The sequence below is a fragment of the Dermacoccus sp. BD5 genome (assembly GCF_044878485.1).
In the GTDB taxonomy this organism is placed as follows: domain Bacteria; phylum Actinomycetota; class Actinomycetes; order Actinomycetales; family Dermatophilaceae; genus Dermacoccus; species Dermacoccus nishinomiyaensis.
Genome location: NZ_JANJER010000001.1, coordinates 288,021 through 344,677, shown reverse-complemented (window position 1 = coordinate 344,677; position 56,657 = coordinate 288,021). Strand labels below are relative to the sequence as shown.

General features: G+C 68.8%; 54 protein-coding genes and 7 tRNA genes (2 of these 61 cut by a window edge). 44 read left to right on the top strand and 17 right to left on the bottom strand.

Annotated features, from left to right (window positions below; translation table 11 throughout):
- The 11 genes from NQ706_RS01475 to NQ706_RS01425 form a co-directional block, all read left to right on the top strand.
- Positions 1–222 carry the 3' end of a hypothetical protein gene (locus tag NQ706_RS01475; RefSeq protein ID WP_038567460.1) on the top strand. It extends 462 nt beyond the left edge of the window, so the window shows 222 of its 684 coding nt (coding positions 463–684); its start codon lies beyond the left edge, outside the window; its stop codon occupies positions 220–222.
- A gap of 83 nt (positions 223–305) precedes the next feature.
- Positions 306–1,082: a class F sortase gene (locus NQ706_RS01470; protein ID WP_081873611.1), complete on the top strand. Its 777-nt coding sequence runs from the start codon at positions 306–308 to the stop codon at positions 1,080–1,082.
- 161 nt (positions 1,083–1,243) lie between these two features.
- Positions 1,244–1,768: a histidine phosphatase family protein gene (locus tag NQ706_RS01465; RefSeq protein WP_038567463.1), complete on the top strand. Its 525-nt coding sequence runs from the start codon at positions 1,244–1,246 to the stop codon at positions 1,766–1,768.
- A gap of 243 nt (positions 1,769–2,011) precedes the next feature.
- Positions 2,012–3,928 carry an acetolactate synthase large subunit gene (locus NQ706_RS01460; RefSeq protein WP_038567465.1) on the top strand — a complete coding sequence of 639 codons (1,917 nt, stop codon included), beginning with the start codon at positions 2,012–2,014 and terminating at the stop codon, positions 3,926–3,928.
- Positions 3,925–4,443 (top strand): acetolactate synthase small subunit, encoded by a 519-nt coding sequence (ilvN, locus tag NQ706_RS01455; RefSeq protein WP_038567469.1) that lies wholly within the window; start codon positions 3,925–3,927, stop codon positions 4,441–4,443. Before NQ706_RS01460 ends, ilvN begins: the two co-directional genes overlap by 4 nt.
- 89 nt (positions 4,444–4,532) lie before the next feature.
- Positions 4,533–5,567, top strand: a complete 1,035-nt coding sequence (ilvC, locus tag NQ706_RS01450; protein ID WP_038567472.1) for a ketol-acid reductoisomerase — start codon at positions 4,533–4,535, stop codon at positions 5,565–5,567.
- Between the two features lie 114 nt (positions 5,568–5,681).
- Positions 5,682–7,523, top strand: a complete 1,842-nt coding sequence (gene ilvD, locus NQ706_RS01445) for a dihydroxy-acid dehydratase (protein WP_038567476.1) — start codon at positions 5,682–5,684, stop codon at positions 7,521–7,523.
- Positions 7,524–7,641: 118 nt separating this feature from the next.
- Positions 7,642–7,842 (top strand): hypothetical protein, encoded by a 201-nt coding sequence (locus NQ706_RS01440; RefSeq protein WP_038567478.1) that lies wholly within the window; start codon positions 7,642–7,644, stop codon positions 7,840–7,842.
- 77 nt (positions 7,843–7,919) lie between these two features.
- Complete coding sequence (locus NQ706_RS01435) at positions 7,920–8,954, top strand: 3-isopropylmalate dehydrogenase (RefSeq protein WP_038567480.1); 1,035 nt, start codon at positions 7,920–7,922, stop codon at positions 8,952–8,954.
- Between the two features lie 169 nt (positions 8,955–9,123).
- Positions 9,124–10,218, top strand: coding sequence for a branched-chain amino acid aminotransferase (locus tag NQ706_RS01430; protein ID WP_006945941.1), 1,095 nt, complete (start codon positions 9,124–9,126; stop codon positions 10,216–10,218).
- Between the two features lie 16 nt (positions 10,219–10,234).
- Positions 10,235–11,143 (top strand): HAD family hydrolase, encoded by a 909-nt coding sequence (locus NQ706_RS01425; protein WP_051805742.1) that lies wholly within the window; start codon positions 10,235–10,237, stop codon positions 11,141–11,143.
- 123 nt (positions 11,144–11,266) lie between these two features.
- Here the strand turns inward: NQ706_RS01425 and NQ706_RS01420 are convergent, their stop codons facing one another.
- Positions 11,267–12,163 (bottom strand): hypothetical protein, encoded by an 897-nt coding sequence (locus NQ706_RS01420; RefSeq protein ID WP_038567483.1) that lies wholly within the window; start codon positions 12,161–12,163, stop codon positions 11,267–11,269.
- Positions 12,164–12,263: 100 nt separating this feature from the next.
- Here NQ706_RS01420 and NQ706_RS01415 point away from each other — a divergent pair, with 100 nt between their 5' ends.
- The 6 genes from NQ706_RS01415 to rdgB all read left to right on the top strand — a co-directional run bounded on the left by NQ706_RS01415 (position 12,264) and on the right by rdgB (position 17,578).
- Positions 12,264–13,046 carry a fumarylacetoacetate hydrolase family protein gene (locus NQ706_RS01415; protein WP_038567485.1) on the top strand — a complete coding sequence of 261 codons (783 nt, stop codon included), beginning with the start codon at positions 12,264–12,266 and terminating at the stop codon, positions 13,044–13,046.
- A gap of 106 nt (positions 13,047–13,152) precedes the next feature.
- Positions 13,153–13,953 (top strand): glutamate racemase, encoded by an 801-nt coding sequence (gene murI, locus NQ706_RS01410; RefSeq protein WP_006945967.1) that lies wholly within the window; start codon positions 13,153–13,155, stop codon positions 13,951–13,953.
- Positions 13,950–14,717, top strand: a complete 768-nt coding sequence (locus NQ706_RS01405) for an MBL fold metallo-hydrolase (protein ID WP_038567488.1) — start codon at positions 13,950–13,952, stop codon at positions 14,715–14,717. Before murI ends, NQ706_RS01405 begins: the two co-directional genes overlap by 4 nt.
- Positions 14,718–14,933: 216 nt before the next feature.
- The gene (locus tag NQ706_RS01400; RefSeq protein WP_038570566.1) at positions 14,934–15,965 is read left to right on the top strand and encodes a S66 peptidase family protein; all 1,032 of its coding nucleotides are present in this window, start codon (positions 14,934–14,936) and stop codon (positions 15,963–15,965) included.
- A gap of 225 nt (positions 15,966–16,190) precedes the next feature.
- Positions 16,191–16,958: a ribonuclease PH gene (rph, locus tag NQ706_RS01395; protein ID WP_038567492.1), complete on the top strand. Its 768-nt coding sequence runs from the start codon at positions 16,191–16,193 to the stop codon at positions 16,956–16,958.
- Positions 16,955–17,578: an RdgB/HAM1 family non-canonical purine NTP pyrophosphatase gene (gene rdgB / locus NQ706_RS01390; RefSeq protein WP_038567495.1), complete on the top strand. Its 624-nt coding sequence runs from the start codon at positions 16,955–16,957 to the stop codon at positions 17,576–17,578. Before rph ends, rdgB begins: the two co-directional genes overlap by 4 nt.
- 12 nt (positions 17,579–17,590) lie before the next feature.
- On the opposite strand, the gene NQ706_RS01385 is transcribed toward rdgB, so the two are convergent.
- Together NQ706_RS01385 and NQ706_RS01380 are read right to left on the bottom strand one after the other, a co-directional pair.
- On the bottom strand, positions 17,591–18,574 hold the full coding sequence (locus NQ706_RS01385; RefSeq protein ID WP_038567498.1) for a hypothetical protein: 984 nt from the start codon (positions 18,572–18,574) through the stop codon (positions 17,591–17,593).
- Positions 18,571–18,852 carry a hypothetical protein gene (locus NQ706_RS01380; RefSeq protein ID WP_006945861.1) on the bottom strand — a complete coding sequence of 94 codons (282 nt, stop codon included), beginning with the start codon at positions 18,850–18,852 and terminating at the stop codon, positions 18,571–18,573. The genes NQ706_RS01385 and NQ706_RS01380 overlap by 4 nt, the downstream gene beginning before the upstream one ends.
- A gap of 4 nt (positions 18,853–18,856) precedes the next feature.
- Here NQ706_RS01380 and NQ706_RS01375 point away from each other — a divergent pair, with 4 nt between their 5' ends.
- Positions 18,857–19,243, top strand: a complete 387-nt coding sequence (locus tag NQ706_RS01375; RefSeq protein WP_144708082.1) for a hypothetical protein — start codon at positions 18,857–18,859, stop codon at positions 19,241–19,243.
- 232 nt (positions 19,244–19,475) lie between these two features.
- Here the strand turns inward: NQ706_RS01375 and NQ706_RS01370 are convergent.
- Together NQ706_RS01370 and bcp are read right to left on the bottom strand one after the other, a co-directional pair.
- Positions 19,476–19,556 (bottom strand) — tRNA-Leu (locus NQ706_RS01370).
- A gap of 174 nt (positions 19,557–19,730) precedes the next feature.
- Positions 19,731–20,201 carry a thioredoxin-dependent thiol peroxidase gene (gene bcp / locus NQ706_RS01365; RefSeq protein WP_038567502.1) on the bottom strand — a complete coding sequence of 157 codons (471 nt, stop codon included), beginning with the start codon at positions 20,199–20,201 and terminating at the stop codon, positions 19,731–19,733.
- Positions 20,202–20,288: 87 nt separating this feature from the next.
- Here bcp and NQ706_RS01360 point away from each other — a divergent pair, with 87 nt between their 5' ends.
- The 3 genes from NQ706_RS01360 to NQ706_RS01350 all read left to right on the top strand — a co-directional run bounded on the left by NQ706_RS01360 (position 20,289) and on the right by NQ706_RS01350 (position 21,102).
- The gene (locus NQ706_RS01360) at positions 20,289–20,549 is read left to right on the top strand and encodes a DUF3618 domain-containing protein (RefSeq protein ID WP_006946019.1); all 261 of its coding nucleotides are present in this window, start codon (positions 20,289–20,291) and stop codon (positions 20,547–20,549) included.
- Positions 20,550–20,702: 153 nt separating this feature from the next.
- Positions 20,703–20,778: transfer RNA gene (locus NQ706_RS01355), tRNA-Lys, on the top strand.
- A gap of 174 nt (positions 20,779–20,952) precedes the next feature.
- Positions 20,953–21,102, top strand: a complete 150-nt coding sequence (locus NQ706_RS01350; RefSeq protein WP_167539832.1) for a hypothetical protein — start codon at positions 20,953–20,955, stop codon at positions 21,100–21,102.
- A gap of 150 nt (positions 21,103–21,252) precedes the next feature.
- Here the strand turns inward: NQ706_RS01350 and NQ706_RS01345 are convergent.
- Positions 21,253–21,328 (bottom strand) — tRNA-Lys (locus tag NQ706_RS01345).
- Positions 21,329–21,502: 174 nt separating this feature from the next.
- On the opposite strand from NQ706_RS01345, the gene NQ706_RS01340 reads away from it, so the two are divergent.
- The 11 genes from NQ706_RS01340 (at position 21,503) to ettA (ending at position 34,004) form a co-directional block, all read left to right on the top strand.
- Entirely contained in the window at positions 21,503–23,095 is a 1,593-nt protein-coding gene (locus NQ706_RS01340; protein ID WP_081873614.1) for a YihY/virulence factor BrkB family protein, read from the top strand.
- 99 nt (positions 23,096–23,194) lie between these two features.
- Positions 23,195–23,824 carry an oligoribonuclease gene (gene orn, locus NQ706_RS01335; RefSeq protein WP_038567505.1) on the top strand — a complete coding sequence of 210 codons (630 nt, stop codon included), beginning with the start codon at positions 23,195–23,197 and terminating at the stop codon, positions 23,822–23,824.
- An 88-nt stretch (positions 23,825–23,912) separates the two neighbouring features.
- Positions 23,913–23,988, top strand: a tRNA-His gene (locus tag NQ706_RS01330).
- 59 nt (positions 23,989–24,047) lie between these two features.
- Positions 24,048–24,121 (top strand) — tRNA-Arg (locus tag NQ706_RS01325).
- 275 nt (positions 24,122–24,396) lie between these two features.
- On the top strand, positions 24,397–25,266 hold the full coding sequence (efeU, locus tag NQ706_RS01320; protein WP_038567507.1) for an iron uptake transporter permease EfeU: 870 nt from the start codon (positions 24,397–24,399) through the stop codon (positions 25,264–25,266).
- On the top strand, positions 25,263–26,441 hold the full coding sequence (gene efeO, locus NQ706_RS01315; protein ID WP_051805746.1) for an iron uptake system protein EfeO: 1,179 nt from the start codon (positions 25,263–25,265) through the stop codon (positions 26,439–26,441). The genes efeU and efeO overlap by 4 nt, the downstream gene beginning before the upstream one ends.
- Positions 26,442–26,550: 109 nt before the next feature.
- Positions 26,551–27,822 (top strand): iron uptake transporter deferrochelatase/peroxidase subunit, encoded by a 1,272-nt coding sequence (gene efeB / locus NQ706_RS01310; RefSeq protein ID WP_051805748.1) that lies wholly within the window; start codon positions 26,551–26,553, stop codon positions 27,820–27,822.
- A gap of 186 nt (positions 27,823–28,008) precedes the next feature.
- A complete protein-coding gene (locus NQ706_RS01305) occupies positions 28,009–29,724 on the top strand; it encodes a dynamin family protein (protein WP_038567510.1) in 1,716 nt (571 codons plus the stop codon).
- A complete protein-coding gene (locus tag NQ706_RS01300) occupies positions 29,721–31,394 on the top strand; it encodes a GTPase family protein (protein WP_051805750.1) in 1,674 nt (557 codons plus the stop codon). Before NQ706_RS01305 ends, NQ706_RS01300 begins: the two co-directional genes overlap by 4 nt.
- 305 nt (positions 31,395–31,699) lie before the next feature.
- Positions 31,700–32,206: a single-stranded DNA-binding protein gene (locus tag NQ706_RS01295; RefSeq protein WP_051805752.1), complete on the top strand. Its 507-nt coding sequence runs from the start codon at positions 31,700–31,702 to the stop codon at positions 32,204–32,206.
- A 115-nt stretch (positions 32,207–32,321) separates the two neighbouring features.
- Positions 32,322–34,004, top strand: a complete 1,683-nt coding sequence (ettA, locus tag NQ706_RS01290; protein ID WP_006945958.1) for an energy-dependent translational throttle protein EttA — start codon at positions 32,322–32,324, stop codon at positions 34,002–34,004.
- Positions 34,005–34,529: 525 nt separating this feature from the next.
- Here ettA and NQ706_RS01285 read toward each other — a convergent pair.
- Complete coding sequence (locus tag NQ706_RS01285; RefSeq protein ID WP_038567512.1) at positions 34,530–35,126, bottom strand: GNAT family N-acetyltransferase; 597 nt, start codon at positions 35,124–35,126, stop codon at positions 34,530–34,532.
- A gap of 122 nt (positions 35,127–35,248) precedes the next feature.
- Positions 35,249–36,220, bottom strand: a complete 972-nt coding sequence (locus NQ706_RS01280; RefSeq protein WP_038567515.1) for an acyl-CoA thioesterase II — start codon at positions 36,218–36,220, stop codon at positions 35,249–35,251.
- Between the two features lie 102 nt (positions 36,221–36,322).
- Between NQ706_RS01280 and NQ706_RS01275 the strand changes: the two genes are divergently transcribed.
- The 3 genes from NQ706_RS01275 (at position 36,323) to NQ706_RS01265 (ending at position 38,817) form a co-directional block, all read left to right on the top strand.
- Entirely contained in the window at positions 36,323–36,802 is a 480-nt protein-coding gene (locus tag NQ706_RS01275) for a thioesterase family protein (protein ID WP_038567517.1), read from the top strand.
- Positions 36,799–37,512 carry a hypothetical protein gene (locus NQ706_RS01270; RefSeq protein WP_038567519.1) on the top strand — a complete coding sequence of 238 codons (714 nt, stop codon included), beginning with the start codon at positions 36,799–36,801 and terminating at the stop codon, positions 37,510–37,512. The genes NQ706_RS01275 and NQ706_RS01270 overlap by 4 nt, the downstream gene beginning before the upstream one ends.
- A 273-nt stretch (positions 37,513–37,785) precedes the next feature.
- On the top strand, positions 37,786–38,817 hold the full coding sequence (locus tag NQ706_RS01265) for a Gfo/Idh/MocA family protein (protein WP_038570591.1): 1,032 nt from the start codon (positions 37,786–37,788) through the stop codon (positions 38,815–38,817).
- 158 nt (positions 38,818–38,975) lie between these two features.
- Here NQ706_RS01265 and NQ706_RS01260 read toward each other — a convergent pair whose 3' ends face one another.
- The 4 genes from NQ706_RS01260 to pepN form a co-directional block, all read right to left on the bottom strand.
- Positions 38,976–40,712, bottom strand: a complete 1,737-nt coding sequence (locus NQ706_RS01260; RefSeq protein WP_006945965.1) for a glycoside hydrolase family 13 protein — start codon at positions 40,710–40,712, stop codon at positions 38,976–38,978.
- 116 nt (positions 40,713–40,828) lie between these two features.
- On the bottom strand, positions 40,829–41,233 hold the full coding sequence (locus NQ706_RS01255; RefSeq protein ID WP_038567524.1) for a globin: 405 nt from the start codon (positions 41,231–41,233) through the stop codon (positions 40,829–40,831).
- Positions 41,234–41,306: 73 nt separating this feature from the next.
- Complete coding sequence (locus NQ706_RS01250; protein WP_038567526.1) at positions 41,307–42,392, bottom strand: mechanosensitive ion channel family protein; 1,086 nt, start codon at positions 42,390–42,392, stop codon at positions 41,307–41,309.
- Between the two features lie 215 nt (positions 42,393–42,607).
- Positions 42,608–45,193 (bottom strand): aminopeptidase N, encoded by a 2,586-nt coding sequence (gene pepN / locus NQ706_RS01245; RefSeq protein WP_038567527.1) that lies wholly within the window; start codon positions 45,191–45,193, stop codon positions 42,608–42,610.
- 119 nt (positions 45,194–45,312) lie between these two features.
- On the opposite strand from pepN, the gene NQ706_RS01240 reads away from it, so the two are divergent.
- The 3 genes from NQ706_RS01240 (at position 45,313) to NQ706_RS01230 (ending at position 47,776) form a co-directional block, all read left to right on the top strand.
- Positions 45,313–45,963 carry a DsbA family protein gene (locus NQ706_RS01240; RefSeq protein ID WP_038567529.1) on the top strand — a complete coding sequence of 217 codons (651 nt, stop codon included), beginning with the start codon at positions 45,313–45,315 and terminating at the stop codon, positions 45,961–45,963.
- A 56-nt stretch (positions 45,964–46,019) separates the two neighbouring features.
- The gene (locus NQ706_RS01235; RefSeq protein WP_038567531.1) at positions 46,020–46,487 is read left to right on the top strand and encodes a ribose-5-phosphate isomerase; all 468 of its coding nucleotides are present in this window, start codon (positions 46,020–46,022) and stop codon (positions 46,485–46,487) included.
- Positions 46,488–46,627: 140 nt separating this feature from the next.
- On the top strand, positions 46,628–47,776 hold the full coding sequence (locus NQ706_RS01230) for a PP2C family protein-serine/threonine phosphatase (protein WP_051805756.1): 1,149 nt from the start codon (positions 46,628–46,630) through the stop codon (positions 47,774–47,776).
- 113 nt (positions 47,777–47,889) lie between these two features.
- Here the strand turns inward: NQ706_RS01230 and NQ706_RS01225 are convergent, their stop codons facing one another.
- Positions 47,890–48,081: an antitoxin gene (locus NQ706_RS01225; protein ID WP_038567535.1), complete on the bottom strand. Its 192-nt coding sequence runs from the start codon at positions 48,079–48,081 to the stop codon at positions 47,890–47,892.
- 231 nt (positions 48,082–48,312) lie between these two features.
- Here NQ706_RS01225 and NQ706_RS01220 point away from each other — a divergent pair.
- The 5 genes from NQ706_RS01220 to NQ706_RS01200 all read left to right on the top strand — a co-directional run bounded on the left by NQ706_RS01220 (position 48,313) and on the right by NQ706_RS01200 (position 51,850).
- Positions 48,313–48,386 (top strand) — tRNA-Gly (locus NQ706_RS01220).
- A 121-nt stretch (positions 48,387–48,507) separates the two neighbouring features.
- Positions 48,508–48,581, top strand: a tRNA-Pro gene (locus NQ706_RS01215).
- A 113-nt stretch (positions 48,582–48,694) separates the two neighbouring features.
- Entirely contained in the window at positions 48,695–50,299 is a 1,605-nt protein-coding gene (gene tig / locus NQ706_RS01210) for a trigger factor (protein WP_200874244.1), read from the top strand.
- Positions 50,300–50,537: 238 nt separating this feature from the next.
- On the top strand, positions 50,538–51,161 hold the full coding sequence (locus NQ706_RS01205; RefSeq protein WP_038567538.1) for an ATP-dependent Clp protease proteolytic subunit: 624 nt from the start codon (positions 50,538–50,540) through the stop codon (positions 51,159–51,161).
- A gap of 23 nt (positions 51,162–51,184) precedes the next feature.
- Complete coding sequence (locus tag NQ706_RS01200) at positions 51,185–51,850, top strand: ATP-dependent Clp protease proteolytic subunit (protein ID WP_006944395.1); 666 nt, start codon at positions 51,185–51,187, stop codon at positions 51,848–51,850.
- Between the two features lie 118 nt (positions 51,851–51,968).
- Here the strand turns inward: NQ706_RS01200 and NQ706_RS01195 are convergent, their stop codons facing one another.
- The 4 genes from NQ706_RS01195 to NQ706_RS01180 are packed head-to-tail and all read right to left on the bottom strand — an operon-like array spanning position 51,969 to position 56,195.
- Complete coding sequence (locus NQ706_RS01195; protein WP_038567545.1) at positions 51,969–53,045, bottom strand: ABC transporter ATP-binding protein; 1,077 nt, start codon at positions 53,043–53,045, stop codon at positions 51,969–51,971.
- A 3-nt stretch (positions 53,046–53,048) separates the two neighbouring features.
- Positions 53,049–54,365, bottom strand: a complete 1,317-nt coding sequence (locus NQ706_RS01190; RefSeq protein ID WP_038567547.1) for an ABC transporter substrate-binding protein — start codon at positions 54,363–54,365, stop codon at positions 53,049–53,051.
- A 40-nt stretch (positions 54,366–54,405) separates the two neighbouring features.
- On the bottom strand, positions 54,406–55,344 hold the full coding sequence (locus tag NQ706_RS01185; protein WP_038567551.1) for a carbohydrate ABC transporter permease: 939 nt from the start codon (positions 55,342–55,344) through the stop codon (positions 54,406–54,408).
- Positions 55,341–56,195: a carbohydrate ABC transporter permease gene (locus tag NQ706_RS01180; RefSeq protein ID WP_050786462.1), complete on the bottom strand. Its 855-nt coding sequence runs from the start codon at positions 56,193–56,195 to the stop codon at positions 55,341–55,343. The genes NQ706_RS01185 and NQ706_RS01180 overlap by 4 nt, the downstream gene beginning before the upstream one ends.
- 340 nt (positions 56,196–56,535) lie before the next feature.
- On the opposite strand from NQ706_RS01180, the gene clpX reads away from it, so the two are divergent.
- Positions 56,536–56,657 carry the beginning of an ATP-dependent Clp protease ATP-binding subunit ClpX gene (gene clpX / locus NQ706_RS01175; protein ID WP_038567554.1) on the top strand. Its footprint extends 1,120 nt past the window's final position, so only the first 122 of its 1,242 coding nucleotides appear in the window; its start codon is at positions 56,536–56,538; its stop codon lies beyond the right edge, outside the window.

Below are 56,657 nucleotides of genomic sequence, written 5' to 3'. Positions count from 1 at the left end.
GCTCCGACCAAGCCCGCGCCGACGAAGCCGGCTCCGACCAAGCCCGCGCCGACGAAGCCGGCTCCCACCACGTCGGCCCCGACCACCACGGGTCAGGGCCCGAAGGTCGAGACGGACCGCGTCGTCACCAACCAGAACGGTACGACCGCTGCGGCTGCTGGCCTGGGCGCTCTCGCCCTCGCGGGTGGCGGGCTCGTCGTGGCGCGTCGCGCACGCCGCTGACGAGCGTCTCGCGATGCACGGTGACGCCGGGGTCCTCCACGGATCCCGGCGTCACCGCGTCCAGGGCGACCTAGACTGACGTCATGAAGATCACCTTGGGGAAGTGTGTCGGCGCGGTCTCGGTCGCGCTCTGTCTGAGTGCGTGTGGTAGCGGTGGGGGAAGCTCAGACAAGTCCGTCTCCGTCTCAGCATCGTCGACATCGCCGTCGCCCGTCTCGGTCACGTCTTCCAGCTCCGCGCCCTCGGGCACGGCAGCGTCGAGCACGTCGGCCGCGTCGTCGTCGGCTGCCCCGGCCCCTCAGACCAGCGGCCCATCGTCAGCCCGGCGCCCCAGCGGCTCGGCCACGCCGCGTGCAAGCGCATCGAGCGGCGTCTCCAAACCCGGCGGAGGAAGCGGTGGGGCGAGCGTCGCGGTTCCGAAGTCCGCCGCGGTCAACATCTCGATCCCGAGCATCGGGCTCGATCACAGCATCGTGCCCGGCGGGCTCAACGGGGGCGTGCTGAACCCGCCGAGCGGCGTCATCCAGCAGTTCACCGGATACGGGCGCGTGACCCCGGGCAAGCCGGGCATCAGTGTGCTCGCGGGCCACGTCACCTACAACGGGCCCGACGTGTTCTACAAGCTGTCGAGCGCCCCGGTCGGTGGCCGGGTCACGATCTCCTACGCCGACGGCACGCACAAGGACTTCGTCATCACCTCGAAGGCCAGCGTCGACAAGAACGCGCTCCAGAACGACTCGCGCGTGTGGGGCGCGAGCGCCGCCCCGGTCCTCGCACTCGTCACCTGCGACTCCTCGAGCGGCTGGGTCAACGCGCAGCACCACACCAACAACTTCGTCGTCTGGGCGAGCCCCGCCTGAGATCGGTCCGGCACGAACCTCCGACCGAAGGCCGAACGGCCGACGCCGATGCGATCGTCGATGGCCACGCCGAGCGACGATGGCGGCCAGAGCGTCGAGGCCTCATGCGGGCCGCGTGGCCGCGTTTGGCGTGAGGCGTACGCGGCGACGAAGATGAGCAGGTGAGTGAAACCACCCGACGTCTCGTTCTCCTTCGTCACGCCACCGCTGAACCGGCCGGCCCTGACGGTGACGAAGCGCGCCACCTCAGTGACGGTGGCGTGAGCGAGGCCCGCGCCGTCGGCCGGTGGCTCAAGAACGAGGGGCTGCTCGGCGATGTCGTCGTGTGCTCGCCGGCGCTGCGCACCCGCGAGACGTGGGCCGCCATCCAGGACGAGACGGGCCATGGCGTCATCATCACGATGGAGCCCGCCGTCTACGAAGCCGACACGCGGGCGCTGCTGGCCGTCGTCCACGAACTCGACGCGACGGCGCCCGAGGCGACGAGCGCGATCGTCGTCGGCCACGCGCCGGGTTTGCCGCAGCTTGCCCATGACCTGTGTGCCGGCGAGGGCGCGGACATCGATGTCGTCACGCGCGGATTCGTGCCGGCCTCGGCTGCCGTACTCGAGACCACCGGAGCGTGGACCTCGTTCCTGCCCGGCGGTGCGAGCCTCACCACCGCTCGCCCTGGGACGGCGGGCTGACGCCGCCACCGAACGCCACCCTCCGCTGACCGCATCGTGAGATGCGCGTCTCACGATGTTGACCCATGAGTAACCCCGCGACAAAACTATGTGACATGGCACAGGTTCTCGTACTCACGCAGCGTGCGTTCTGATCGGTTCGACCGACACGACGCACGCTGATCCCTCATCGCCGCACAGGCTGGGGGATTTTTTGATGCCAGACCCTCGTGCACGACCTCCAGGTGAAAGTGGTGAGTACTGATGAGCGATACGGCGACGACCGATCGCACACCCACCCCGGGTGACGTCGCGGCGAAGCGCGCAGGCGAGCAGGTGAGCGTCACCGGCGCGCAGAGCCTCGTCCTCGCGCTCGAGGCGCAGGGCGTCGAGACCGTCTTCGGCCTGCCCGGCGGTGCGATCCTGCCGGCCTACGACCCGCTGCTCGACTCGGTCTCCGTCCGCCACATCCTCGTCCGCCACGAGCAGGGCGCCGGTCACGCGGCGCAGGGTTATGCCGCCGCCACCGGCAAGGTCGGCGTCTGCATGGCGACCTCCGGCCCCGGCGCGACGAACCTCGTCACGCCCCTGGCCGACGCGTACATGGACTCCGTGCCGATTGTCGCCATCACCGGCCAGGTCAGCTCCAAGACCATCGGTACGGACGCGTTCCAGGAAGCGGACATCCGCGGCATCACGATGCCGATCACGAAGCACAACTACCTCGTGACGGACCCGGCCGACATCCCGCGCGCCATCGCCGAGGCGTTCCACGTGGCGCGCAGCGGCCGCCCGGGCCCGGTCCTCGTCGACATCACGAAGGACGCGCTCGTGTCGAAGACGACATTCTCGTGGCCGCCGCGCTTCGAACTGCCCGGTTACCGCCCCGTCACGACGCCGCACGCAAAGCAGATCAAGGCGGCCGCCGAGATGATCCGCGCAGCGGAGCGCCCGGTGCTCTACATCGGCGGCGGCGTCATCCGCGCCGAGGCGAGCGAGGAGCTGAAGGCGCTCGCCGAGCAGACGCAGATCCCCGTCGTGACGACGCTGATGGCGCGCGGCGCCTTCCCCGACAGCCACGAGCTGCATCTCGGCATGCCGGGCATGCACGGCAGCGTCCCCGCCGTGACGGCGCTGCAGCGCGCCGACCTGCTCATCACGATCGGCGCCCGCTTCGACGACCGCGTCACCGGTGCGCTCGACAGCTTCGCGCCCGAGGCCAAGGTCATCCACGCGGACATCGACCCGGCCGAGATCAGCAAGAACCGCTACGCCGACGTCCCGATCGTGGGCGACGCGCGCGAGGTGCTGCTCGAGCTGGCGCGTGCGCTCGACGACGTCGACACCTCGCGCTACGCGACGTGGCGTGAGACGACGGCGTCGTGGAAGGCGCAGTTCCCGCTCGGCTACGCGACGCCGGAGGACGACAAGCTCGCGCCGCAGTACGTCATCGAACGCATCTCGGCGCTCACCGGGGCCGAGGGCACGTACGTCGCCGGCGTCGGCCAGCACCAGATGTGGGCGGCCCAGTTCGTGACGTACGACCGTCCGAACGCGTGGATCAACTCCGGCGGCCTCGGCACGATGGGCTACTCGGTGCCCGCCGCGATGGGTGCGAAGGCCGCCGAGCCGGAGCGCACCGTCTGGGCGATCGACGGCGACGGCTGCTTCCAGATGACGAACCAGGAACTCGCGACCTGCGTCATCAACGACATCCCGATCAAGGTCGCCGTCATCAACAACTCGAGCCTCGGCATGGTGCGCCAGTGGCAGACATTGTTCTACAACGAGCGCTACTCGAACACCGACCTGCACACCTCGCACGGCGGCAGTCGCATCCCCGACTTCGTCAAGCTCGCCGACGCCTACGGCTGCGTCGGCCTGCGCTGCGAGCGGCCCGAGGACGTCGACGCGACGATCAAGCAGGCGCTCGAGATCAACGACCGTCCCGTCGTCATCGACTTCGTCGTGGAGCGCGACGCGATGGTGTGGCCGATGGTGCCCGCCGGCGTGAGCAACGACCTCATCACGATGGCGCGCGACATCACGCCCGTCTGGGATCGCGACGAGGACGACGCCGACGACGTCAACATCCCGGACGAGGACGAGGCGGTCGAAGCGGCCCGCGAGGATGGCGCTGCCACAGCCGACGCCGCGCAGACGAAGGAGCAGCAGCGATGACGACGAACCGCCACATCCTGTCCGTGCTCGTCGAGAACAAGTCGGGTGTGCTCGCGCGCATCTCCGGGCTGATCTCGCGACGCGGGTTCAACATCCACTCCCTCGCCGTGGGGGAGACGGAGGATCCGCACGTCTCGCGCATGACGGTCACCGTCGACGCCGACGACGTCGCGCTCGAGCAGGTCGTCAAGCAGCTCAACAAGCTCGTCGAGGTGCTCAAGGTCGTCGAACTCGACCACGCGAGCGCCATCGAACGTCAGCTCGTGCTGTTCAAGGTGAAGGCTGACGCCGCGACGCGCTCGCAGATCATCGATCTCGTGACGATGTTCCGCGCCAACATCATCGACGTGACCAACGAGTCGGTCGTCATCGAGGCGACGGGCACGCTCGCGAAGCTCGAGGCGCTGCTCACGACGCTCGAGCCGTTCGGGATCCGCGAGCTCGTGCAGTCCGGCGTCGTCGGTCTGGGTCGCGGCTCCAAGGCCATCTCGGCGCGCGACAAGAAGAAGAACTGAACTTTCCGCCCGAGTGAGTGCTCGGGCAGAATCGAACCGAACAGGCCGCCGCTTCGATGCGGCGGACGTGATGAAGAGGAGTTTCTCCCGTGGCTGACATGTTCTACGACGACGACGCCGACCTGTCGATCATCCAGGGCAAGAAGGTTGCCGTCATCGGCTATGGCTCGCAGGGCCACGCCCACGCGCTCAACCTGCGCGACTCGGGCGTCGACGTGCGCATCGGCCTCGCCGAGGGCAGCAAGTCGAAGCAGAAGGCCGAGAACGAGGGCCTCACGGTTCTCTCGGTCGCCGACGCGGTGAAGGAAGCCGACGTGGTCGTCATCCTCACGCCCGACCAGGTGCAGCGCACGGTCTACGCGAACGACATCAAGCCCAACCTCAAGCCCGGCACGACGCTGCTGTTCGGCCACGGCTTCAACATCCGCTTCGGCTACATCACGCCCGAGGCGGACGCCGACGTCGTCATGGTCGCGCCGAAGGGCCCCGGCCATCTCGTGCGTCGTGAGTACGTCGACGGTCGCGGCGTGCCCGTCATCGTCGCCGTCGAGCAGGACGCCTCGGGTTCGGCCTGGGATCTCGCGAAGGCGTACGCGAAGGCCATCGGGGGCCTGCGTGCCGGTGGCATCAAGACGACGTTCACCGAGGAGACCGAGACGGACCTGTTCGGTGAGCAGGCCGTCCTGTGCGGTGGCGCGAGCCAGCTCGTCATGTACGGCTTCGAGACGCTGACGGAGGCCGGCTACCAGCCGGAGGTCGCGTACTTCGAGTGCCTGCACGAACTGAAGCTCATCGTCGACCTCATGGTCGAAGGTGGCCTCGCGAAGCAGCGTTGGTCGATCTCCGACACGGCCGAGTTCGGCGACTACGTCTCGGGCCCGCGTGTCATCGACGAGCGCGTCAAGGAGAACATGAAGGCCGTTCTCACCGACATCCAGAACGGCAACTTCGCCAAGCGCTTCATCGACGACCAGGACGCTGGCGCGCCGGAGTTCAAGAAGCTGCGCGAGAAGGGCGCCTCGCACCCGATCGAGAAGACGGGCAAGGAACTGCGTGGCCTCATGTCGTGGCTGAAGGACTCGGACACGGATTCGGACTATGTCGAAGGTTCGGCCTCCCGTTGATCCTGAAGCCGTAGCCGCTGCTGAGCCGGGCCCGGACACCCTTCGAGGTGGCCGGGTTCGGTCATTCTCTGAACGCCTCTCGCACCGCTTGCTCGAACTTGGGAGACTGAACGCATGCCTGAACTTCGCTCACGCACGACGACTCACGGACGCAACATGGCGGGTGCGCGTGCCCTGTGGCGCGCGACCGGCATGGGGGAGGGCGACTTCGGTAAACCGATCGTCGCGATCGCGAACAGCTTCACGCAGTTCGTGCCGGGTCACGTCCACCTCAAGGACATGGGTCAGCTCGTCGCTGGCGCCATCGAGGAGGCCGGCGGCGTCGGGCGTGAGTTCAACACGATCGCCGTCGACGACGGCATCGCGATGGGTCACTCGGGCATGCTGTACTCGCTGCCGAGCCGCGAGGTGATCGCCGACTCCGTCGAGTACATGGTCAACGCGCATCAGGCCGACGCGCTCGTCTGCATCAGCAACTGCGACAAGATCACGCCGGGCATGCTGCTCGCCGCGCTGCGTCTCAACATCCCGACGGTGTTCGTCTCCGGCGGGCCGATGGAGGCCGGCAAGGCCGTCATCGGGGAGGACGGCACGGCTGAGACGCGTCTCGACCTCATCGACGCGATGATCAAGTCGGTCGACGACACGGTCTCCGACGAGGAGATCACGAAGATCGAGCAGAGCGCATGCCCGACGTGCGGCTCGTGCTCGGGCATGTTCACGGCGAACTCGATGAACTGCCTGACGGAGGCGCTCGGTCTGTCGCTGCCGGGCAACGGTTCGACGCTGGCGACGGCCGCCGCGCGCAAGGAACTCTTCCTCGACGCGGGCCGACTCGTCGTCGACCTGTGCCGCACCTACTACGACGGCGACGACGACTCGGTGCTGCCGCGCGCGATCGCCGCGAAGCCGGCGTTCGAGAACGCCATGCGTCTCGACATCGCGATGGGTGGCTCGACGAACACGATCCTGCACCTGCTGGCCGCGGCGCAGGAGGCGGGTGTCGACTTCGACCAGGAGGACATCGACGAGCTCTCGCGCGTCACGCCGTGCCTCGTCAAGGTCGCGCCGAACAGCAACCAGTTCTACATGGAGGACGTGCATCGCGGCGGTGGCATCCCCGCCATCCTCGGTGAGCTGGATCGTGGTGGCATGCTCAACCGCGACGTCCGTTCGGTGCACAGCCCATCGCTCGAGCAGTGGCTCGCGGACTGGGACATCCGCTCGGGTTCAGCCACCGAGAAGGCCACCGAACTGTTCCACGCCGCGCCGGGCGGGGTGCGCACGACGGAGGCGTTCAGCTCGACAAACCGCTGGAAGATCCTCGACACCGACCCGGAGAACGGCTGCATCCACTCCGTCGAGCACGCCTACACGAGCGAGGGTGGGCTGGCGGTGCTCAGCGGCAACCTCGCCCCCGACGGGTGCATCGTCAAGACGGCCGGCGTGCCCGAGCACCAGTGGAACTTCTCCGGCCCGGCCAAGGTGGCCGAGAGCCAGGAGCAGGCCGTCGAGATGATTCTCAAGGGCGAGATCGACGCCGGCGACGTCGTCGTCGTGCGCTACGAGGGCCCCAAGGGCGGCCCCGGCATGCAGGAGATGCTGTACCCGACGAGCTACCTCAAGGGCGTCGGGCTGGGCCCGAAGTGTGCCCTCATCACCGACGGTCGTTTCTCCGGGGGCTCCTCGGGTCTATCCGTCGGGCACGTGTCGCCGGAGGCTGCGGCCGGTGGCGCCATCGGTCTCGTGAAGAACGGTGACGTCATCGAGTTCGACATCCCCAACCGTCGCGTCAACCTGCTCGTCGACGACGCCGAACTCGTGCGCCGTCGCGCCGAACAGGACGAGCGCGGCTGGGAGCCCGTCGACCGTCACCGCCCCGTCTCGGCGGCGCTCAAGATCTTCGCGCGCTTCGCGCAGAGCGCCGACAAGGGCGCCGCGCGCAAGGTGGACTGACCACTTCCCTCCCCGGCGACGCCCGCCGCGCCGAACCGATCGGTTCGCCCCGGCGGGCGCCTTCGTCGGCTCCTCGCATGCCCGCTCCGGCGCGGACCTGTGTGATGGCAAGGACTTCATGAGCGCCACGAGCCTCGCTCTCGTGCTGACCGCAGCACTCCTGCACGCCGTGTGGAACATCGCCGCGCCACCACGGGAGAGCAGCATCGTCGTCGGTGCGCTGCTCGGGGCGTGGATGTTCAAGGAGCGCGGGGTGGCGCGCAAGCTCGTCGGCGGGCTTGTCGTGCTCGCAGGGATCGCCTTGGTGGCGAGCGCCTGACGGCTGCGCCCTGCCGCGCGGTTCGTATCGCGAGACCAGCGTTTCGCATGGCAAGACGAGCAGCTAATCTGCGGGGCATGAGCAACATCGATCTCGCAGTCATCGCAGGCGACGGAATCGGCCCCGAGGTCGTCACCGAAGGCCTCAAGGTTCTCGACGCCGTGACCGACGGCGGGGTGAGCACGACGCAGTACGACCTCGGCGCCAAGCGTTGGCAAGCGACGGGGGAGACTCTGCCCGACTCGGTGCTCGAGGAGATCCGCGGCCACGAGGCGATCCTGCTCGGGGCGATCGGTGACCCCAGCGCGCCGAGCGGCCTGCTGGAGCGCGAGCTGCTGCTGCGCATCCGGTTCGAGCTCGACCACTACATCAACCTGCGCCCCAGCAAGCTGATGCCGGGTGTCTCGACGCCGCTTCGTGAGGACATTGCGCGCGGTGGCATCGACTTCGTCGTCGTCCGTGAAGGCACCGAGGGCCCGTACACCGGCAACGGTGGTGCGCTGCGCGTCGGCACGCCGCACGAGATGGCGACCGAGGTGAGCGTCAACAGCCGCTTCGGCATCGAGCGCACCGTCCGCGACGCTTTCGAGCGCGCGAACAGGCGTGAGCGCAGGAAGCTGACGCTGCTGCACAAGCACAACGTGCTCTCGTACGCGGGCCACCTGTGGCGCCGCACCGTCGAGGAGGTCGGTGCCGAATACCCCGACGTCACGCACGACTACGCGCACATCGACGCGGCGATGATCTACCTCGTCACCGATCCCTCGCGCTTCGACGTCATCGTCACCGACAACCTGTTCGGCGACGTCGTCACCGACCTTGCCGCGGCCGTGACCGGCGGCATCGGGCTCGCCGCATCAGGCAACATCAACCCCGAAGGAAATGCGCCCAGCATGTTCGAGCCCGTGCACGGCTCGGCCCCCGACATCGCCGGCCAAGGCAAGGCCGACCCGACCGCGACGATCCTGTCGACCGCGCTGCTGCTCGAACACCTCGGGCGCGGCGACGAGGCACGCCGCGTCGAACAGGCCGTCGCCGAGGATCTCGCGTCACGCGGTGACGCCACCCGCTCGACGTCGCAGATCGGTGACGCGATCGCCGCCCGCCTCTGACATCTTCCCGATGCTGGCCGGGTTTCGCGGCGAAGGTGCCGCGAAACCCGGGCAACATCGTCGACGCTCCGCGCTCGCCCCGGACCCGATGACGCCCGCCGTGCTGCTTCGGCGTTAACCTGGGGCCACACAGTGACGCATCCCACTTTTTGCCAACTTGGAGAAGACCATGGCCCTGACGTTCCCGATGACGCCGAACCCCGCCCCGCGCGCTGACGCGGAGCGCGCCGAGATCCTGAGCAACCCCGGTTTCGGGCAGAAGTTCAGCGACCACATGGTCGTCTCGATCTGGCGCGAGGGCTCCGGGTGGGGTGACGGCGAGGTCAAGGCGTACGGCCCGTTCCAGCTCGACCCGGCGGCGGCCGTCCTGCACTACGCGCAGGAGATCTTCGAGGGCATGAAGGCCTACCGTCACGAGGACGGCTCGGTCTGGACGTTCCGCCCCGAGAAGAACGCGGCGCGCTTCAACCGTTCGGCGAACCGTCTCGCGCTGCCGGAGATCGACGAGAACGACTTCGTCGAGTCGCTGAAGGCGCTCGTCAAGGCTGACGAGTCGTGGGTGCCCGCGTTCGACGCCGGCGAGGCGAGCCTCTACCTGCGCCCGTTCATGTTCGCGTCCGAGGCGTTCCTCGGGGTGCGTCCGAGCCGCGAGGTGACCTACTGCGTCATCGCCTCGCCCGCGGGTGCGTACTTCAAGGGCGGCGTGAAGCCGGTGTCGCTGTGGCTGTCGCGCGACTACTCGCGTGCCGGCGTCGGTGGCACGGGCGCCGCCAAGTGCGGCGGCAACTACGCGAGCTCGCTCGCCGCACAGATCGAGGCGAACGAGCGCGGCTGCGACCAGAGCGTCTTCCTCGACTCGGTCGAGGGCAAGTACGTCGAGGAGCTCGGCGGCATGAACGTCTTCTTCGTGACCAAGGACGGAGAGCTCGTCACGCCGCAGCTCACCGGCACGATCCTCGAGGGCGTCACGCGCGACTCGATCCTCGAACTCGCGAAGGACCTTGGCCTCACGCCCGTCGAACGTCGCGTGACGATCGAGGAGTGGATCGAGGGCTGCAACGACGGCACGATCAGCGAGATCTTCGCGTGTGGCACGGCCGCCGTCGTCACGCCCGTGGGGCGTCTCGTGTGGACCGACGGTGAGGTGACGTCCGGACCCGAGGGCGAGGCCGGCCCGTACGCGACGAAGATCCGCGAGGCACTCCTCGCGATCCAGAAGGGCACCGCGGAGGACACGCGCGGCTGGATGACGCGCCTCGTCTGACGACGGGCCGCGCCCCATGACGACTGCTCGGCGTGACGGCCCGGCATCCCGCGCGACGGGTGCCGGGCCGATCCCGCGTCTCGTCGCGAGTGACCTCGACGGCACCCTGCTCGACACCGACGGGCGCGTCAGCGATCACACGCGCACGGTGTGGTCGGGGCTCGGTGCGCGCGGCATCGAGACGATCGTCGTCACCGCGCGTCCACCGCGCTGGCTCGATCACCTCGCGGAACTCGTGGGTGCTGCCGGATCGCCGGAGTCGACAGCCGACGATGTCGGCGCCCACACCCTGGCGATCTGCGCGAACGGGGCGTTCGTCTACGACCTCGCGACACGGCGCGTCATCGAGGCCGATGGATTCACCGCGGATGAGGCACTCGCCGTCGTCGAGCACCTGCGGCGACGCTTCCCGGATGCGGGAGCGGCCGTCGAGACCGAGCGTGGCATGTTCCGAAGCGCCGCCTACCCGGACGCCCACGCCGGCATGCCGGCGCACGACGCCGCCGTCCGTGACTGTGAGCTGACCGCGCTGCCGCCCGACGTCGTCGTCGGCAAGATTCTGCTACGCGACGAGGCATGGCGCGGCGATGCGTTCGTCGAGGCGTTGACGGAGTGCCTCGGTGGGCGTGGAGTGCTGGCCTACTCAGGAGCGGCAGGGCTTGCGGAGATCAGCGCCCCGGGCGTGACGAAAGCGGCCCGCCTCGAGGCCTGGTGCGCGGAGCGGGGCGTCGACGCGAACGACGTGTGGGCCTTCGGCGACATGCCCAACGACATCCCGATGCTGACATGGGCCGGGCGCGGCGTCGCCGTCGAGAACGCCCACGACGAGGTGCTCGCGATCGCCGACGACACCTGTGGCCCCCACGATGCCGACGGCGTCGCCCGCTACCTCGAACGCCACCTCACCCTCGATTGCCACCCCTGATCCTCAGCGGCTGATCCTGTTCACGTCGGCGAATCTCGTCCCCCTCTGCGACTTTCGTCCATATCCGCGATTCATCGACCAGGTTGAGAACGGTTCCAGAGGTGGACGTCAGTCGCAGATGTCTCAGGGCGCGGGGGCGGCACGGTCCAGCACGTCGAGCAGGCTTCGTCGCAGGTCCTGCGACCGCTCGGCGAACTCTCGCTGACGACGAACGTACTCAGCGCGCCCGCGCGGCGTCTCGACGGGGACGACGCCGTAGCCGAGGCCGCGCACGTCGTAGGGGCTGGCCTCCATGTCGAGGGTGCGGATCTCCTTGGCGAGTTCGAACGCGTCGAGCACGAGGTCACCCGGGACGAGAGGCGCGAGTTTGTGCGCCCACTTGTAGACATCCATCCCTGCGTGCAGGCACGCAGGCTGTTCGAACTCGACCTGACGCTCGCGCGTCGGGCGCTCGCGATTCAGTTCCACGGCGTCGGGCGTGAAGAAGCGGTAGGCGTCGAAATGCGTGCAGCGAATGTCGGCGGCCTCGACGACGTCGTCCGTCGCGGCCTGGCTCAGGCGCAGCGGCAACTGCTCGTGGCGCTGCTCGCCCGGCGCGAGCTTGTAGACCATCGCCCACTCGTGCATCCCGAAGCACCCCAGGTTCGGGGCGCGATCGAGCGTCGCGGTGAGCAGCGACCTGACGAACGCGATGGTGCGGTCGCGTGCGTCGACGAACTCGTCGACGTCAAGGACATCGGCATCCCCTTCGGCCGTCGTGATGCGGCGGGTGAACCGGTCGTCGGTGATGGGCGTGCGACCGCGCTCGTCGACGAGCAACGCGACGCCTGCGCCCGGGTGCCAGCGCCGCAGCTTGCCGGGGGAGTAGGAGTAGTAGACGAAGAGGAAATCCTCGACGGGATGCTTGCGGTGCTCCTTGCGACGACCGAGATGCGGTTCGACGTGCGGGGCCACGCGTGCCTCGTGGGCGGCGACCCCCTCGCGCCACTGCGCCGGCGTCATCACCGCGACCTGCTCCATCACCCGTCGATCCTAGAACTCGACCCACGGCGCTGCGATCCACAGCCTGCTGCCGCACCGCCCCGTCAGCGGGCCGGCGACGACGAAATAGGATGGGCACATGCGTATCGCGAGGTTCACGACGGGTGATGACCCGATGTTCGGTCTGGTCGACGGGGCGGGCGAGAAGATCGCCGAGATCACGGGCGACCCGCTCTACACGAAGATCGAGCTGACGGGTGCCGTCCACCAGGTCGACGACGTGCGTCTGCTCGCGCCCGTCATCCCGCGCTCCAAGATCGTCGCCATCGGCAAGAACTACGCCGAACACGCGCGCGAGATGGGCGGCGAGGCGCCGAAGGAACCGCTCATGTTCCTCATCCCGAACACCGCCGTCGTCGGCCCGAACGACCCCGTCGTCATGCCGTCGATCAGCGAACGCGTCGACTTCGAGGGCGAACTCGCCGTCGTCATCGGGCGCATGTGCAAGAAGGTGAGCGTCGAGGAAGCGATGAAGGTCGTCTTCGGCTACACGATCGCGAACGACGTCACCGCCCGCGACCTTCAGAAGAGTGACGGCCAGTGGTCGCGCGCCAAGGGCTTCGACACGTTCTGCCCGCTCGGGCCGTGGATCGAGACCGAGCTCGACCCGTCCGCCACACGCGTGACGACACGCGTCGACGGCGAGGTGAAGCAGGACGGGCCGACGTCCGACATGATCCACGACGTCGCGCAGCTCATCTCGCACGCGTCGCAGGCGTTCACGCTGCTGCCGGGTGACGTCATCCTCACCGGCACCCCCGAGGGCGTCGGCCAGGTGCGGGCCGGGCAGCGCGTCGAGGTCGAGATCCCCGAGATCGGCGTGCTCGCCAACACCTACGTCGCTGACGAGGACGACGCCTGACGGCGCCCATTCCGGGCGGCCGAAGCGATGCGATATGGGCAGCCTCACACCTCGTCAGGTCGCAACCGGTGAGTAGCACTACACGTCACGACTTACCCTGAAAAGCGTGACTGACGCACCGATCGGCATCTTCGACTCCGGCTACGGCGGTTTGACCGTGGCGCGCGCCGTGCTCGACCAGCTGCCGCACGAGAAGATCATCTACCTCGGCGACACCGCCCGCGCGCCCTACGGCCCGCGACCCATCGCCGAGGTGCGGCAGTACGCCATCGAATGCCTGGATTCGCTCGTCGAGCAGGGGGTCAAGGCCCTCGTCATCGCGTGCAACTCGGCGTCCGCAGCCGTCCTGCACGACGCGCGCGAGCGCTACGACGTGCCCGTCGTCGAGGTCATCCGCCCGGCGACGCGCCGCGCCGCCGCGGCGACGCGCAACAACCGCGTCGGCGTCATCTCGACGGAGGCGACGCACCAGAGTGGTGCCTACACCGACAGCTTCGCCGCAGCGCCGCAGGTCAAGATCTCGAGCGTCCCGTGCCCGCGGTTCGTGGAGTTCGTCGAGGCCGGCATCACCTCCGGCCCGGAGCTGCTGACGGTCGCGCACAAGTACCTCGACGGCCTCGTCGACGAAGGCGTCGACACGCTCATCCTCGGCTGCACGCACTACCCGCTGCTGACCGGTGTCATCAGCTACGTCGTGGGCTCGACGGTGACACTCGTGTCGTCGGCGGAGGAGACGGCGAAGGATGTCTACCGCGTGCTCGCCGACATCGGTCAGCTGCGCGATCCCGAGCTCGGCCCGACGCAGCACCAGTGGATGACGACGGGCGACCCGGCCGCGTTCGAGACCCTCGCGCGGCGCTTCCTCGGCCCCGAGGTGACCGCGGTGACGCGTGAGGCGGCGCTGTGAAACTGACCATCATCGGTTGCTCAGGCTCCTACCCGGGCCCTGAATCGCCCGCCTCCTGCTACCTCGTCGAGGCGGAGGCCGACGGCAGGCGCACCTCGGTGCTGCTCGACTTCGGCAACGGCTCGCTCGGCGCGCTGCAGCGCTACCGCGAGGTCGACGAGATCGACGCCGTCGTCATCAGCCACCTGCATCCGGACCACTGCCTCGATCTGTGCAGCTATTACGTCGTGCGCAACTACGACCCGCTCGGTCGTTTCGACGCCAAGTTGCCGGTGCACGCACCCGCGGGCGCACGCGAGCGCCTGACGCGCGCCTACGCCGTCGACAAGCCCGAAGACCTGGGCACAGCCTTTGACTTCGTCGACCTCGTCGACCGTCAGACGTTCGAGATCGGCCCGCTGCGCATCACGCCGCACCTCGTCAACCACCCCGTCGAGGCGTACGGGCTCCGCGTCGAGGCCGATGGCGCCGTGCTCGCGTACACGGGTGACACGGACGCCTGCCCGGGACTCGTCGAGCTCGAGAGGGACGCCGACCTCGTCCTCACCGACTCGGCCTTCGTCGACGGTCGCGACGACGAGATGCGCGGCGTCCACCTCAGCGGCTCGCGCGCCGCGCAGACGGCCAAGGACGCGGGGGCGAAGCGGCTCATGCTCACCCACATCCCGACGTGGACGCCCGTCGAGGACTGCCTGCGGGATGCTCGCACCGTGTGGGAGGGCGACGTCGAGGTCGCCGTCGCGGGGGAGACCTACGAGCTCTGACGGGCGTCGCGCGCCGTCGACGGACGGCGTGCCGTCGCGCCAGGATGGCGGATGACTCACAGGTAGGGGTTTGCTGCATGCCTACCTGTGAGTTACGCGCCATCCTCGGGTGGCGCAGTGTCGCGCCGGCAGAACGACACCGGCTGACGGGGGCGCGCACCGGGGGCGGAGCAAATTCGCGTGCGCTTGCTCACGGTCGAATGCCAGGATGACGGCATGTCGACCGAGATTCGCTACCCCCGCCCGCTGCGTCCCGGTGACACGGTTGCGGTGACTGCCCCGTCGGCGCCGGTTCGACCCGAACACGAGGCACGGCTGACTTTCGTCACTGACTGGCTGCGTGGCCGCGGTTTCGAGGTGGTCCTCGGCGAGTGCCTGATCGGTGACGGCATCACGAGCGGCTCCGCGCGTGCACGGGCCGATGAGTTCAACGCGTTCGTCCGCGACCAGGCGGTGCGCGCCGTCGTCCCGCCGTGGGGCGGGGAGCTGGCCATCGACCTCGTCGACCTGCTCGACCATGACGCGCTGCGCGCGGACCCTACCTGGGTCGTCGGGTGGAGCGACATCTCGACGCTGCTGCTCCCGCTGACGCTGCGCTCCGGCGTCGCGACGATGCATGGCCAGAACCTCATGGACGCGCCGTACGGGCTGCCGCATGGCACCGCGCACTGGCTCGACGCCGCCACGATGCCGGCCAGGGCGTCCTTCGTCCAGGAGGACCCGCGCGTGCGTCGGCGCGGTGGGTTCGACGACTGGGAGCGTCACCCCTGCGCCGACCGCATGGATCTGAGCGAGCCGACGTCGTGGCGTGTGCTCGCGGGGGAGCCGCGCGTCGACGTCTACGGACGGCTCATCGGCGGGTGCCTCGACGTCGTGTGCCATCTCGCGGGCACCCCGTACGGCGACGTGCGCCGCTTCGCTCGCGACCACGAGGATGACGGCGTCATCGTCCACCTCGAGAACTGCGAGGCACCCTCGCTCGATGCTGCGCGCATGCTCCACGGGCTGCGCCTCGCGGGGTGGTTCGAGGGGGCATCAGCGGTGCTCATCGGCCGGACCGGTGCGCCGGAACGAGCCGGTGTGACGCAGGACGACGCGATTCTCGATGCGCTGGGGAGCCTCGACGTGCCGATCGTCGCCGACGTCGACTTCGGTCACGTGCCACCCGGCAACGTCCTCGTCAACGGAGCCCTCGCGCACGTCGTCGTCGACGGGGAACGCCACGAGATTCGTCAGACCTTCGTGTGACGCCCGGCGAGCCGGTGCCAGCACTCACTAGCCGACGTTCACCTGGCGCTCCTAGCGTGTGAGCCCCCACAGGATGGCGGGTAACTCACGCCTCGGCGCAAAACATCTCGCCTACGCGTGAGTTACCCGCCATCGTCGGGTCCACGGCCGTCAGGCGAACGCGAGCGGCATCTCCAGGCTGCGGTGCCGCTCAGCAGGCCTCGCCGCACTCGATAGGCTGACGCCATGACTGACGCAGCCACGCCCACCCCCCGCCACGACGGCCGCACCCCCGATCAGTTGCGCGAGGTGCGCATCACCCGCAACTGGCTCGATCATGCCGAGGGCAGCTGCCTCGTCGAGTTCGGTCGCACGCGCGTGCTGTGCGCCGCGTCGTTCACCGAGGGCGTGCCGCGCTGGCTCAAGGGCCAGGGCACCGGCTGGGTGACGAGCGAGTACGAGATGCTGCCGCGCTCGACGAACACCCGCAGCGACCGCGAAGCGCGCAAGGGCAAGGTCGGTGGCCGCACCCACGAGATCAGCCGCCTCATCGGGCGTAGCCTGCGCGCCGTCATCGACACGAAGGCGCTGGGGGAGAACACGATCGTCATCGACTGCGACGTCCTGCAGGCCGACGGCGGCACGCGCACCGCGTCGATCACCGGCGCGTACGTAGCGCTCGCGGATGCCATCGCCGACGCTCAGGCGCGCGGTCTCATCGCGAAGAAGGCGAAGCCACTGACGGATTCGGTCGCCGCGATCAGCGTCGGCATCGTCGCCGGTCACCCGGTGCTCGACCTCGACTACCCCGAGGACTCGACGGCAGAGACCGACATGAACGTCGTCATGACCGGCTCGGGTGGCATCGTCGAGGTGCAGGGCACTGCCGAGGGTGCGCCGTTCAGCCGTGACGAGCTCAACGCGCTGCTCGACCTCGCCGCCGACGGCATCGCCGACCTGACGACGAAGCAGCGCGACGCTCTCGCCGCCGACGCTCGCGAGCGCCTGCAGTGAGCGACGCTCGCCCCGCCGAGGCACGTACCCGCGTCGTGCTCGCGACCCGCAACGCCGGCAAGATCGCGGATTTCCAGCACCTGCTCGACGCAGCGCAGCTGCCCATCGACGTCGTGAGCGTCGGCGAGTTCGCCGACCTGGCCGACACCGTCGAGACGGGTGTGACGTTCGAGGAGAACGCGCGCCTCAAGGCCGATGACGTCGCGCACGAGACAGGTCTGCCGGCGCTCGCCGACGACTCGGGCCTCGCCGTTGACGTCCTCGGTGGCTGCCCGGGCGTGTTCTCGGCACGCTGGTCGGGCACGCATGGCGCGGATCAGGCGAACATCGACCTGCTGCTCGCCCAGACCGGCGACGTGCCCGCGGACGAGCTCACCGCGCGCTTCATGTGCTGCGTGGCGCTTGCGGTTCCCGACGAGTCGACGCAGGTGGAGTTCGGCCATGTCGAAGGGCGTCTGACGCGCGATCAACGCGGTACGAACGGGTTCGGCTACGACCCGATCTTCGAACTGCCCGACGGCCGGACCATGGCCGAACTCACCGCGGACGAGAAGGCTGCCATCAGCCATCGCGGGCGAGCTTTCCGCGCGATCCTGCCGCAGGTGGCGGCGCTCGTCTGAGGCTCGGCGGAGCTACTTCGCCGAGGTCGATGCCGTCGCCGACGTCGATGAAACCGACGCGGATGCTGACCGCGCACCAGATGGCGCTGCCTTCCACGGCAGCTGCACGGTCGTGCTCGTGAAGACCGCCTCCTGACCCAGTTCTCCCGTGGCCTGAGCGACGTCGAGCCCCCACGCCGTCGGGTGCTTGACGTTCGAGCAGGTGATCGTGAACAGCCGTTGCTGTGTCGGCGTCTTCACACCCGGGCGATGTTCGGGCGACACGGCCGTCGTGCACTCAGGGAACTCATTCGTGTTCTGGGCCTCAGCGACGGCGAGCGTGAGTTCGGCATATTCGGTGGCCCACGCCGTCACCGTCACGTTCTCGCCCTGGTAGTGGGCGGACACGACCTGCGTGTCGACGGGCTGGTCGGCCTGGATCGGCGCGTCCGGATCTGTCTGCGGACTGCCCTGGGCCTTGGCATCGCCGAGCGCGAAGATCGCCGAGGTCGCGCCCGTGTGCGTGGCGTCGCCCCAGAGGCCAGAGATGGCAGGACGCTTCAGCTCGCCGGTGACGTGGCACGTCAGCGTCACGAGGTGGGTGACGTTCTTCAGGGCACCCTTGATCGGTGCAGAAAGGGGCTTCTCCGAGGTCTTGCTGCACTGGGGATCGGCGTCACCTCCTGGGATGAGCTGCCCACCGCCCGCGGCTCGCGTGTCCTGAAGAACGAAGTCGCCCTCGGGCGCAGTCGCGAGCGTCAGGGCGTACGAGCCCCGGGTGTAGGTCGCCGAACGAACCCAGATCTGTGTCGGGACGAATTCGGGCGCATCGGTCGAACCTTCGGCGGGGACATCCGGATCCGTCGGGCCCGTGCCCTCGGGCAGATCGATGGTGGGGACGACGGAGGGCCGCGTCATGCGACTCGACGACGGGGACGCCGGGGTGATGGCCTGCGCGGAGCAGCCGGTGAGCGCGAGGAGCGTCGCGACCGCGATCGCGCGACGGGCGCGCTTCACGGCGTCGTGCCGACAGCCAGGGGGGTGGCGACGCTGGCTCCCGAGCCGCCGCCCGCGACGCGCACGATGAGGAGCGTCGCAGCATTCTGCTCGCCCGGGCAGTGCAGCGAGTACGTCGTCAGCATGCCCTGGACGCCCTTGGTTCCCGCGGTGCAGACGCCCCCCGCCGATGCTGACGGTGACATGCCGTTGGCGCCCGGGGAGGTCGGGGCCAGAAAGAACGTGGCGCCGGGGCGCGTCGTGACGACCGCGTCGTACGCACCGTTGGCGTACGTCACGGAGGTGATCTCGACTCTGAACGCGCCGGACGACGACGGCGCCGGGCTGGTCGGGGAGGGGGCCGTGGTGCTCGAGGCGCCGGCGCTCGTTGCGCTCGAGGATGCGCCGTTCGTGCCGTTGGCACTCGATGACGGCGCTGCCGACGACGACCCGCTCGCAGGAGCCGAGGCGGTGGACGATGGGGGCGTGGACGCCGCCGACACTGAGGCCGACGTCGACGCTGATGACGAGGCGTCACCGCTCGTCGACGATCCGCTCGAGCACCCGACGAGGGTGGTGAGGGCGCAGAGTGAGACTGCAGCCGTGATGGTGTGTCGCATGGCTTCCTCCGACGACGGGTGCGCCGGCCGGGACGAGCTGGGGCGTTCGTGCTCGGCTGGGGCGTCGTGACGTGCTGGGCTCACAGTAGAGCCGCCGCGACGTCAGGGGAGGGCGTTTTCGGTTGCGAATCGGTCTCGGTTGCCCGCGAGGTGAGGGAGCGGGCCAACCTGGGAGGGTCTTGGATCCGGGCGATGGCCGCTCGCCTGCCGAGTGGGGCCCGTCAACTCGAGCCCACCCGAGCACCGCACTCGACATGCGACGAGGACGGCCCCGCGTCTGCGAGTGCCGCCCTCGTCCTCGGTGCGCCTGGGGAGACTTGAACTCCCACGTCTAAGACACCAGAACCTAAATCTGGCGCGTCTGCCAATTCCGCCACAGGCGCAGCGCCGACGATCCTACGTCACGTCGTCCGAGCCCATGCCGACGCCGACGCTTGCGCAGGATGGCAGGTAACTCACGAGGAGGCGAGTCGTGACGGGCTTACACGTGAGTTGTCCGCCATCCTGCGTGGGGCAGAACCGCGGCGGGGCCGCGCCCACCCTGCGTCAGGGCGCGCTCAGGCTTCGAACTTCAGGGCCTTCTTCAGTGACGCGACGTGTCCGGTGGCCTTGACGTTGTAGCGCGCGAGCTCGATGACGCCGTTCTCGTCGATGACGAACGTCGAACGGATGACGCCGACGACGGGCTTTCCGTACAGCTTCTTCTCGCCGTAGGCGCCGTACGCCTCGAGTGTCGTCTTCGACTCGTCCGACAGCAGCGGGTACGTCAGCTGCTCCTTCTCGACGAACGTCGCGAGCTTGGCGGGCGCGTCGGGGCTGATGCCGATGACCTCGTAGCCCGCGGCCTGCAGCGGTGCGAGCGAGTCGCGGAAGTCGCAGGCCTCCGTGGTGCATCCTGGCGTCATCGCGGCGGGGTAGAAGAAGATGATGAGTTTGCGGCCGGCGTAGTCGCCAAGGGAGATCTGGGTGCCGGCGTCACTCGTCAGCGTGAAGTCGGGGGCGCGTGTACCAGCTTCGAGGCGTGCCATGGGTGAAGTCCTCCTGAGCGAATCCGTCTGGTGCGTTAACCTTTGAGTCAAGATCCTAGTTTTCCGCATGTGGCAAGGAGACCCACCATGGCACCCAAGACGGCCAAGCAGATCGAAGCTGAGCTCGCCGCGTCGCGTTCGCGCCTCGCCGGGACGATCGACGAGCTCGCGTTCCGCGCGCAGCCGAAGGAGATCGCCAAGCGTCAGACCGAGAGCGCTCGCCTCGCGCTGACCGACGCGACCCGCACTGCTGACGGCGACCTGCGCTCCGACCGTGTCGCGATGGGTCTCGGCGGCCTCGGTGGGCTGCTCGTGCTCGTCGGCCTCGCGAAGCGCCTTCGCTCCTGACACTGGGCGCCCCACGGCGCCTCCCGACGTGGCCCGTTCGTCCCGCGACGAGCGGGCCACGCGTGTTTCTCCGAGCCGTCGCGACGGGGGAGGCGCAGGCGCTGACACGAATTTGGCCCCGCACCTGCCGTTCATGTAATGTTTGTCCTCGTTGCGCCAATAGCTCAATTGGCAGAGCAGCTGACTCTTAATCAGCGGGTTCGGGGTTCGAGTCCCTGTTGGCGCACCACTCCCGAGAAGGCCCACCGTTCACGGTGGGCCTTCTCGCATGCTCGGGTTCGAGTGCCCCGGCTCGTGAGGCGCCTGTGCCGGGTCGGGCATCACCCGCAAGGTGATGGCGGCCCGGGGCGCCCCGTGAAAGGGTTGAGGCGACAGTGAACGCCGCCAACGCAGGGAGGCAACCATGCCCGGTGAGAACGACAAGAACACCACGTCCGCGAACGAGGAGAACACGACGCGAGACGAGCAGAGCGACGCCGAGAAGGAGATGGGGGTGCCGGCCCACGAGCTCAACTCGCAGGCGGACGTCATCTCCACCGACGACGCCGACTGAGCGTCCCCGTCGCCGATGATCGTCGAACCGACCTGGCGCGACGTCGTGACGCGGTCAAGGCGCGCGACGAAGGGCCGGTGAACACGTGTTCACCGGCCCTTCGACACCGCGGCGCCGACGTCTAACGACGTTCTGCTGCAACGGCTTTTCTGGTGCGCCAACAGGGACTCGAACCCCGAACCCGCTGATTAAGAGTCAGCTGCTCTGCCAATTGAGCTATTGGCGCAACGAGAAAGAACTATAGACGACAGCGGCACTTCGGGCCAACTTCGAGCCGCGCCTCGCGTGCGGCGCAACACGATACGCCTCCGACGCGCCCAGCGGGGGATGGGACGCGGCGCGATCGGGGCGATAGATTCGAGACAGAACAGTTCTGACCACAACACACCGGAGACGACTCATGACGAGCCTTCCTGAAGCCGGAGTGGAGCGCCCGTACGGCGATCCGCCGAAGCTCGACGCCAAACCCGACTACAAGGTCGCGTTCAAGCGCGCTGCGGCCAAGTTCTCGCAGGACCAGTGCACCGACTTGGCAGCGTCGCTCACCTACTACTCGGTGCAGGCGATGTTCCCCGCCATCATTGCGGCGGTCTCGACGATCGGGCTGTTCGGCAACGGGCAGAAGACGACGGACAGCGTCATCGAAGCCATCGCGGAGATCGTCGGCAAGAACAAGGACGACATCCCCGAGGGGTTCACGACCTTCATCAACAACTTGCAGGGCGGCGGCGCCGGCCTCGCCTTCATCCTCGGCATCCTGCTGTCGCTGTGGTCGGCGTCGGGCTACGTCAACGCCTTCTCACGCATGAGCAACCGTATCTACGACGTTGCCGAGGGCCGCCCCGTCTTCAAGCTGCGGCCGTGGCTCTACTTCGTCACGATCGTGGCGTTCGTCCTCGCGATCCTCGCCGCGTTCTCGCTCGTCGTCTCGGGTGGCATCGCGGAGCAGATCTTCGACTCCGTCGGTCTCGGCACGCAGGCTGCGACGGTGTGGGACTGGGCGAAGGTGCCGTTCGTCATCGTCGTCGTCATCTTCATCATCTCGCTGCTGTTCTGGGGTACGCCGAACGTGAAGCGTCCCTTCAAGCAGGCGATGTTCAACCCGGGCGCCGTCCTCGCGTTCGTGATCTGGGCGATCGGGACGATCGCCTTCGCCTGGTACGTGTCCAACATGGGCAACTACGGCAAGACGTACGGCCCGATGGCGACGCCGATCATCCTGCTGCTGTGGCTGTGGATCACGAACCTCGCCATGCTCTTCGGTGCGGAGTTCGACTCCGAGACGTTGCGCACGCGCCAGTTGAAGACCGGCTACCCGGCCGAAGAGCTCATCCTCCTGCCCGTGCGTGACGAGAAGGGCATCGACAAGAAGGCAGAGAAGTACGACGCGCTCGTCGAGCAGGCCCACGCCCTGCGCCTGTCGTCCGGCGTGCCGGACGAGGCCGTCCGCACGATGCTGCCCGAGGCTCCCAAGGAGCGTTCCGACGAGCGCACGATGGCCGCTCAGGCCGGCTCGAGCGAGAAGCGTCCGACGCGTCCGCAGTCGAAGACGCAGGAAGCCGCTCCGGCGCTCGCCGCGGCCACGAAGGACGAGGCCCCCGACCTCGCGGACGGCTCCGGCGCCTCACGCGCGGACGGCGTGACGCGTCGTCGCGCCACGGACGACGCCGCGGAGCGCGAGGCCGCGGAGATCGCCGAGGCGCGCGAGGTGCGTCGCCGTCGTGCGCTCGCCGAGAGCCGCCACAAGCGTGAGGAGCGGGAGCGTCGTGACGCGCAGCGTCACAAGGTCGAGGCCGAGCAGAAGAAGGCGGAGGCCGAGCGCGCGAAGGAGCGCACGAAGGCCGAGGCCGAGCGTCCGCTCGAGGAAAAGTGGGCCGAGGTCGAGAACGTACGCAACCGCTACCAGCACCCGAACACGCGCGAGTACCGCGCCGTGACGGCGGAGCGCGAGGAGCGCCGTCGCCGTTGGTTCTCGAACACGACGGCGAACTGAGCACCTGCTCAGCGCGATTCGCCGCCATGACGATGCCGCCCCAACCCGCGTTTGGCGGAGTGGGGCGGCATCGTCATGACGGGCGCAAGGCTCGCTAGGATGTTCGCCGTGACTGACACCGACCGCGCCCACACCGACCGCATCGTCTGGATCGACTGCGAGATGACGGGCCTCGACCTGGAGAACGACGCCCTCATCGAGGTAGCCGCGCTCGTCACCGACTTCGAGCTGAACCAGCTGGGTGATGGCGTCGACGTCGTCATCAAGCCCGAGCTGGCGGCCCTCGAGCAGATGGGTGACTTCGTGCGCGACATGCACACCAAGTCCGGGCTGCTCGCCGAGCTCGACGAAGGGGTCAGCATGGAGGAAGCGCAGGCGCTCGTGCTCGAGTACGTCATGCAGCACGCGCCCGAGGCCGGGAAGGCGCCGCTCGGTGGCAACACGGTCTCGACCGACCGCGGCTTCCTCGAGCGCGACATGCCGCAGCTCGCGGGGCACCTGCACTACCGCACGATCGACGTGTCGTCGATCAAGGAACTTTCGCGGCGTTGGTACCCCCGCGCCTACTTCAACGCGCCCGCCAAGCACGGCGGCCACCGCGCCCTCGCCGACATCCGCGAGTCGATCGCGGAGCTGCGTTACTATCGCGAGGCTGTCTTCGTGCCCGCTCCCGGCCCGACGTCGAACGAGGCGCAGGTCATCGCCAAGCGCTACGAGGTTGGCCCCTGACGCCGGACGCGTCCCTGATTGGGCGCGGCGGCCCTGTTTCGGGTATATTCGTCCGCGCTGCCTGACACGGTGACGTGGACGGCGCATGGTGGGTATAGCTCAGCAGGTAGAGCACCTGGTTGTGGTCCAGGATGTCGCGGGTTCAAGTCCCGTTACTCACCCCAAGCAAGTGGCCCCCAGAGCGATCTGGGGGTTTTCTTGTTTACCCGCTCTCGGCGGGTGAGTCCCTGTAGCTCAGCTGGATAGAGCAAGAGCCTTCTAATCTCTAGGTCGCGAGTTCGAATCTCGCCGGGGGCACCGAAGCGGCTCGACCGCGGCGTGCGTTGCGCTGCCGTGCTAATGCGACGCCATGTCGTCGCGCGCCGATGCCACGCCCATGACTCGCTCATGACGCCCTGCTCCGCGCGCTGAGCCGCCCGCCTCCGCCACATCGGGGCCATGGGCCCCACATCACCTCCTCGCGACGCGAATCACGTCACATCACCACGCCCTCATGCCACCCCGATGCACTCTCAGACTCCTCCATGCTTTAGGTTTGCCTTACCTAAACGTTTGGCTGTGAGGAGTGCGTGGTGTTCGGCAACTATCTGGTCGGGCTTCGAGAGGGGCTGGAGGCGTCGCTCGTCGTCGTCATCCTCGTGGCCTACCTGGTGAAGTCGGGTCGGCGCCACATGCTCGGGCGCATCTGGCTCGGCGTCGCCGCCGCCATCTCGATCTCCCTCGCCTTCGGCGCCGCCCTCACGTACGGCCCCCGCGGCCTGACGTTCGAGGCCCAGGAGGCGATCGGTGGCACGCTGTCGATCGTCGCCGTCGGCTTCGTCACCTGGATGATCTTCTGGATGGCACGCTCCGCCCGCAGCCTGTCGGGCGATCTGAAGAGCCACGTCGACCGCGCCGCGGACGCCTCGCGCGCCTCCCTCGTCGTCGTGGCGATGCTCGCCGTCGGCCGTGAGGGCCTCGAGACCGCCCTGTTCCTGTGGGCAGCCACGCAGGCTGCGAGCTCGGGGGAGGGCTCGTCGAGCGCGCCGCTCATCGGCGCCGGGCTCGGCCTCTTGACGGCCGTCGTCATCGCCTGCCTCTTCTACCGCGGTGCGCTGTCGCTCAACCTGTCGAAGTTTTTCACCTGGACCGGCGGCTTCCTCATCTTCGTCGCGGCCGGCGTCCTCGCGTACGGCGTGCACGACCTGCAGGAGAGCGGTGTGCTGCCGGGCCTCAACTCCCTCGCGTTCGACGTCAGCGCACAGATCCCGCCGTCGTCGTGGATCGGCACGCTGCTCAAGGGCACGTTCAACTTCTCACCGGCGACGACGTGGTTCGAGCTCGCCGTCTGGGTTGCCTACATCGCGATCGTCCTGCCGATGTTCATCGTGCGCGTGCGCGCACCCCACCCCCCGAAGGCCTCGGGCTCCGCCGTGGCCACGAAGCAGAAGGCAACAGCATGATTCTCCCCACCCGCACCGCACGGGCATTCGCGTTCACCAGCATCGCCGGCTTGGCGCTCACCGGGTGCACGACCAACTCGAAGGATTCCAAGGGCAACGGCAAGCTGACGGTCTCCTCCACGTCGAGCGAGTGCAAGGTCTCGGCCTCGGAGGCGCCCTCGGGCACCCTGTCGTTCAGCGTCAAGAACGACGGCGACAAGGTCACCGAGTTCTACCTGCTCGGTTCGGACCGCCTCCGCATCGTCGGCGAGGTCGAGAACATCGCACCGGGCCTGACGCGTGAACTCGTCGTCAAGGCCGCGCCGGGCACGTACTACACGGCCTGCAAGCCGGGCATGGTCGGCAAGGGCATCCAGTCGAAGTTCACCGTCACCGACTCCGGCGCCGACCTGACACCGACGGGGGCCGACAAGGCGCTCGTCGACGAGGCCGACAAGCAGTACCAGGCCTACGTCAAGGATCAGGCGACGCAGCTGAGCGCGCAGACGACGACGTTCGTCAACCTCTACAAGAGCGGCAAGGACGCCGAGGCGCGCGCCCTCTACGCGAAGGCGCGCCTGCACTGGGAGCGCGTCGAGCCCGTCGCCGAGTCGTTCGGCGACCTCGACCCCAAGATGGACCTGCGCGAGGCCGACCTCGAGAAGGGCCAGGAGTGGACCGGCTGGCACCGCATCGAGAAGGATCTGTGGCCGCCGAAGTCGGGCTACACCGAGATGAGCAAGACCGAGCGCAACAAGATCGCCGACCAGCTCCTCAGCGATACCAAGACGTTCGAGACGCGCACCAAGACGACGACGTTCACCGCCGACAAGATCGCGAACGGCGCGAAGTCCCTCATGGACGAGGTCGCCACGGGCAAGGTCACCGGCGAGGAGGAGATCTGGTCGCACACCGACCTCTACGACTTCCAGGGCAACGTCGACGGCGCACGCATCGCGTGGGAGAACCTGCGTCCGCTGCTCAAGAAGAAGGACGCGAAGCTCGACACGTCGATCGCGACGAAGTTCGCGGCGCTGCAGAAGTTGCTCGACAAGCACCGCGTCTCCGGTTCCGGGGACGACGCCGTCTTCAAGAGCTACGACAAGCTGTCGAAGGCCGAGGTCAAGGAACTCTCCGACGCGGTCAACGCGCTCAGCGAACCGCTGTCGAAGCTGACGGCGACCGTCACGTCCTGACACCGGCGTCGAAGCGCCCTACCCTGGGTGGGGCGCTTCGACGGTGGTCGTCACGACGATCGCAGCGACCGGATCCGCGTCAGGGCGGATCGACACGACGTGCAGAAGGATGGGTGAAGTGACGCAGCTGTCGCGCCGCGGGATGTTCGGTGTCGCAGGAGGCGGCGCAGCCGCAGGGCTGGCCGGATTCGCCGGGGGGTGGGGTGCCTCTCAGGCTTCCGCGAACCCGGCTCCCGACGCTTCGGCGCGCACCTACCCGTTCTTCGGCGCCCACCAGAGCGGCATCGTCACCCCGGCACAGGACCGGCTGTACTTCGCCGCGTTCGACGTCACCGCGAGCACCCGAGACGACCTCGAGACGCTCCTACGCGCCTGGAGTTCCGCCGCCGAACGCATGATGCGCGGGCTGCCGGCGTCGGACGAGGTGACGTCCTACGACGCCCCCCCGGCCGACACGGGTGAGGCCGACGGGCTCGGCGCGGCCGGCCTGACGATCACGTTCGGCTTCGGCCCCACCTTGTTCCGCACGAGCGAAGGCAAGGATCGTTTCGGCCTGGCGAAGAAGCAGCCGAAGGAACTGCGCGAGCTGCCGCACTTCCCGGCCGACAAGCTCGACCCGCATCGAAGCGGCGGTGACCTCTGCGTCCAGGCCTGCGCCGACGACCCGCAGATCGCCGTCCACGCCATCCGCAACCTCACCCGCATCGCCTTCGGCCTCGCCGCGCTGCGCTGGGCGCAGCTCGGCTTCGGGCGCACCAGCTCGACGTCGACGGCGCAGGCGACGCCGCGCAACCTGTTCGGGTTCAAGGACGGCACGGCCAACATCAAGGCCGAGTCGCAGGACGTCGTCGACGAGCACGTGTGGGTAGCAAAGGGCGACGACGCCGCAGCCGACTGGATGGCCGGCGGCTCGTATCTCGTGGCGCGCCGCATCACGATGCACCTCGAGACTTGGGATCGCACCAGCCTGCGCGAGCAGGAGACCCTCATCGGCCGCGACCGCGTCGAAGGAGCGCCGCTGTCGGGCGGCAAGGAGTTCGACGAACCACGCTTCGACGTCACCGGCCGCGAGAACAAGCCCCTGATCGCCAAGAACTCGCACGTCTTCCTCGCCCACCCGAAGAACAACAAGGGCGTCCAGATGCTGCGGCGCGGCTACAACTTCACCGACGGCAACGATGCGCTCGGTCGCCTCGACGCGGGTCTGTTCTTCCTCGCGTACGTGCGCCGCCCGTCGACGCAGTACATCCCGATGCAGATGCGCATGTCCCGCGAGGATGCCCTCATGGAATACCTGCAGCACACCGGATCCGGGCTGTTCGCCATTCCGCCGGGCGCGCGCGACGGTTCCTACGTTGGGCAGACGCTGCTCGAGGGCTGACGGCGCGGCGGCGCTCGAAGCGCTACGACGCTCAAAGGCGACGACGCTCGGAGGTAGCAGCGCGCGGGATGGCGACTTGGTCGGCAGGGCATCAGGCGTTGATGCCACAGCGCCGTCATGGCATCCGGGAACGGTCGATGCGCCGAGCGAGTTGAGCCGCACGCGCGCACCGGCAAGACTGACAGGGTGAACGAACCCTTCAACGCCGCCCGGCTGCACGCAGCAGTCGGTGAGCTGCGTGCCGCCGTCGCGGCCAACGTCCTCCCGTTCGAGACGGCTGACGCGGCGGTCGCTCGGCGCTCGCAGCACGAGCTCGTCGCGCAACTCGACGACTACGTCATGCCCCGCCTCGAATCGCTCGACGCGCCGCTGCTCGCCGTCATCGGTGGATCGACGGGTGCGGGCAAGTCGACGCTCGTCAACTCGATCGTGCGCGAGCAGGTGACGCGCTCGGGTGTCCTGCGCCCGACGACGCGCGCGTCGGTTCTCATCCACCACCCGAGCGACACGCACTGGTTCATCGACGAGCGGGTGCTGCCCGGCCTGTCACGCCTGACCGGCAGTGCGACGCAGGGTGACGACCCGTCGTCGCTGCGGCTCGTCGCGTCGGCGTCCGTGCCGCGCGGACTGGCGCTGCTCGACGCCCCCGACATCGACTCCGTCGTCTCCGCGAACCGCGACCTGGCCCGACAGCTGCTGTCGGCCGCCGACCTGTGGCTGTTCGTCACGACCGCGGTGCGCTACGCCGACGCGGTGCCGTGGGAGATGCTCGAGCAGGCCACGGAGCGCGGGACGTCCGTCGCCGTCGTCCTCGACCGGGTGCCGCGCGAGGCGATCGACGAGGTGCAGGCCGACCTCGCGCGCATGCTCGCCGCGCAGGGGCTGGGCCGTGCGCCGGTGTTCGCGGTCGCCGAATCGCCGCTCGACGACTTCGGCATGCTGCCGCAGGCCGAAGTCGCGCGCATCACCGAGTGGCTCAACTCGCTCGCGAGTGACGCGATGTCGCGGCAGGCCGTCATCCGCCGTACCCTCGACGGCGCCCTCGACTCGCTGGCGCCGCGGGCACGGGCGAGCATCGCGGCGGCGCGGGCCCAGGAGGAGGCCCACGCCCGGCTGAGCGACGTGGCCCACGAGGCCTATCGCGAGCACCTGCAGGAGGTGGCCGAAGGTCTTGAGGACGGCACGCTGCTGCGCGGCGAGGTGCTCGCGCGGTGGCAGGAGTTCGTCGGCACGGGTGAGCTGTTCAAGCAGTTCGAGGCCGGCGTCAGCCGCCTGCGCGACCGCGTCTCCGCTCTTTTCACCGCGCGGACGGAGAAGGCCGCACCCGCGAGGGATCTAGGGGAGGCGCTGCAGTCCGGGGTGGCGCAGCTGGTCACCTCACACGCTGAATCGGCAGCCCTCGACGCCGGCCGCGGTTGGCGCCTCGACGACGCGGGCAAACCGCTCGTGGCGCGTCACCCCGAGCTGACCTCAGCCAGTCCGCAGGTGGCCGACCACATCGAGCGGCTCGTGCGCGACTGGCAGGGCGACGTGCTCGAGCTCGTCCGCTCCGAAGCCGGTGAGAAGCGCTCGACGGCGCGTTTTCTCGCGTTCGGCGTCAACGGCATCGCCGTGCTGCTCATGATCGTGACGTTCGCCTCGACCGGCGGCCTGACTGGCGCTGAGGTCGGCATCTCCGCCGGCTCGTCCGTGCTCGCGCAGCGCCTGCTCGAGGCGATCTTCGGCGACCAGGCCGTCCGCTCGCTCGCCAAGGCGGCCCGCGGTCTGCTCATCGAGCGCGTCGAGGCGCTCTTCGCCGCCGAGGAACGTCGCTACGACGCTGCGCTCGGTGAGGTGGCTTTGCCGAAGCAGGCGGCGGCTCGCATCGAGACGGCGCTCACCCACGTCGAGGAGGCGCGATGAGCTGGAAGCCGTTCGGACGCGAGCGGCGCGAACGCGCCGAGGTCGTCGCCCCCATCACGCGCGAGGAGGTCGACGGCCGCGCCGCCGCGCTGCAACGCGCGCTGACGCTCGGTGGGCCCGCCTTGCCCGCGGACGATGTCGCCGTCGCCCGCAAGCTGCTGGCGCGCGTCGCCGAGCGCTCACGGATCGGCGGTAACCACACCGTCGTCGCGCTCGCCGGGGCGACCGGCTCCGGCAAGTCGAGCCTGTTCAACGCGCTCGTCGGCGAGCCCGTCTCGCGGGTCGGCGCGCGCCGCCCGACGACGTCACGGGCCGCCGCGGCGATCTGGGGTGAGAGCGTTCCGAGCGAGTTGCTCGACTGGCTCGACGTGCCTTCACGCCATCAGGTGCACGCCGCGATGCCACGCCATGCCGAGCTCGACGGGCTCGTCCTGCTCGACCTTCCCGACTTCGACTCCCGTGTGCGTGAGCACCGTGCGGAGGCCGATCGCGTGCTCGAGCTGTGCGATCTGTTCGTGTGGGTCACCGACCCGCAGAAGTACGCCGACGCGGTGCTGCACGAGCAGTACGTCCGTCAGCTCGCGGTCGCGAAGGCGACGTCGATCGTCGTGCTCAACCAGGCCGATCGGTTGACGCCGGAGGGGACCGACAGCTGCCTCGCCGACCTGAGTCGCCTCCTCGTCGAGGACGGGCTGACGGACGCGCTCGTGCTGCCCACCTCGACGGTCGTCGACGGCGGTGTGACGACCCTCGTCGACGCTCTCGCGTACGTCGTGCAGGCCAAGAATGCCGCCGATCGGCGCCTCGCGGGCGATCTGCGGCATCAGGCCCAGCGGCTCAGCTCGCACGTCGGAGCGGTGCGCGAGCATCGCACGAGTGGGACGAACGCCGAGGTCGTCTCCGCCCTCGCGCAGTCGGCCGGTGTGGGGGTGGTGCTCGACGCCGTCGAGCGCGACTACCGCACAGAGGCGGCACGGCGCACCGGATGGCCGTTCACGCGATGGTCGCAGAAGCTCAAGGCGCGGCCGCTCGCGCGGCTCGGGCTCGACAAGCAGGTGTCCGACGGCATGAGCCGCGGTGATCGGCGCGTCGTGCTCGGCAAGTCGTCGCTGCCTCCCGCGACGCCGGCCGCGCGCGCTGCGGTCGACCTCGCGACGAGGCGTCTCGGGGAGAAGGCTGCGGACGGCCTGCCGGACCCCTGGGCAGACGAGGTGCGCAGCGCCGCGACGGGGCGTGACGGCGCCATGGCCGACGCGCTCGACCAGGCCGTGCTGCGCACGCCGTTGCGCGGACGCTTCCCGGGTTGGTGGGCCGCGGCGTCGGCGCTGCAGTGGGCCTTCGCCGGTGTCGCGCTGGCCGGGGCCGCGTGGTTGATCGTGCTCGCGCTGCTCGGCACGATGCAGATCCACGTGGGCGTCCCGACGATGGCGGGTGACTGGCTGCCCATCCCGCTCGTCATGCTCGCCGGCGGGTTGCTCGCGGGGTTGTTGCTCACGGTCCTCACGCGGACCCTCGCTCGGACGGGAGCCCGACGCGCACGTCAGGATGCGCAGGAGCGCCTCGACGAGGCCATCGCGCAGGTGGCGTCGGAGCGCATCATCGCGCCCGTCGAGGCGGTCGTGAGGCGCCACGACGACACGGCACGGGCGCTCGGGCAGGCGTCGGCCTGAGCCGCGGGCGATGGTTGCGGTGCTGGTGGGTGGGGGCTCTGCGGACGGTACGGCCGTGGGTCAGGCGCGGGGGCACCGTGGTTCGGCTCCGGGCTGGGGATGGTGACGCTGCGTCGCGGCCGTCCCCAGGCGAGGCGTGCCAGCTGTGAATCTGCCCTCCAGGCAGCGCTCGGGAGGGCCTATCCACAGCATCGGTGACGGTGGGACGCGCGGGGCGGACGAACCTGCCTAGCGTCGGGATCACGACCGGCCGAGGTGGCCGGCGCGACGCCTGACGCGGCCGCGGCCGCAGTGGAGGAACCACCATGAACGAGGTAGCGATCGACATCAGCGGCACCGTCGTCACCGACCCGGTGCTGCGCCAGACGAAGACAGGGGATGCGTTCCTCGCGTTCCGGATGGCGGTCAACGAGCGCCGCTGGAACGCGCAGGAGAACACGTGGAGCGACGGTGCGTCGCAGTTCTTCAGCGTGACGGCGTTCCGCACGCTCGCGGGCAACGCTTATCACTCGCTCGCGAAGGGTCAGCACGTCATGGTCTCGGGTCGGCTGCGGCTCAGTCAGTACGTCGCGCAGGACGGCTCGCAGCGCATGAGCGTGCAGATCGACGCGCACGACATCGGCGCCTCCCACAAGTTCGGGCAGACGTCGTTCACGAAGTGCTCCGACCCCGTCATCCCGAGCTCCGACCGCCTCGTCGACGACATCGTCACGGAGGTGACGCGCACGGTGGAGAACGAGCAGTTCGGCCGCATCGAACCCGCGTCCGACGAGGAAGCCACCGAGGGGCGCCGCGCGCTCGTCGACGCCTGAGACGGCGAGGCCGGCCGGACGGTGAGCACGTCACCGCCCGGCCGGGCGGACGTCGGGCCCCGCACGCGCCGCGGAAAGTCGCGTCGAACGGCTTGCAACCGATAGCCTCGGGCGCATGGCTGAGTTCATCTACACCATGACCAAGGCGCGCAAGGCCGTTGGCGACAAGGTGATCCTCGACGACGTGTCGATGTCGTTCTACCCCGGCGCCAAGATCGGCGTCGTCGGCCCCAACGGCGCCGGCAAGTCCACCATCCTCAAGATCATGGCGGGGCTCGACCAGCCCAGCAACGGCGAGGCACGCCTGTCCCCGGGCTACAGCGTCGGCATCCTGCTGCAGGAGCCGCCGCTCAACGAGGAGAAGGACGTGCGCGGCAACGTCGAGGAAGGCCTCGGCCAGATCAAGGTCGACCTCGACCGGTTCAACGAGATCTCCGCCGAGATGGGCGAACCCGACGCCGACTTCGACGCCCTCATGGAGGAGATGGGCAAGCTCCAGGAGAAGATCGACGCGGCCGATGCGTGGGACATCGACTCCCAGCTCGAGCAGGCCATGGACGCCCTGCGCTGCCCGCCCGGTGACGCCGATGTCTCCGTCCTCTCCGGTGGTGAGAAGCGCCGCGTCGCGTTGTGCAAGCTGCTGCTGCAGAAGCCCGACCTGCTCCTGCTCGACGAGCCCACCAACCACCTCGACGCCGAATCCGTCCTCTGGCTCGAACAGCACCTTGCGAGCTACCCGGGCGCCGTCCTCGCCGTCACCCACGACAGGTACTTCCTCGACAACATCGCCGGCTGGATCTGCGAGGTCGACCGCGGTCGTCTGTACCCCTACGAGGGTAACTACTCGACGTACCTCGAGAAGAAGCAGGAGCGCCTCACCGTCCAGGGCAAGAAGGACGCGAAGCTCGCCAAGCGCCTCAAGGAAGAACTCGAGTGGGTCCGCTCCAACGCGAAGGCCCGCCAGACGAAGTCGAAGGCACGCCTCGCGCGCTACGAGGAGATGGCCGCCGAAGCCGAGCGCACCCGCAAGCTCGACTTCGAGGAGATCCAGATCCCGCCGGGCCCGCGCCTCGGCGCGCAGGTCATCGAGGTCAACGACCTCAAGAAGGGCTTCGGCGACCGCGTCCTCATCGACGGGCTGTCGTTCACGCTGCCGCGCAACGGCATCGTCGGCGTCATCGGCCCCAACGGCGTCGGCAAGACGACCCTGTTCAAGACGATCGTCGGCTTCGAAGAGCCAGACGCCGGCACCGTGAAGATCGGTGAGACGGTCAACATCAGCTACGTCGACCAGAACCGCGCCGGCATCGACCCCGAATCAACTCTGTTCGAGGTCGTCTCCGAAGGAAACGACCACATCCAGGTCGGCCAGGTCGAGATCCCCGCACGCGCCTACGTCTCGCAGTTCGGGTTCAAGGGCCCCGACCAGCAGAAGAAGGCCGGCGTCCTGTCCGGTGGTGAACGCAACCGCCTCAACCTCGCCCTCACCCTCAAGCAGGGCGGCAACCTGCTGCTGCTCGACGAACCGACCAACGACCTCGACGTCGAAACCCTCGGATCCCTCGAGAACGCGCTGCTCAGCTTCCCCGGCTGCGCCGTCGTCATCAGCCACGACCGCTGGTTCCTCGACCGCGTCGCGACGCACATCCTCGCCTACGAAGGCACCGACGAGAACCCCGCCGCGTGGTACTGGTTCGAAGGAAACTTCGACGCCTACGAGAAGAACAAGATCGAACGCCTCGGCGCCGAAGCAGCGCGCCCCCACCGCGTCACACACCGCCGGCTCACCCGCGACTGAGGATCAAGCGCGCGAAGGTAGGACCGCAGCGAAGCGAGGATCCTGCCGCAGCAAGCGCTGACGAAGTCGCGGTGAGGACCCGCGACTGAGGATCAAGCGCGCGAAGGTAGGACCGCAGCGAAGCGAGGATCCTGCCGCAGCAAGCGCTGACGAAGTCGCGGTAAGGACACGCGACTGATACTCCCTCGACCCGTCTTCCGGGCGGCGCGGATCCTGAGCTCGCGGGCTCGCCCAGGATCGCCGCGCCACCTCGGTGCGACAGGCCTTCGGGCTGGATGACAGCAACGCCTCTCACTCACACCTCGCACGCTCGGTGTTCGTGAGGGGCGTTGCTGTCATCCAGAGTCCATGGTGCGCCGGGTCACTGTCCGCTGTCCCTGCGTCTTGAGGTGCGGGACGGATTGGGCTCGGGGAAGGGCTGCGTCATGACGCGTGCTCGTGGTGCCGCCGCGACGTCAGACCCGGCCGGCATCGCCGGCGCAGTCAGTGCCGCGGTCTGGGGATCCGGACCGTCGGGCTGACGGGTCAGCGCCGTTTCGCGAGGCGCGCCTCGAGAGAAGCCTTCGAGGCCGGCCACTCGTGCGCAAGGATCGAATAGACAACCTTGTCGCCCAATGCGCCGTTGCCCTCGCGACGATCGGCGCGCAACACGCCGTCACGCCTGGCACCGAGACGCTCGATCGCGGCCTGTGACTGCTGGTTCATCCAGCTCGTCTCGTACCGCACGCACTCGACCCCGACCGTCTCGAAGGCGTACGTCATGAGCAACAACTTGCTCTCCGCGTTCGTGCCCGTGCCGTGCGTCGACGCGCGGTTCCACGTGTAGCCGATCGACACGCGCGGCACCGCGTCGACGATGTCGTAGAACGTCGTGCACCCCAACACCTGCTCGTCCGCCAGCCGCACCGCGACGAACGGCACCATGAACCCCGACTCGCGCCATGCGAGGCGCTGCTCGATCATCGCGCGCACACCGTCAGCGCGCGGAACGCTCGTGTACCAGCGCGTCCACATCTCGCCGTCGTTGACGGCGGCCACGAGGCCGTCATGATGCTCGAGCGTCAAGGGCTCCAACCGCACCAAGGACCCGGTCAGCGTGATGTCAGCGTCGAAATCAGTCATGCCCCTCAACGTAGCGCCCATGCATCACAGCCCGACTGATGTGACCAAGAATCGCGGATGGGCACGAACATCGCAGATGGGGACGGGAATCGCAGTCGTGCAGGGGATTGCGGTACGCGAGGTCAGGGGCGGGGGGCGTCCTTGAGGCGCATCATGCCCTCCTGCGCGACGGTGGCGACGAGGGTGCCGTCCTCGGTGAACATGCGCCCCACGCCGAGGCCGCGCCCACCCGACGTCGAGGGTGATTCCTGCGCGAACAGGATCCACTGCGTCAGGTCCACGGGCCGGTGGAACCACATCGCGTGATCGAGGCTCGCAGCGCGGTAGCCGGGTGACGACCAGGCGATGCCGTTGGCGCGCATCGCCGCCTCGAGCATCGAGTAGTCGGAGGCGTACGCGAGGATCGCAGCGCTGAGCAGCGGGTCGTTCGGCACCTCACGCAGTGTGCGCATCCACAGGTTCTGGAACGGCTGACGTTCGTCCGCCGGCGCGAGATAGAGCCCGCCCTCGACGTGTCGAACGTCGACAGCGCGTCCGCGCGCCCAGTGCTGCGCCATCGGGTGATCGATGTCGCCGACGATGTCCGCGGTCGTGGGCAGCGACTCGGGGGCCGGCACGTCCGGCATCGTCACCTGGTGGTCGATGCCGCCGGCGTCCTCCTGGAAGCTCATGATGACGCTGAGGATCGGCGCGCCGTTCTGGATCGCGTGCACGCGCCGCGCGGAGAACGACCCACCGTCACGTAGTCGCTCGACGGCGAAACGCACCGGCTGCGCAGCGTCCCCCGGGCGCAGGAAGTACCCGTGCAGGGAGTGGATGTGGCGCGGCACCCCGGGCTTGATCTCACCGACGGTGCGGCCGGCCGCGACGATGCACTGCGCGAGAACCTGCCCGCCGAAGATGCGCCCGTGCGGCTGCGGCTGCGATTCGCCGACGAACAGGTCCGCGGCGCTCTGACCGAGGTCGACGCGGCGCTCACCGTCCTCGTCGAAGGACGCGGAGATCGTCGCACTGCCCACCGGGCGGACGTCGAGGATGTTCAGCAGGTCGCCGACCGGGTCGTCGGACGGTTCGATCGAAACGAGGGAAGTCACGAGGCGAGGCTACCCATGAACGGCGCCTCCCGCGCGCAACCGCGTGACATGACACCGCCGTCGGTTGGTGATGGGGCCTGGGCGCGGGGGATAATGACCACCATGACCTACGCGCCCGACTATGCCTCCGTCGTGCCCGTTCCGCTGCGGTGGTCGGACATGGACGCCTACGGCCACGTCAACAACGTCCAGTTCCTGCGTCTGCTCGAGGACGCCCGCATCCTCGCGTTCGCGCAGTGGTTCGGTCGTGAGCGTTCCGTCGTCGGCGAGGGCATCATCGTCGCGCGTCACGAGATCGAGTACCGGGCGCCGTTGCTGTTCCGCATCGAGCCGATCGAGGTCGCCATGTGGATCACGCACCTCGGCGGCGCGGCGTACGACGTCGGGTACGAGGTGCGCGACGGGGGGCACGGTTCGACGACGTACGCGCTCGCGGAGACGACGCTCGTCGGTTACGACTTCCAGACCGAGCGGCCGCGTCGGCTCGAGGAGCACGACAAGACACAGCTGCGACGCTTCGTCGGCCCGCCCGTGCCGTTCCGCCACCGCGCTGCCGAGAAGCGCCGCGAGGCCTCGGCGTGAGCGACGGGTTGGAGCTCGCGGACGCCCAGGTCGCCGCAGACCTGACGACGTACGTCGCCCGCGCGCGCACGCTCGACGCCGACGGCGCGATCCGCCTCCAGGCGAGTGGAGCGACGCTCGCCGCGTGGGTCGGCGTGCGCAAGGGCCGCGGACTCATGGGGGAGGGCACCGTCATAGGGTTGCGGGTGCTGCCGCTCGCGCGCGCCGTCGACGAGCCGGTCGACGTCGTCGTCCCATTGGCGGCGGTCGCCGATCGTCTGGCTCGCAGCGGTTCGCCGCGTGGTGCGGTCGCGAACGCCGCGCCCGGTGCAAGCCCCCAGGTCGTCGACGAATCCGATGGCGCCTTCACGCTCGAGATCCCGCCGATGACGGTGCGCACGTCCTGGGCTGCTGTCACGCCCCCGCGCAGCGGATGGTCGCCGCTGGCGCGCCTGCCCGTCGACGGTCTCGTGCACGTCGCGCGCGTCGGCATCGAGGAGGTCGCCACCGGAACTCCCGAGGGCGCCGGTGCCGCAGCCGTCGAACAGCTCCGTGAACGCGTCTGGAACCGCCCGATCGAGGGTGATCTCGGCGGCGCCGACGGGCTGCCCGCCGGGGCCGCGCTCGGGCTGTACGCGCTCGGATTCGCCGTCGGTGACGTCGCGACGGTGTATGGCACGGCCCGCTGGCATCGCGTCTCGACAGACGTCGGGCACGTTCTCGTGCGCTGACGGTTCGGGGGGCGCGGCGTCGTTGACGCGGGTTTGCGCACCTCAAGGGTGGGCCGCGCGGGCGGGGGATGTCGCTCGTCGCTCGGACCGCGAGCGTGCCGATCGGCTGGGGTGCGCGACGTCGCTGACGCGGGGTGCGCACCTGGCGGCGCGCGTTCGGGTGCGATGCGTCACCGTCGAAATCGTCCGCACCTGAGCGGTCGGGCATCCGGCGCCGTGCACGCGAGCCCGCCGAGCCGAACGATGGGTGCCTGCGCGGTTATGGTCGTGACCATGACGCACCGTTCACTACCGCAGCCACGCACCCTCGACCCCATGGACGCGCCGAGCCTGCGCTGGGGCATCATCGCGCCCGGTGGCATCGCCCGCACGTTCGCGCAAGCGCTCACGGCGCGGACGTCGCAAGGCATCGTCGCCGTCGGTTCTCGAAATGTTCAGCGTGCGCAAGAGTTCGTCGACGAATTCGCTTCCGGCGCAACGGCCTACGGATCCTACGGCGAACTCGTTGCTGATGACGACGTCGACGTCGTGTACGTCGCCTCACCGCACAGCGAGCACCGCGACCACGCACTGCTCGCCATCGAGGCGGGCAAGCACGTCCTCGTCGAGAAGGCATTCGCGCGCAACGCCGCCGAGGCTCGGGAGGTGCTCGAAGCGGCGGAGCGCGCCGGCGTGTTCGTCATGGAAGCCATGTGGTCGCGCTTCCTGCCGCACTACGACGTGATCCGTCAGGCCATCGACGCCGGCCTCATCGGTGACGTGCGCTGGATCGCCGCTGACCACGGTCAGGCGCTCTACCCGGAGGGGCCCCAGCGCCTGTCCGATCCCGCCCTCGCCGGCGGTGCGCTCCTCGACCTCGGTATCTACCCGCTCAGCTTCGCGGCAATGCTCATGCCGCAGGTCGACGACGTCGTCGCCACCGGCATCCTCACGCCGCAGGGCGTCGACGAATGCGAGACGATCACCCTGCGCGGCGGTGGTTCCATCGCCGGTCTCGGCACGACGATGGCGACGCAGACGCCCAACACCGCCGTCGTCGCCGGCACCGAAGGGCGCCTCGAACTCGACGGGTGGTTCTATTTCCCGACGCAGGTGCGTCTCGTCAGCAACGACGGCGAGGTGCTCGACACCTTCGACGGTGCCGACGACCTGCACGCGCTGCACTTCGAGGCCGTCGAGGTGGCCCGCTGCATCAGCGACGGCCGCCGCGAGTCGCCCCTCATGCCACACGCCGAGACGTTGCGCGTCATGGGTCTCATGGACGAGATCCGCCGTCAGCTCGGGGTGGTCTACCCGGGGGAGTGACCGTGCGCCAAGCACGCGTCACGCCAGGACGCACCCACGACAGCTCCGGCTACCGTCGACGCACGATGGCGGGTAACTCACGGGTAGGCGCCTCGTGACGCGCCTACGCGTGAGTTACCCGCCATCATCGCGTCGCGCTGCGACCGGGTGGGCCTCGATCAGGCTCGCGTGAACCAGACCGTGACGTCGCGTTCGACGGTGAGGCTGTCGGCGTCACCGCTGCTCAGGACGACGAACGCGTCGTCGGGCAGGGCGACCGGCTCACCGAAGTTCGTGACGACCCACAGGTCCTCGTGGCCGTCACGGCTGTTGACGAACGCCACGACGTCGTCGCCGGCGCCCTCGACCCACGTGAGCGAGCCAGAGCCCAGTTCGCGGGCGTGACGCTCGCGCAGCATGCGGCGGTAGAACTCGAGCGTCGAACCGGCCACGCCGTCCTGCTGGTCGACGGCGAGGTCACCGTAGACCTCGGGCTGCGGCAGCCACGTCGCCTCCGACGGGCCGAACCCGAACGACGGCGCGTCCTTGACCCACGGCATCGGCACGCGGCAGCCGTCACGGCCGGCCTCGGTGTGCTCGGAGCGCTCCCACGTCGGGTCCTGACGCGCCTCGTCGGGCATCGTCGTGTGGTCGGGCAGGCCGAGTTCCTCACCCTGGTACAGGTAGGCGCCGCCGGGCAGTGCCAGCTCGAGTGCCGTCGCCGCGAGGGCGCGACGCAGGCCGAGTGCCGCGTCGGGCTGCGGGTCCTCGGCGCGGATGCCGTTGGGGCGCGGCTGCCCGACGGGCAGCGCAAGACGCGTTGCGTGACGCACGACGTCGTGGTTGCTCAGGACCCACGTCGTCGGTGCGCCGACGGAGTCGTTCGAGCGGTACGACGACGTGATGCTCTCGTGCAGGTCGGCGGCACGCCACGGTGTCTCGAGGAAGGCGAAGTTGAACGCCTGGTGGAACTCGTCCGGGCGCACGTAGCGGGCGAGGCGCTCGGGCGGGCTGACCCACGCCTCGGCGCACATCGCGCGGTCCGCGGCGGAGTCGTAACCGTCGGCGTCGCGCGGGTTGTAGGAGTCGAGCAACTCACGCCACGCGCGGTAGATCTCGTGCACGCCCTCCTGATCCCACATCGGGCCGCCGTTGTCGTGGCTCGCATCGCCGGTGCCGGCCATCTGCGCGTGCGCCGCGTGATCGGGCAGCCCGTCGGCCTTGATCAGGCTGTGCGCGACGTCGACGCGGAAGCCGTCGACACCGCGGTCGAGCCAGAACGTCAGGATCGAGACGAACTCGTCGCGGACCTCGGGGTTGTTCCAGTTGAAGTCGGGCTGCTTGGGGTCGAACAGGTGCAGGTACCACTGCTCGGGGTTGCCGTCGGCGTCGCTGACGCGCGTCCACGCGTTGCCGCCGAAGATCGCCTGCCAGTCGTTCGGCGGCAGTTCACCGTTCTCGCCCTTGCCGTCGCGGAACAGGTAGCGCTCGCGCTCCGGCGAACCAGGGCCGGCCGCGAGGGCCGCCTTGAACCACTCGTGCTCGTCGGAGGAGTGGTTCGGCACGAGGTCGACGATGACGCGCAGGTCGAGCTCGTGCGCGCGGGCGATCAGCTTGTCGGCGTCGGCGAGGGTGCCGAACAGCGGGTCGATGTCGCGGTAGTCGGCGACGTCGTAGCCCGCGTCGGCCATCGGGGAGGTGTAGAACGGCGAGATCCACAGCGCGTCGACGCCGAGGTCGCGCAGGTAGGGCAGCTTGGCGGTGATGCCGGGCAGGTCGCCGACACCGTCACCGTTCGAATCGGCCCACGAGCGCGGATACACCTGGTAGACGGCGGACGTACGCCACCATTCCTGGCCGCCGTGGCCGACGTGCGTCGCTGAGGTCTGCTTGATCCACGAAGTCTGTTCACTCACCGCCCCAGTCTGCCAACCACGGGCGCTGGGACGAAACCGTCCGCATCACCCGCGGCCGAGAGGGGCTCGACAGGCCCATCGCTGCCCGAGCCGTTCGACTCGGTGACGGCGGCGCGTCAGCGAACCGGGTGCTCCGGCTCCGGCGCGGGGGTGTTGACGAGGCTGTAGGCCGCGCGCACGAGGTAGTCGCGCAGCAGGCGGTCGAGCTCCGGTTCCAGGGCGACGTCGTCGCACGCCGCCATGATGTGCGTCAGCCAGCGGTCGCGCTGCTCGGGGGTGACGGCGAACGGCATGTGTCGCATCCGAAGGCGCGGGTGGCCGCGCTCGGCCGAGTACGTCGTCGGGCCGCCCCAGTACTGTTCGAGGAACATCTCGAAACGGCGCTTCGCGGGCTCGAGATCGGCCTCGGGGTACATCGCTCGCAGCGTCGCGTCCTGCGCCACGCCGTCGTAAAACACCTCGACGAGACGGTGGAACGTGGCGTGGCCGCCCATGCGGTCGTACAGCGTCGGCTCACTCATGTGTCCAGTCTTTCACCCGCGCGCCACGGCCGTCGCGTGGCCGGAGGTCCCTTCATCGGTGCCGAGGTCGGCCTCATTTCGGCAGGGCGGTGTTGACGGCGGCGAACGGCTGGGCCGGCGGGCCCTTGACGCCTGCGTCCTCGAGCGCGATGACGCTGCGTCGGCGCAGTTCGCGGCTCACGCCGAAGTTCTCGTTCGGCGCCGTCTTCGCGATGATGCGGAACGTCATGGTGCCGCCCGCCACCGATTCGACACCCGCGACGTTCGGGCGCTCGATCAGCTTCTCGCTCCACTCGGGGTCGGCCCCGAGCGCGTCGACGACGCCCTCGAGCACATGGGTGACGGTGTGGATGTCCGAGTCGTAGGCGACCGGGATGTCGACGAGCGACGTCGACCACCCCTGCGAACGGTTGGCGACGCGCACGATCTCACCGTTTCGGACGTACCAGACGACACCGTTCGCGTCGCGCAGCCGCGTGATGCGCAGCGTCACCTCCTCGACGGTTCCGATCGCCTCGCCGGTGTCGATGACGTCACCGACGCCGTACTGATCCTCGAAGATCATGAAGATGCCCGACAGGTAGTCCTTGACGAGCGACTGCGCGCCGAAGCCGAGCGCGACGCCCGCGACTCCGGCGCTCGCCATGATCGGGCCGAGCTGGATGCCGCACTGCGCGGCGATCGTCAGCGTCGCGACGACGACGACTGCCACCGTCGTGATCGAGCGCAGCAATGACCCCATCGTCGCGGCGCGCTGACGGCGACGCTCGTCGTCGAGACCTGCGGCGGCACGCAACCGGGCGCGGGTCGGAGCGAGCAGGTCGCCCGCGCTGACGGCGGTGCTCCCCGCAGCGCCTTCCGCCTCTCCCGCAGCGTCGCCCGCGCCTTCTGGCGCCTGGGCGGAAGGGGTGGCGGCGCCCGTCTGCTGACCGGCCTCGTCAATGGCCCCACGTGTCTCGTCCTGCCCAGAACGCGTCGAGCGGGGGCGGGCGATCATCGCCTCGACGGCCCGCGAGATCGCGCGGTGGGCGAGCCAACGCACCGCGACGGCCGCGACGACGATGATGACCACCTGCACCGGAGTGCCACCGACGTGGTGCCACAGATCGCTCATCGTCGACGTGCGCAGCGGGGCGAGGCTCAGGGGAATCGATGACATGCCGTCATCCAATCACCCGCGCCCAGCTCGTCTCGAACGACCGACGTGGGCCGATTCGCTGCCGCCCCACGTGAAGCGAGAGTCTCGCAGAGCCCAGGCTCCCCGGGCTCTGCGCGATCACTGCCGCCGGCGCAGCTGCGTCGCGGTGGCACACACGATGCGGGGGAAGCACGAGCACTCACGGCTCGCGCGCATCACCGCCCGTCGCGGCGGGCTCAGCCGTGCTGTCGCGCCGCCTGTGCGTCGAAGCGCTGAGCCTCGACGGCGCGCGCCACGGTGTCGCGGTTCTCGGCAACGGTGCGCACGAGACCGGCCGGGGCGTCACGGTGGGCGTCGAGCCAGGTGTTGGCCTGCGCGAGCAGCTGCGGCCCGGCGAGGGTGAACGGGAAGAACGACCCGATCGTCAGCTCCGCGATGTGGTGCGTGCGCGAGGCCCAGTAGCCCTCGGCCATCTCGAAGTAGCGCTCGACGTACGGCTCGAGCAGTGCCTCGTCGTGCACGTGCCCGAAGCCCGCGGCGGTCTCGGCGATCGTCTGGTTCGCGAGCGCGTCGGAGTCGACGACGGACGCCCACGCCGCGGCCTTCGCCTCGGCCGTCGGGATCGCCGCCCGGGCACGCGCGGCGCGCTCAGCGCCGGTCGCGGTGTTGTCCTGCTCGAGTTCGGCCGCGATCTCGGGCTCGCCGAGCACGCCACCGGCGACGAGGCTCGTGAGCAGCGTCCAGCGCATCTCGGTGTCGAGGGCGAGACCGTCGAGCACGGACGAGCCCTCGAACAGGCCGCGGACGAACGCGAGGTCGTCGGCGCTCGCGGCGAACGACGTGAACGCCTGCGCGAGCTGGAGCTGCGCATCGGAGCCGGGCTCGGCCGAGCGCAGCAGACCGCGCAGAGTGCGGGCCACGAGGGCGACGACGTCGTCGCGGTGCTCCGATGCCGTGTACGTGCGCGCGGCGGTCGTCAGCTGCCCGAGCAGGGTGCGCAGCAGCGTCGAGTCACTCTCGCCCGGCAGCGTCGCGAGGGCCATGTCGATGAAGTCGCGCGCCGACATCTCCGCATCGCGCGTCATGTCCCAGGCGGCGCCGAGCACGAGGGCGCGCGGCAGCGAATCCGTGAACGCGCGCGGGTGGGCGATGGCCGTGGCGAGGCTGCGCGCATCGAGACGGATCTTCGCGTAGGCGAGGTCGTCGTCGTTGACGAGCAGCAGGTCGGGTTGCGGCGTGCCGACGAGCTCGCTCACCTCGGTGCGCTCACCGTCGACGTCGAGCTCGACGCGCGCGGTGCGCGTCAGGGCGCCGTCACGCAGCGTGTAGCAGCCGACGGCGAGGCGGTGCGGACGCAGCGTCGGGTAGTCGTCGGCGGCGCTCTGCTCGATGACGACGCTCGTCATGCGGCCGTCGTCGTCGGTCTCGACGATCGGGCGCAGCGTGTTGACGCCGGCGGTCTCGAGCCACAGCTTCGACCACTGCGTGAGGTCGCGTCCGCTCGTCGTCTCGAGCTCGGCGAGCAGCTGCGGCAGCGTCGTGTTCTGCCACGCATAGCGCGCGAAGTAAGCGCGCAGACCAGCGGTGAACGGCTCACGCCCGACGTAGGCGACGAGCTGCTTGAGCACCGAGGCGCCCTTGGCGTACGTGATGCCGTCGAAGTTGACCTCGACGTCGGCCAGGTCGCGGATCGGGGCGACGATGGGGTGCGTCGAGCTCAGCTGGTCCTGACGGTAGGCCCACGCCTTCTCGGACGTGCCGAACGTCGTCCACGCCGACTCCCAGCGCGTCGCCTCGGCCTGCGCCGTCGTCGAAGCCCACTCGGCGAACGACTCGTTGAGCCACAGGTCGTTCCACCACTTCATCGTGACGAGGTCGCCGAACCACATGTGCGCGAGCTCGTGCAGCACCGTCAGCGCACGGCGCTCGACGACGGCTTCCGAGACCTTGGCGCGGAAGACGTAGATCTCGGAGAACGTCACGCAGCCGACGTTCTCCATCGCGCCCGCGTTGTATTCCGGCGTGAAGATCTGGTCGTACTTGGTGAACGGGTAGGGCTGGTCGAACTCGTTCTCGAAGAACGCGAAGCCACGCTTGGTGATGTCGAAGATCTCGTCGGCGTCCATGTGCGGCGCGAGCGACTTGCGGCAGAAGACGCCGAGAGGGATGGTACCGGCGCGCGTCTCGACGCTGTCGCGGTACGCCTCGTAGGGGCCCGCGACGAGCGCGGTGATGTAGCAGGAGATGCGGGCGGTGGGGGCGAACTCCCACGTCGCGGCCGGCTCGCTCACCCCGTTCGGACCCGTGTAGGTCTGCGTCGCGGGCTTCGGCTCCGGCGTCGTCTCGTTCGACAGCACCTGCCAGCGCGCGGGCGCCGTGACGGTGAACTGGAACGTCGCCTTGAGGTCGGGCTGTTCGAAGACGGGGTACATGCGTCGCGCGTCCGGCACCTCGAACTGCGAGTAGAGGTAGACCTCGTCGTCGGCGGGGTCGACGAAGCGGTGCAGGCCCTCACCGGTGTTCATGTAGACGCCGACGGCGTCGACGCGCACCTCGTTCTCGGCGGCGAGACCGGTGAGACTGATGCGTGCGCCGTTCCAGTCGACGTCACGCTCCTCGCCGTTGACGACGACGCGGCTGACGGATTCGCCCAGGAAGTCGAGCCACGTCTCGCTGCCGGGCTGCGCGCTGAAGCGCACGACGCTCGACGTCGCGAACGTCGTCGGGCCGGTGGTGAGGTCGAGGGTGACGGCGTAGGAGTCGACGGTGATGTTCTCGCCGCGGGTCTGCGCGTCGTCGCGGGTGAGGTTGGCCCCGTTCACGTCAGTGGTGTCCTTCCAGCAGGGTTGAGGAACGGCGGTGCGCGAACTGGTGTGCGCCACAGCCGTTCGGGCGGTGCTGCCCATCCTTGCACGGGCGCTCGAGGTGGCAGGATGGGGCGGTGAGCGAAAATCAGCCCGAGTCCGCCGCCCCTACCGTCGAGATGTTCTTCGACCCGATGTGCCCGTGGGCGTGGATGACGTCCCGCTGGCTCATGGAGGTCGAGAAGGTGCGTGACGTGCGCGTCACCTGGCGCGTCATGAGCCTCGCCGTCCTCAACGAGGGCCGCGACCTGCCCGATGATCACCGGGCCTTCCTCGAACAGGCGTGGGCGCCCGTACGCCTCGTCATCGCGGCGCAACAGGCGCACGGCGACGACGTCGTCAAGCCGCTCTACGACGCGATCGGCACCCGCTTCCACCCCGGCGGCGCCGACCCGCGTGACGCCGAGAGCGTGCGGCGCGTGCTCGTGGAGTCGCTCGCCGAGTGCGGTCTCGAGACGGAGCTCGTCGACGCGGCGACCAACGTGCCCGGCGACGATGTCGACGTCGCCCTGCGGGCCGCGCACAAGCGCGCGACCGACCTCGTCGGCACGGACGTCGGCACCCCCGTCGTCGCGTTCGGCGGCACCGCGTTCTTCGGCCCGGTCGTGACGCCGGCGCCCAAGGGTGAGGACGCCGGGCGCCTGTGGGACGGCTGCCTCCTCGTCGCGGGCACGCCCGGTTTCTACGAACTCAAGCGCAGCCGCGACGTCGGCCCCGACTTCAGCTGACCCTCCGCACCACCACTGCCCCTCAGGCCATATCTTCGCGACAAGGACGAGCACACATGCGCATTCACATCGGTGGCGACCACGCAGCTTTCGAGACCCAGCAGGCCCTGCTGACCTACCTGACCGAGCAGGGTCACGAGGTCATCAACCACGGCCCGAGCGAGTACGACGCCGAGGACGACTACCCGGTCTACGTCCTGCGTGCCGCCGAGGGCGTGCGTGACGACGAGGGCTCGCTCGGCATCGTTCTCGGCGGTTCCGGCAACGGCGAGCAGATGGCGGCGAACAAGGTCAAGGGCATCCGTGCCGCGCTGTGCCTGACGCCCGAGTTCGCTTCTCTCGCACGCGAGCACAACGGTGCGCAGATCCTGTCGATCGGTGGTCGCTTCGTCTCGATCGACGAGGCCAAGCAGATCGCCCGCACCTTCATCGAGACGCCGTACGCGGGCGTCGAGCGTCACGCGCGCCGCCTCGCGATGGTCGAGAAGTACGAGCGGGACGGCACGCTGCCCTCCGAGGGCTGAGGCCTTCGAACGGCCCGCCCGGCGCGATCTTCTCGCCGCGTGACGGGCCGTCGGCCCGGGTCGGTGGAGCCTGTCACCCACGCAGGTGCATGCTCCACCACCCCTGGTGCGCGTGAGGCAACCCCTATAGGCTGGCGCGCGTGGTTCTGGAGGCTCAACGCGAACAGACGCGCCTGCGTCAGTCGGTGCAGCGTGCCGTGGCCACTCCGATCTCCAAGCCGCACAGCGTCGTCGTCGCGTTCGCGCTGCTCACCGCGATCGTCTGTGCGGCCGCCATCGCGCTCACGCCGACGATGTCGCATGCGGTCTTCATCCCGCTCATCGTCGCCGCAGCGTTCCTGTTGTCGGGGCGTCGCCTGGCGCTCGCCATCGCCATCGTCCTGACGGGCTACGTGACGACGGCCGCGATCACCTGGTCCGACGCGCCGACGCAGTGGTCCGTCGCGGTGGCTCTCGCCCTCATCGTCGGCATCGTCGCGTTCGCGAACCGTCAGCGCTTCACGATGGGTGTGCCGCTCTCGGTGGGCTCGAGCATGCTCAAGGATCTGCGCCAGCGGCTCGACACCCAGGCCCTGCCACCCGAGATGCCGGACGGAATGCGCGTCGAGCACTGTGTCATGCCCTCACGCGGGGATGCATTCAGCGGTGACTTCGTCGTCGCCGCCCGACGCGACGACCACCTGCACCTCGCCCTCACCGACGTCTCCGGGCACGGCCCGTCGGCGGGGATGCGTGCGCTGCTGCTCTCCGGCGCCCTCGCAGGGTTGCTGGGGGAGACGCGCCCGGAGGATTTCCTTCCCGGCGCGAACCGCTACCTCATCCGCCAGGGCTGGCGCGACGGGTTCGCCTCCGCCATCCACGTCTCGATCAACGTCGAGGACGGCCAGTACTGCGTCGGTACGGCCGGTCACCCGAGCGCCGCGCACTATCACGCAGGCACGCGCCGCTGGGAGATGATCACCGGCGCGGCCGGTCTGCTGCTCGGGTTGTTCGATCAGGGGCCGCAGGACTACGCGCGCGCAGGCGGGGTGCTCGAGCCCGGCGATGTCCTGCTCCTCTACACGGACGGCGTCGTCGAAGGCCCTGACGGCGACCTCGCGGCCGGGACGCAGCAGATGCTCGGCCTCGCGCAGCACGCCATCGGCACTGGCCCGGAGGGGGCGGCCCAGCGCATCTGCGAGGCCTCGGCGCGCACCGGGGGGCAGGACGACCGCTCCGTCGTCGTCATCTGGCGGCCCGTGCCTGAGTCGTCCGAATCGCGCCACGCGCGCGGAACCGCGTCCGTCTGAGTGAGCGCGCCCTTCTGAGCGAGCGCATCTGCCCGATCGGCCTATCCTGCTTGAACCACGAACGGCGCCGCCCCCATCGGGGAGCGGCGCCGTCAGCGTTCAACGGAGGCAGATCACTCGCCGCCGAAGGCGCCGTCGAGTTTCTCGTTCGCGAAGTCCTGGCCCTTGTCGATCTGGTCGGCGCGCTGGCCGCCCGTCTTGTCGTCGGCGAAGTCGCCGGCCTTCTCCACGCCCTGGTCGAGCTTGTCGGGGTTGTCCTGGGCGAACTCGCTGGCCTTGTCCTTGGCGCTGTCGAAAATACCCATGATGTGCCTCCTGCGAATGGAAGTGCTCCGGCGAACCGGATTTGTATCCACCGAAGCACATACGCTGCGGCCGCGTCGAGACCGCGTGCGTCGTTCGTGGGCGAACGTCTCGGTGGTCAAGACGACCGTCGGCGGCGCTTCGCGCGAGCACTGGGGCGACGGCGGCGGGCCAGGCCAGCCCCCGCGGATTGGGGCGTCACGGCGTGTTCGGGTAATGTGTCCGAGAAACATGCGGGCGTAGCTCAATGGTAGAGCCTCAGTCTTCCAAACTGATCACGCGAGTTCGATTCTCGTCGCCCGCTCCAGCACCGCGACGGCGGCTCCCGCGGGGGCCGCCGTTCGTCTTGCGAGAGCGCGCCCCGGCGCGATCGCAGCAGGACGGCTCGCGCGGAGCGGCCCGCCTCGCCTCCGGCGAGCGGGGGCTGACGGGGTGTGGCGCAGCTTGGTAGCGCGTCCGCTTTGGGAGCGGAAGGCCGCAGGTTCGAATCCTGTCACCCCGACCGTTAGCATGAACGACGAGTAAGAGGAGCGCGCCGCGCCGCAGGCAGGGCCGACGATCGGCCGGCCGGTGCGGGCGCGCCCACCATCACCGATCGACTGGAGTGCACCGCTGATGAAGAGCGCTGTCGAAAACCTCACCCCGACCCGGGTCAAGCTCACCGTTGACGTCACGGCCGATGAACTGAAGCCGAGCATCGAGAAGGCCTACACGACCATCGGCTCGCAGGTTCAGATCCCCGGTTTCCGCAAGGGCAAGGTTCCCGCGAAGCTCATCGAGCAGCGTTTCGGCCGCGCGGCCGTCATCCAGGAAGCCGTCAACGAGGCGCTTCCGGAGCTGTACACGAACGCGATCGTCGAGAACGACGTCAAGGTCCTCGGCCAGCCCGAGGTCGACATCACCGAGTTCCCGCTCGAGGACGGCGCGGGCCTGAGCTTCACCGCCGAGGTCGACATCCGCCCCGAGATCACGCTCCCGGCGTTCGACACGCTCGAGGTCGAGGTCGAGCCGATCGAGGTCTCCGACGCCGACATCGACGAGCGCATCGCCGAGCTGCGCGAGCGTTTCGGCACGCTCGAGTCGGTCGAGCGCAAGGCCAAGAAGGGCGACTTCGTCACGATCGACCTGTCGGCCACGATCGACGGCAACGAGATCGACGCCGTCTCCGGTGTCTCCTACGAGATCGGCTCGGGCACGATGCTCGACGGTCTCGACGAGGCGCTGACGGGCCTCAAGGCCGGCGAGGAGACGACGTTCACCTCGCCGCTCGCCGGGGGTGAGCACGAGGGCGAGAACGCCGAGTGCACCGTCAAGGTCGAGTCGGTCAAGGTCCGTGAGCTGCCCGAGCTCGACGACGAGTTCGCCCAGCTGGCGTCGTCGTTCGACACGATCGACGAGCTCAAGGCCGACCTGCGCGGCGAGGTCGAGCGCACCAAGCGCTTCGAGCAGGGCGTCCAGGCCCGCGACAAGGTCCTCGAGGTCCTCCTCGAGCAGCTCGACATCCCGGTGCCCGAGTCCATCGTCACCGAAGAGGTGACGAACCACCTCGAGGGCGAGAACCGTCTCGACGATGACGAGCACCGCGCCGAGGTCACCGAATCGACGCGTCAGCAGGTCGCGACGCAGCTCCTGCTCGACGAGATCGTCGAGAAGCACGAGATCCAGGTCGGCCAGGACGAGCTGATCGAGTACCTCATCATGTCGGCGCAGCAGTACGGCATGGACCCGAACACGTTCGCGCAGGCGCTCGACGCGCAGGGCCAGGTGCCCGCCATCATGGGTGAGGTCGCTCGCCGCAAGGCGCTCGCCACCGTTCTCGAGTCCGCCACGGTCAAGGACACGGCGGGCAACGTCGTCGACCTGAACGCCGCCGTCGACACCGGCGATGACGAGGACGAGGCGCAGGCCGCCGACGCCGCCGACGGTGAGAACGCCACTCCGGTCGCCTCCGAGGACGCCGACGCCGACGCTGCGGACAAGCCCGCCAAGAAGGCTGCCGCGAAGAAGACGACGACCAAGAAGGCCGCGTCGAAGAAGACGGCAACGAAGAAGGTCGCCGCCCCTGCCGAGGCCGCTGACGCCGACTCCGCTGAGGCCGCGGAGAAGCCGGCCAAGAAGGCAGCCGCCAAGAAGACGGCTGCGAAGAAGACGGCGACGAAGACCGCCGCCAAGAAGACCGCTGCGAAGAAGACGGCCAAGAAGGCTGTCGACGGCGAGTGAGTCGTCACTGACGTCTGAGACGAGGGCCGCGCGAGCAATCGGGCGGCCCTTCGTCGCGTCCGGGCCCAGGCGAACGTCGAGCCTTGCGCTGACGGCGAACAAGCCCCGAGACGGGGACGAAACGCTCGGGCCCGCGCGTTAGGGTCAGTGAAGAGTTCAAGCGTGATGTCACCCGCTCGGGGTGGCAGATTCGGAACGGAGTGATCCCTTGACGAATGCCCAGTCCTCGGACGTGGTCATGGCAGGCCCGCAGATGGCCGCCGGCCTCGACGACCAGATCTACAACCGGCTCCTCAAGGAGCGCATCATCTTCCTCGGTTCGGATGTTCGCGACGACAATGCGAACGCCATCTGCGCGCAGCTGCTGCTGCTCGCCGCAGAGGACCCGGAGAAGGACATCTGGCTCTACATCAACTCGCCCGGTGGTTCGGTGACGGCCGGCATGGCCATCTTCGACACGATGCAGTGGGTGCCGAACGACGTGTGCACCGTCGCGATGGGTCTGGCCGCGTCGATGGGTCAGTTCCTGCTGTCCGCCGGCGCCAAGGGCAAGCGCTACGCGACGCCGCACGCGCGCATCATGATGCACCAGCCGCTCGGCGGCATCCAGGGCACGGCCTCCGACGTGAAGACGCAGGCCGAGCAGCTGCTGCATATCAAGAAGCAGATGGCCGAGCTCATCGCCGAGCACACGGGCCAGCCGGTCGAGAAGATCTCGGCCGACTCCGACCGCGACCGCTGGTTCACCGCGGCCGAGGCCAAGGAGTACGGCTTCGTCGACCACGTCTTCGAGCGTTCGCAGGACGCCACCAAGGACGCGACCGGGGACGCTGCGGCATTCTCCGAGTCGTCCGACCACTGATCTCGCCCACGAAGGAGACCTTCATGAACACCCACAGCTCCATGGGCCACCCGATGGGCGGCGTCACCGCGCCGATGCCGACGAGCCGCTACATCCTGCCCCAGTTCGAAGAGCGCACCTCGTACGGCACGAAGCGCCTCGACCCGTACACGAAGCTGTTCGAGGACCGCATCATCTTCCTCGGCGTCCAGGTCGACGACGCGTCGGCCGACGACATCATCGCGCAGCTCATCGTGCTCGAGTCGCAGGATCCGGACCGCGACATCGTCATGTACATCAACAGCCCCGGTGGCTCGTTCACCGCGCTGACGGCGATCTACGACACGATGCAGTACATCCGCCCGGACGTGCACACGTTCGTCCTGGGACAGGCTGCCTCGGCCGCCGCCGTCCTGCTCGGCGCCGGCGCGCCCGGCAAGCGGTACGCGCTGCCGAACGCGCGCGTGCTCATCCACCAGCCGGCGATGGAGGGCTCGGGCGGCCAGGCCTCCGACGTCGAGATCCAGGCCAACGAGATCATGCGCATGCGTGAGTGGCTCGAGGAGACGCTCGCGAAGCACTCCGGCCGCTCGATCGAGCAGGTGCGTGCCGACATCGACCGCGACAAGATCCTCACCGCCGAGATGGCCAAGGAGTACGGCCTCATCGACGAGGTGCTGACGAGCCGCAAGGCGTCGCTGGAGAGCTGACGGCTCCAGGCCCACCGGGCCTGACCCGCCACGACGAACGTGCCCGCTCCTTCCGTGTGGAAGGGGCGGGCACATTCGTCATGTCGGCATCACCCACGGTGGGGGAGCGGCCCGGGTGTCACAGCCGCTCGCCGGTCTCCGTGTCGAAGACGTGGACGTGGTCGGTCATGGGCTTCACCGCGAACCGGTCACCCTGCGTCGGGCGCACGCGCTTGTCGACGCGCGTGCCGATGCGGGGGCCGTCAGGCTCGCCCGCGGGGCGACCGTAGACGAACGCCTCCGAGCCGAGCGTCTCGACGAGTTCGACCTCGAGCTCGAGCGCACCCGCCTCACCGGGCTGCGCGACGACGAACGCCTCGGGGCGCACCCCGATCGTCACGCGATCCGACGTCGCCTTGATGTCGCGCGACAGCGGCACCCGCATGCCGTGGAACGTCGCGTCACCGCCGGTGAGCGCGGCGTCCATGAGGCTGATCGACGGCGAACCGATGAAGCCTGCGACGAACGTGTTGCGCGGCCGTTCGTACAGCTCCTCCGGGGTGTCGCACTGCTGCAAGATGCCGTCCTTGAGCACCGCGACACGGTGACCCATCGTCATCGCCTCGACCTGGTCGTGCGTGACGTAGACGGTCGTGACGCCGAGGCGTCGCTGCAGCGCCGCGATCTGCGCACGCGTCGAGACGCGCAGCTTGGCGTCGAGGTTCGACAGCGGCTCGTCCATGCAGAACACCTTGGGCTGGCGCACGATCGCGCGACCCATGGCGACACGCTGACGCTGGCCACCCGACATCGCGCCCGGCTTGCGCTCGAGCAGGGGCTCGAGCTCGAGGATCTTCGCCGCCTCCTCGACGCGGGCGTTGATGTCCGCCTTCGAGGTGCCTGCGTTCTCGAGCGCGAACGCCATGTTCTGACGTGCCGTCATGGTCGGGTAGAGCGCGTAGCTTTGAAAGACCATCGCGACGTCGCGATCACGGGGACGCACGCCGGCCTGGTCGTGGCCGTCGATGAGGATGCGGCCCTCGTCGACCGGTTCGAGGCCGGCGAGCATGCGGAGCGTCGTCGACTTGCCGCAGCCCGACGGGCCGACGAGGACGAGGAACTCCCCGTCGGCGATGTCGAGCGTGACCTTGTTGACGGAGGGACGGGGCGCACCCTTGTGCAGGCGGGTGGCCTCGTCGAAGGTGACGGATGCCATGAATTACTTCTTCAGCTTGGGCTTGATCTGGGAGTCGTACTTCGCCTGCAGCGCCGTGTCGAGCGCCTCGAGCGTCGACTTGACGTCCGAGCCGGCGATGATCTTGTCGAGCGAGGTACCGATGTCGATGCCACCGCCGGGCAGGAACACGCGGACGTTGTCCTGCGGGCGAGCCTTCGGCAGCTGCTTGACGGCGACGGCGTATTCGGGGTTCTTCTCGAGGTACGCCTTCTCCTTCGCGTCGTCCATGGCGGAGGTGCGCACCGGCATGTACCCGGTCGCCTGGGAGAACGTCATCGTGTTGTCCTTGTTCGTCATGAACTCGATGAACTTCACGGCGTTCTTCTGACGCTCGGCGGAGATGCCCTTCGGCACCGCAAGGCCGGCGCCACCCGTCGGGACGGTCTTGATGCCGCCCGGCGCAGGCAGGAAGCCGATGCCCACCTTGAAGCTTGCGTTCTTGATGACGCCGGCGAGGCCACCGGTCGACTCGATGGCGCAGGCGCCGATGCCCGAGGCGAAGTCGGCCTGGCTGTCCTTCGACGTCTGCATCCAGCCCTTCTTGGCCCACTCCTGGATCTTCGTGGCGGCCTTGACGGTGCCCTCGGACGCCATGGTGGGCGTCCAGTCCTTCGAGTAGCCGCCGCCGTAGCTCCACGCGATGGACTGGAACGTCCAGTCGAGGTAGTCGGAGCCGTCGTCCAAGACGATGGCCTTCTTGCCCGAGCCCATGGCCGACTGCAGCTTGGGCGCCCACTGCTCGAACTCGTCCCACGAGGTCGGCGCACGGTCCGGCAGACCGGCCTTCTTCCAGGCGTCCTTGTTGTAGTAGAAGATGACCGTCGAGCGCGAGTACGGCAGGGCGTAGTGCTTGTCCTCGTACTTGTAGTCGTCGTACAGGCCCTTGACGTAGTCGTCCGTCGAGAGCTTGTTCTCGGACGTCAGGGCCGACATGTCGGCCAGACGGTCGTTGAGGGCGAAGTTGAACCACGTCGTGTCGGAGACGATGACGACGTCGGGCAGGCTGCCGCCGGACAGGGCCGCGTTGAACTTCTGCGCGACGTCGGGGTAGCTCTTGCCGGCGTCGACGAGCTTGACCTTGAGGTTCGGGTTGGCCTTCTCGAACTCGGCGATGAGCTTCTGCTCGGTCGCCTTCGACTTGCCGGGGTGGTTGCTCCAGAACTCGATCGTGTTCGAGTCGCCGCCGCCGTTGTTACCACCGCTGGAGGAGCCGCCGGAGCCGGCGCAGGCGCTGAGGCCTGCGGTGACGACGGCACCAGCCGTCAGGCCGAAGAGGTCGCGGCGCGAGAGTGTGGACATGAGTTTCTTCCTTCGTCTGGGTGAAGCGTGGGGGAGAGGGTCAGCCCTTGACGGCGCCGGCCGTGAGGCCCTTGATCATGTGGCGCTGCAGGACGAGGAACAGGGCGAGAACGGGGAGCATGGCGAGCATCGTGGCGGCCATGACAGGGCCCCAGTCCGTGATGCCCTCGTTGTTCTGCAACTGGGTGAGGCCGACCGGCAGGGTGCCGGTGCGCTGGTCGTCGGACATGAGGAACGGCCACAGGTACTCGTTCCACTCGTTGACGACGGTGATGATGGAGAACGCGATGAGGGTCGGCCACGACATCGGCATGACGACCTTGCGCAGCAGCTTCATCGGCCCGGCCCCGTCCATGCGCGCGGCCTCGATGATCTCGCTGGGGATCGACAGGAACTGGTTGCGCATGAGGAACGTGCCGAACGCGACGCCCGCCAGCGGCAGGATGATGCCCTGGAAGGTGTTGCGCCAGCCGAGCTGGCTGACGAGGGCGTAGTTCGAGATCACGGTGATCTGGTTCGGCACCATGAGCGCCGCGATGACGACGATGAACACGAGGTTGCGCCCGGGGAAGCGGATGAGGCTCAGGGCGTAGGCGCTCATGACACCGAGGACGATCTTGGCGAGCGACAGGATGACGGTGACGATGACCGAGTTGCGGAAGAAGTCCCAGAAGGGGATCGACTGCGTCGCGGTCTTGTAACCCTCACCCGTGACCGAGTGCGGGAACCAGACGGCGGGCGTCGTGTAGATGTCGCTGCGGTGCTTGATCGACGTCATGAAGATCCAGTACAGCGGGATCGCGACGATCGCGAACGCGATGATCATCGCGGCGTAACCGGCGATCGTCATCGGCAACCCGCCGTGGACGAGGACCTCGTTGCTGTGCGCCTCCTCGCGGGGGCGTCGTCGGAACGGGGAGGAACCCGACCGCTTCGGCGTGGCCGCAGCGGCGTTCTCCTGCGGGGCTGCGGTGCTCATGCCTTCTGCTCCTTGTCCATGACCCGCACCTGCACGACCGTCACGACGAGCAGGATGAGGAACATGATGGTCGCGATCGTGGCGCCGTAGCCGGCGCGCTGGTTGACGAACGTCTCCTGGTACACCTGGTAGACGAGCGTCGACGTGCCGTAGCCCTGGGGGCCACCGCGCGTCATGATCTGGATGATGTCGAAGACCTGGACCGAGTTGAGCAGCACCGTGATCGACAGGAAGAACGTCGTCGGGCGCAGCTGCGGCAGCAGCACCTTGGTGAAGCGACGCCACGACGACGCGCCGTCGATCTCCGCGGCCTCGTCGAGGTCGGTGCGGCGGCCCTGCAGCGCGGCGAGGTAGATGACGAACGTGTAGCCGATGTTCTTCCACACGTACGTGAGCGTCACCATGACGAGGGCCCAGTTCGGATCCTGGTAGAAGTCGGGGACGCTGAGGCCGACGCGGTGCGCGAGGTCGGAGAGCAGACCGAAGTGCGGGTCGAAGACGAACTGGAACGCGAGGCCGACGGCGGTGCCGGACAGGACGAACGGCGCGAAGATCGCCGAGCGCACGAGGTTGCGACCGCGCAGCTGACGATCGAGCAGCAGCGCGAGCCCGAGGCCGATCATCATCGACAACCCGACCGTCGCGACGGTGAAGATGGCGGTGTTGCGCAGCACCTGGTGCGCGTTGGCGTCGTGCAGCCACGTCGAGTAGTTCTGCAGACCGATGTAGTTGAGCGTCGGCGCCGACAGCGTCCAGTCCGTGAACGACAACCGGATGTTGTCGATCAGCGGTCGGTAGGTGAACACGGCCAACAGCGCGAGGTTGGGCAGCAGCAGCGCTGCCGCCGTCAACCATTCACCGACGGGCCGGCCGCGGCGTGGCGGCGGGGGGCCGAGGGGCGCGGGCGGGTGCGCCTGCGGCGAGAGCGTGGGGGGGGTCTTCGAGCACGCGCAAACGTTGTCCTGACAAGGTGTCCTGGAAATGAACAACAGGTGTTGGTCGTGTGTCCATTTGAGAGTGATTCGCGACGCGAGGCGTGCGGGGACTCCGCGTCCGTTGCGCCCAGCGCGAACAGCCTTGGCCGGCGCCCGCCACGCGGGATTCAATGAGGGGCAGCGAGGGCCCCGTCGACTACCGTCGTCGGGTACGCACACCCGTCTCGCGGCGGGTCGCTCGACGAAGGGATGACGGATGGCACGCGTGGGAGAGAGCGGCGACCTGCTCAAGTGCTCGTTCTGTGGCAAGAGCCAGAAGTCGGTCAAGAAGCTCATCGCCGGCCCGGGCGTCTACATCTGCGACGAGTGCATCGACCT

Excerpts from the sequence above, each read along its gene's own strand:
- NQ706_RS01470 (WP_081873611.1), top strand. The coding sequence starts at position 306 with ATGAAGATCACCTTGGGGAAGTGTGTCGGCGCGGTCTCGGTCGCGCTC.
- NQ706_RS01460 (WP_038567465.1), top strand. The coding sequence starts at position 2,012 with ATGAGCGATACGGCGACGACCGATCGCACACCCACCCCGGGTGACGTC.
- ilvN (WP_038567469.1), top strand. The coding sequence starts at position 3,925 with ATGACGACGAACCGCCACATCCTGTCCGTGCTCGTCGAGAACAAGTCG.
- ilvD (WP_038567476.1), top strand. The coding sequence starts at position 5,682 with ATGCCTGAACTTCGCTCACGCACGACGACTCACGGACGCAACATGGCG.
- NQ706_RS01440 (WP_038567478.1), top strand. The coding sequence starts at position 7,642 with ATGAGCGCCACGAGCCTCGCTCTCGTGCTGACCGCAGCACTCCTGCAC.
- NQ706_RS01435 (WP_038567480.1), top strand. The coding sequence starts at position 7,920 with ATGAGCAACATCGATCTCGCAGTCATCGCAGGCGACGGAATCGGCCCC.
- NQ706_RS01430 (WP_006945941.1), top strand. The coding sequence starts at position 9,124 with ATGGCCCTGACGTTCCCGATGACGCCGAACCCCGCCCCGCGCGCTGAC.
- NQ706_RS01425 (WP_051805742.1), top strand. The coding sequence starts at position 10,235 with ATGACGACTGCTCGGCGTGACGGCCCGGCATCCCGCGCGACGGGTGCC.
- NQ706_RS01420 (WP_038567483.1), bottom strand. The coding sequence starts at position 12,163 with ATGGAGCAGGTCGCGGTGATGACGCCGGCGCAGTGGCGCGAGGGGGTC.
- NQ706_RS01415 (WP_038567485.1), top strand. The coding sequence starts at position 12,264 with ATGCGTATCGCGAGGTTCACGACGGGTGATGACCCGATGTTCGGTCTG.
- NQ706_RS01400 (WP_038570566.1), top strand. The coding sequence starts at position 14,934 with ATGTCGACCGAGATTCGCTACCCCCGCCCGCTGCGTCCCGGTGACACG.
- rph (WP_038567492.1), top strand. The coding sequence starts at position 16,191 with ATGACTGACGCAGCCACGCCCACCCCCCGCCACGACGGCCGCACCCCC.
- bcp (WP_038567502.1), bottom strand. The coding sequence starts at position 20,201 with ATGGCACGCCTCGAAGCTGGTACACGCGCCCCCGACTTCACGCTGACG.
- NQ706_RS01360 (WP_006946019.1), top strand. The coding sequence starts at position 20,289 with ATGGCACCCAAGACGGCCAAGCAGATCGAAGCTGAGCTCGCCGCGTCG.
- NQ706_RS01350 (WP_167539832.1), top strand. The coding sequence starts at position 20,953 with ATGCCCGGTGAGAACGACAAGAACACCACGTCCGCGAACGAGGAGAAC.
- NQ706_RS01340 (WP_081873614.1), top strand. The coding sequence starts at position 21,503 with ATGACGAGCCTTCCTGAAGCCGGAGTGGAGCGCCCGTACGGCGATCCG.
- orn (WP_038567505.1), top strand. The coding sequence starts at position 23,195 with ATGTTCGCCGTGACTGACACCGACCGCGCCCACACCGACCGCATCGTC.
- efeO (WP_051805746.1), top strand. The coding sequence starts at position 25,263 with ATGATTCTCCCCACCCGCACCGCACGGGCATTCGCGTTCACCAGCATC.
- efeB (WP_051805748.1), top strand. The coding sequence starts at position 26,551 with ATGGGTGAAGTGACGCAGCTGTCGCGCCGCGGGATGTTCGGTGTCGCA.
- NQ706_RS01300 (WP_051805750.1), top strand. The coding sequence starts at position 29,721 with ATGAGCTGGAAGCCGTTCGGACGCGAGCGGCGCGAACGCGCCGAGGTC.
- NQ706_RS01295 (WP_051805752.1), top strand. The coding sequence starts at position 31,700 with ATGAACGAGGTAGCGATCGACATCAGCGGCACCGTCGTCACCGACCCG.
- ettA (WP_006945958.1), top strand. The coding sequence starts at position 32,322 with ATGGCTGAGTTCATCTACACCATGACCAAGGCGCGCAAGGCCGTTGGC.
- NQ706_RS01285 (WP_038567512.1), bottom strand. The coding sequence starts at position 35,126 with ATGACTGATTTCGACGCTGACATCACGCTGACCGGGTCCTTGGTGCGG.
- NQ706_RS01275 (WP_038567517.1), top strand. The coding sequence starts at position 36,323 with ATGACCTACGCGCCCGACTATGCCTCCGTCGTGCCCGTTCCGCTGCGG.
- NQ706_RS01265 (WP_038570591.1), top strand. The coding sequence starts at position 37,786 with ATGACGCACCGTTCACTACCGCAGCCACGCACCCTCGACCCCATGGAC.
- NQ706_RS01255 (WP_038567524.1), bottom strand. The coding sequence starts at position 41,233 with ATGAGTGAGCCGACGCTGTACGACCGCATGGGCGGCCACGCCACGTTC.
- NQ706_RS01250 (WP_038567526.1), bottom strand. The coding sequence starts at position 42,392 with ATGTCATCGATTCCCCTGAGCCTCGCCCCGCTGCGCACGTCGACGATG.
- NQ706_RS01235 (WP_038567531.1), top strand. The coding sequence starts at position 46,020 with ATGCGCATTCACATCGGTGGCGACCACGCAGCTTTCGAGACCCAGCAG.
- NQ706_RS01225 (WP_038567535.1), bottom strand. The coding sequence starts at position 48,081 with ATGGGTATTTTCGACAGCGCCAAGGACAAGGCCAGCGAGTTCGCCCAG.
- tig (WP_200874244.1), top strand. The coding sequence starts at position 48,695 with ATGAAGAGCGCTGTCGAAAACCTCACCCCGACCCGGGTCAAGCTCACC.
- NQ706_RS01205 (WP_038567538.1), top strand. The coding sequence starts at position 50,538 with ATGGCAGGCCCGCAGATGGCCGCCGGCCTCGACGACCAGATCTACAAC.
- NQ706_RS01200 (WP_006944395.1), top strand. The coding sequence starts at position 51,185 with ATGAACACCCACAGCTCCATGGGCCACCCGATGGGCGGCGTCACCGCG.
- NQ706_RS01195 (WP_038567545.1), bottom strand. The coding sequence starts at position 53,045 with ATGGCATCCGTCACCTTCGACGAGGCCACCCGCCTGCACAAGGGTGCG.
- NQ706_RS01190 (WP_038567547.1), bottom strand. The coding sequence starts at position 54,365 with ATGTCCACACTCTCGCGCCGCGACCTCTTCGGCCTGACGGCTGGTGCC.
- NQ706_RS01185 (WP_038567551.1), bottom strand. The coding sequence starts at position 55,344 with ATGAGCACCGCAGCCCCGCAGGAGAACGCCGCTGCGGCCACGCCGAAG.